Origin of the sequence: Arthrobacter glacialis, from assembly GCF_002909415.1 — a bacterium.
Taxonomy (GTDB): Bacteria; Actinomycetota; Actinomycetes; order Actinomycetales; family Micrococcaceae; genus Specibacter; species Specibacter glacialis.
In genome coordinates this window covers 1-56,944 of sequence record NZ_PPXB01000011.1, presented here as the reverse complement: position 1 = coordinate 56,944, position 56,944 = coordinate 1, and the positions used below count along the sequence as shown (strand labels likewise).

54 protein-coding genes (1 of these 54 cut by a window edge) are annotated in these 56,944 nt (G+C 62.1%); 25 read left to right on the top strand and 29 right to left on the bottom strand.

Annotation, left to right across the window (positions count from 1 at the left end; genetic code table 11):
* The 3 genes in view from CVS28_RS13685 to bioB are tightly spaced (each overlapping or abutting the next) and all read right to left on the bottom strand, a layout consistent with a single transcriptional unit that may run on beyond the window.
* A protein-coding gene (locus CVS28_RS13685; protein ID WP_243399896.1) for an aminotransferase class I/II-fold pyridoxal phosphate-dependent enzyme crosses the window boundary here: on the bottom strand, nt 1–898 show its 5' portion. Its footprint begins 248 nt before the window's first position; the window shows 898 of its 1,146 coding nt (coding positions 1–898); the start codon lies at nt 896–898; the stop codon falls past the left edge of the window.
* Entirely contained in the window at nt 898–2,268 is a 1,371-nt protein-coding gene (locus CVS28_RS13680) for an adenosylmethionine--8-amino-7-oxononanoate transaminase (protein WP_103481881.1), read from the bottom strand. Before CVS28_RS13680 ends, CVS28_RS13685 begins: the two co-directional genes overlap by 1 nt.
* On the bottom strand, nt 2,261–3,337 hold the full coding sequence (bioB, locus tag CVS28_RS13675; RefSeq protein WP_103481880.1) for a biotin synthase BioB: 1,077 nt from the start codon (nt 3,335–3,337) through the stop codon (nt 2,261–2,263). The genes CVS28_RS13680 and bioB overlap by 8 nt, the downstream gene beginning before the upstream one ends.
* A gap of 111 nt (nt 3,338–3,448) precedes the next feature.
* Between bioB and CVS28_RS13670 the strand changes: the two genes are divergently transcribed.
* Nucleotides 3,449–3,976: a TetR/AcrR family transcriptional regulator C-terminal domain-containing protein gene (locus tag CVS28_RS13670; RefSeq protein WP_103481879.1), complete on the top strand. Its 528-nt coding sequence runs from the start codon at nt 3,449–3,451 to the stop codon at nt 3,974–3,976.
* Nucleotides 3,977–4,160: 184 nt separating this feature from the next.
* Here CVS28_RS13670 and CVS28_RS13665 read toward each other — a convergent pair whose 3' ends face one another.
* From CVS28_RS13665 to CVS28_RS13635, 5 genes are all read right to left on the bottom strand, one after another.
* The gene (locus CVS28_RS13665) at nt 4,161–5,588 is read right to left on the bottom strand and encodes a TrkH family potassium uptake protein (protein WP_423716408.1); all 1,428 of its coding nucleotides are present in this window, start codon (nt 5,586–5,588) and stop codon (nt 4,161–4,163) included.
* Between the two features lie 449 nt (nt 5,589–6,037).
* Entirely contained in the window at nt 6,038–6,292 is a 255-nt protein-coding gene (locus CVS28_RS13660; protein ID WP_207797213.1) for a hypothetical protein, read from the bottom strand.
* Nucleotides 6,293–6,312: 20 nt separating this feature from the next.
* Nucleotides 6,313–7,353: an NAD(P)-dependent alcohol dehydrogenase gene (locus CVS28_RS13655; RefSeq protein WP_103481876.1), complete on the bottom strand. Its 1,041-nt coding sequence runs from the start codon at nt 7,351–7,353 to the stop codon at nt 6,313–6,315.
* 308 nt (nt 7,354–7,661) lie between these two features.
* Complete coding sequence (locus CVS28_RS13650; RefSeq protein WP_103466568.1) at nt 7,662–8,588, bottom strand: helix-turn-helix domain-containing protein; 927 nt, start codon at nt 8,586–8,588, stop codon at nt 7,662–7,664.
* Between the two features lie 672 nt (nt 8,589–9,260).
* Complete coding sequence (locus tag CVS28_RS13635; protein ID WP_103481874.1) at nt 9,261–9,800, bottom strand: flavodoxin family protein; 540 nt, start codon at nt 9,798–9,800, stop codon at nt 9,261–9,263.
* Between the two features lie 139 nt (nt 9,801–9,939).
* Here CVS28_RS13635 and CVS28_RS19770 point away from each other — a divergent pair, with 139 nt between their 5' ends.
* On the top strand, nt 9,940–10,077 hold the full coding sequence (locus tag CVS28_RS19770) for a hypothetical protein (RefSeq protein WP_165788160.1): 138 nt from the start codon (nt 9,940–9,942) through the stop codon (nt 10,075–10,077).
* A 46-nt stretch (nt 10,078–10,123) separates the two neighbouring features.
* Here the strand turns inward: CVS28_RS19770 and CVS28_RS13630 are convergent, their stop codons facing one another.
* The 3 genes from CVS28_RS13630 to CVS28_RS13615 form a co-directional block, all read right to left on the bottom strand.
* Nucleotides 10,124–10,846, bottom strand: coding sequence for a VIT1/CCC1 transporter family protein (locus tag CVS28_RS13630; protein WP_103481873.1), 723 nt, complete (start codon nt 10,844–10,846; stop codon nt 10,124–10,126).
* A gap of 31 nt (nt 10,847–10,877) precedes the next feature.
* The gene (locus CVS28_RS20340; RefSeq protein WP_243400211.1) at nt 10,878–10,952 is read right to left on the bottom strand and encodes a universal stress protein; all 75 of its coding nucleotides are present in this window, start codon (nt 10,950–10,952) and stop codon (nt 10,878–10,880) included.
* A 260-nt stretch (nt 10,953–11,212) separates the two neighbouring features.
* Nucleotides 11,213–13,660 carry a phosphoketolase family protein gene (locus tag CVS28_RS13615; protein ID WP_479768594.1) on the bottom strand — a complete coding sequence of 816 codons (2,448 nt, stop codon included), beginning with the start codon at nt 13,658–13,660 and terminating at the stop codon, nt 11,213–11,215.
* Between the two features lie 206 nt (nt 13,661–13,866).
* On the opposite strand from CVS28_RS13615, the gene CVS28_RS13610 reads away from it, so the two are divergent.
* From CVS28_RS13610 to CVS28_RS13600, 3 genes are all read left to right on the top strand, one after another.
* Entirely contained in the window at nt 13,867–14,376 is a 510-nt protein-coding gene (locus tag CVS28_RS13610) for a universal stress protein (RefSeq protein ID WP_103466553.1), read from the top strand.
* Between the two features lie 432 nt (nt 14,377–14,808).
* A complete protein-coding gene (locus tag CVS28_RS13605; protein WP_103481870.1) occupies nt 14,809–15,753 on the top strand; it encodes a universal stress protein in 945 nt (314 codons plus the stop codon).
* A 2-nt stretch (nt 15,754–15,755) separates the two neighbouring features.
* The gene (locus tag CVS28_RS13600; protein WP_103481869.1) at nt 15,756–16,676 is read left to right on the top strand and encodes an amino acid kinase family protein; all 921 of its coding nucleotides are present in this window, start codon (nt 15,756–15,758) and stop codon (nt 16,674–16,676) included.
* A gap of 60 nt (nt 16,677–16,736) precedes the next feature.
* Here the strand turns inward: CVS28_RS13600 and CVS28_RS13595 are convergent, their stop codons facing one another.
* Nucleotides 16,737–17,219 carry a pyridoxamine 5'-phosphate oxidase family protein gene (locus tag CVS28_RS13595; RefSeq protein ID WP_103466547.1) on the bottom strand — a complete coding sequence of 161 codons (483 nt, stop codon included), beginning with the start codon at nt 17,217–17,219 and terminating at the stop codon, nt 16,737–16,739.
* Nucleotides 17,220–17,405: 186 nt separating this feature from the next.
* Between CVS28_RS13595 and CVS28_RS13590 the strand changes: the two genes are divergently transcribed.
* Nucleotides 17,406–19,127, top strand: a complete 1,722-nt coding sequence (locus CVS28_RS13590) for a GAF domain-containing sensor histidine kinase (RefSeq protein WP_341476411.1) — start codon at nt 17,406–17,408, stop codon at nt 19,125–19,127.
* Here the strand turns inward: CVS28_RS13590 and CVS28_RS13585 are convergent.
* From CVS28_RS13585 to cls, 5 genes are all read right to left on the bottom strand, one after another.
* Nucleotides 19,121–19,837 carry a response regulator gene (locus tag CVS28_RS13585; RefSeq protein ID WP_103481868.1) on the bottom strand — a complete coding sequence of 239 codons (717 nt, stop codon included), beginning with the start codon at nt 19,835–19,837 and terminating at the stop codon, nt 19,121–19,123. The genes CVS28_RS13590 and CVS28_RS13585 overlap by 7 nt on opposite strands.
* An 88-nt stretch (nt 19,838–19,925) precedes the next feature.
* A complete protein-coding gene (locus tag CVS28_RS13580) occupies nt 19,926–21,818 on the bottom strand; it encodes a heavy metal translocating P-type ATPase (protein WP_103481867.1) in 1,893 nt (630 codons plus the stop codon).
* A gap of 236 nt (nt 21,819–22,054) precedes the next feature.
* Entirely contained in the window at nt 22,055–22,162 is a 108-nt protein-coding gene (locus CVS28_RS20455; RefSeq protein ID WP_423716411.1) for a hypothetical protein, read from the bottom strand.
* 51 nt (nt 22,163–22,213) lie between these two features.
* Nucleotides 22,214–22,684 (bottom strand): pyridoxamine 5'-phosphate oxidase family protein, encoded by a 471-nt coding sequence (locus tag CVS28_RS13575; RefSeq protein WP_103481866.1) that lies wholly within the window; start codon nt 22,682–22,684, stop codon nt 22,214–22,216.
* 103 nt (nt 22,685–22,787) lie between these two features.
* Nucleotides 22,788–24,260 carry a cardiolipin synthase gene (gene cls / locus CVS28_RS13570; protein ID WP_103481865.1) on the bottom strand — a complete coding sequence of 491 codons (1,473 nt, stop codon included), beginning with the start codon at nt 24,258–24,260 and terminating at the stop codon, nt 22,788–22,790.
* A 265-nt stretch (nt 24,261–24,525) separates the two neighbouring features.
* Between cls and CVS28_RS20165 the strand changes: the two genes are divergently transcribed.
* On the top strand, nt 24,526–25,014 hold the full coding sequence (locus tag CVS28_RS20165; RefSeq protein ID WP_243399895.1) for a DUF6325 family protein: 489 nt from the start codon (nt 24,526–24,528) through the stop codon (nt 25,012–25,014).
* Nucleotides 25,015–25,181: 167 nt separating this feature from the next.
* Here the strand turns inward: CVS28_RS20165 and CVS28_RS13560 are convergent, their stop codons facing one another.
* On the bottom strand, nt 25,182–25,544 hold the full coding sequence (locus CVS28_RS13560) for a DUF1622 domain-containing protein (RefSeq protein ID WP_103481864.1): 363 nt from the start codon (nt 25,542–25,544) through the stop codon (nt 25,182–25,184).
* 681 nt (nt 25,545–26,225) lie between these two features.
* On the opposite strand from CVS28_RS13560, the gene CVS28_RS13555 reads away from it, so the two are divergent.
* Nucleotides 26,226–27,275, top strand: a complete 1,050-nt coding sequence (locus CVS28_RS13555) for an ATP-binding protein (RefSeq protein ID WP_103481863.1) — start codon at nt 26,226–26,228, stop codon at nt 27,273–27,275.
* 9 nt (nt 27,276–27,284) lie between these two features.
* Here the strand turns inward: CVS28_RS13555 and CVS28_RS13550 are convergent, their stop codons facing one another.
* From CVS28_RS13550 to CVS28_RS13540, 3 genes are read right to left on the bottom strand one after another with little or no spacing between them, the layout of a single operon-like run.
* Nucleotides 27,285–28,685, bottom strand: coding sequence for a hypothetical protein (locus CVS28_RS13550; protein WP_243399894.1), 1,401 nt, complete (start codon nt 28,683–28,685; stop codon nt 27,285–27,287).
* 18 nt (nt 28,686–28,703) lie between these two features.
* Complete coding sequence (locus CVS28_RS13545; RefSeq protein ID WP_103481862.1) at nt 28,704–30,125, bottom strand: DUF2252 domain-containing protein; 1,422 nt, start codon at nt 30,123–30,125, stop codon at nt 28,704–28,706.
* A 21-nt stretch (nt 30,126–30,146) separates the two neighbouring features.
* A complete protein-coding gene (locus CVS28_RS13540; RefSeq protein ID WP_103466534.1) occupies nt 30,147–30,545 on the bottom strand; it encodes an SHOCT domain-containing protein in 399 nt (132 codons plus the stop codon).
* A 249-nt stretch (nt 30,546–30,794) separates the two neighbouring features.
* Here CVS28_RS13540 and CVS28_RS13535 point away from each other — a divergent pair, with 249 nt between their 5' ends.
* The 8 genes from CVS28_RS13535 to CVS28_RS13500 all read left to right on the top strand — a co-directional run bounded on the left by CVS28_RS13535 (nt 30,795) and on the right by CVS28_RS13500 (nt 39,899).
* On the top strand, nt 30,795–31,958 hold the full coding sequence (locus tag CVS28_RS13535) for an AI-2E family transporter (RefSeq protein WP_165788159.1): 1,164 nt from the start codon (nt 30,795–30,797) through the stop codon (nt 31,956–31,958).
* A complete protein-coding gene (locus CVS28_RS13530) occupies nt 31,955–32,638 on the top strand; it encodes an ion channel (RefSeq protein WP_103466532.1) in 684 nt (227 codons plus the stop codon). The genes CVS28_RS13535 and CVS28_RS13530 overlap by 4 nt, the downstream gene beginning before the upstream one ends.
* Nucleotides 32,639–32,805: 167 nt before the next feature.
* A complete protein-coding gene (locus CVS28_RS13525; protein WP_103466531.1) occupies nt 32,806–33,225 on the top strand; it encodes a DUF7144 family membrane protein in 420 nt (139 codons plus the stop codon).
* 66 nt (nt 33,226–33,291) lie between these two features.
* On the top strand, nt 33,292–35,700 hold the full coding sequence (locus CVS28_RS13520; protein WP_103481860.1) for a winged helix-turn-helix domain-containing protein: 2,409 nt from the start codon (nt 33,292–33,294) through the stop codon (nt 35,698–35,700).
* A 20-nt stretch (nt 35,701–35,720) separates the two neighbouring features.
* A complete protein-coding gene (locus CVS28_RS13515; RefSeq protein ID WP_103481859.1) occupies nt 35,721–37,334 on the top strand; it encodes an MFS transporter in 1,614 nt (537 codons plus the stop codon).
* Nucleotides 37,335–37,341: 7 nt separating this feature from the next.
* The gene (locus tag CVS28_RS13510) at nt 37,342–37,863 is read left to right on the top strand and encodes a hypothetical protein (protein WP_103481858.1); all 522 of its coding nucleotides are present in this window, start codon (nt 37,342–37,344) and stop codon (nt 37,861–37,863) included.
* A gap of 114 nt (nt 37,864–37,977) precedes the next feature.
* Nucleotides 37,978–39,108 (top strand): DUF998 domain-containing protein, encoded by a 1,131-nt coding sequence (locus tag CVS28_RS13505; RefSeq protein WP_133159138.1) that lies wholly within the window; start codon nt 37,978–37,980, stop codon nt 39,106–39,108.
* A gap of 125 nt (nt 39,109–39,233) precedes the next feature.
* On the top strand, nt 39,234–39,899 hold the full coding sequence (locus CVS28_RS13500) for a GAP family protein (protein ID WP_103481857.1): 666 nt from the start codon (nt 39,234–39,236) through the stop codon (nt 39,897–39,899).
* 33 nt (nt 39,900–39,932) lie between these two features.
* Here the strand turns inward: CVS28_RS13500 and mtnN are convergent, their stop codons facing one another.
* The 4 genes from mtnN to CVS28_RS13480 form a co-directional block, all read right to left on the bottom strand.
* Nucleotides 39,933–40,688, bottom strand: coding sequence for a 5'-methylthioadenosine/S-adenosylhomocysteine nucleosidase (gene mtnN, locus CVS28_RS13495; protein ID WP_103481856.1), 756 nt, complete (start codon nt 40,686–40,688; stop codon nt 39,933–39,935).
* Entirely contained in the window at nt 40,685–41,137 is a 453-nt protein-coding gene (locus tag CVS28_RS13490) for an S-ribosylhomocysteine lyase (protein WP_479768593.1), read from the bottom strand. The genes mtnN and CVS28_RS13490 overlap by 4 nt, the downstream gene beginning before the upstream one ends.
* Nucleotides 41,138–41,270: 133 nt before the next feature.
* Complete coding sequence (locus CVS28_RS13485; RefSeq protein WP_103481854.1) at nt 41,271–42,119, bottom strand: HAD-IIB family hydrolase; 849 nt, start codon at nt 42,117–42,119, stop codon at nt 41,271–41,273.
* Nucleotides 42,120–42,237: 118 nt separating this feature from the next.
* Entirely contained in the window at nt 42,238–42,471 is a 234-nt protein-coding gene (locus CVS28_RS13480; protein WP_103481853.1) for a PLDc N-terminal domain-containing protein, read from the bottom strand.
* 117 nt (nt 42,472–42,588) lie between these two features.
* On the opposite strand from CVS28_RS13480, the gene CVS28_RS13475 reads away from it, so the two are divergent.
* Nucleotides 42,589–43,977 carry an aminotransferase-like domain-containing protein gene (locus tag CVS28_RS13475; RefSeq protein WP_207797212.1) on the top strand — a complete coding sequence of 463 codons (1,389 nt, stop codon included), beginning with the start codon at nt 42,589–42,591 and terminating at the stop codon, nt 43,975–43,977.
* Nucleotides 43,978–44,079: 102 nt separating this feature from the next.
* Here the strand turns inward: CVS28_RS13475 and CVS28_RS13470 are convergent, their stop codons facing one another.
* From CVS28_RS13470 to CVS28_RS13450, 4 genes are all read right to left on the bottom strand, one after another.
* Complete coding sequence (locus CVS28_RS13470; protein WP_103481852.1) at nt 44,080–45,996, bottom strand: ABC transporter ATP-binding protein; 1,917 nt, start codon at nt 45,994–45,996, stop codon at nt 44,080–44,082.
* Entirely contained in the window at nt 45,993–47,903 is a 1,911-nt protein-coding gene (locus CVS28_RS13465; protein WP_103481851.1) for an ABC transporter ATP-binding protein, read from the bottom strand. The genes CVS28_RS13470 and CVS28_RS13465 overlap by 4 nt, the downstream gene beginning before the upstream one ends.
* An 827-nt stretch (nt 47,904–48,730) precedes the next feature.
* Complete coding sequence (locus tag CVS28_RS13455) at nt 48,731–49,363, bottom strand: dihydrofolate reductase family protein (RefSeq protein WP_103481849.1); 633 nt, start codon at nt 49,361–49,363, stop codon at nt 48,731–48,733.
* Between the two features lie 30 nt (nt 49,364–49,393).
* Nucleotides 49,394–49,765, bottom strand: a complete 372-nt coding sequence (locus CVS28_RS13450) for a VOC family protein (protein ID WP_103466514.1) — start codon at nt 49,763–49,765, stop codon at nt 49,394–49,396.
* 381 nt (nt 49,766–50,146) lie between these two features.
* Here CVS28_RS13450 and CVS28_RS13445 point away from each other — a divergent pair, with 381 nt between their 5' ends.
* Genes CVS28_RS13445 through CVS28_RS13410 form a run of 8 tightly spaced genes read left to right on the top strand, consistent with a single transcriptional unit; the run spans nt 50,147 to nt 56,362 of the window.
* The gene (locus tag CVS28_RS13445) at nt 50,147–50,449 is read left to right on the top strand and encodes an urease subunit gamma (RefSeq protein ID WP_103466512.1); all 303 of its coding nucleotides are present in this window, start codon (nt 50,147–50,149) and stop codon (nt 50,447–50,449) included.
* 31 nt (nt 50,450–50,480) lie between these two features.
* Entirely contained in the window at nt 50,481–50,834 is a 354-nt protein-coding gene (locus CVS28_RS13440; protein ID WP_103466511.1) for an urease subunit beta, read from the top strand.
* Nucleotides 50,831–52,543, top strand: coding sequence for an urease subunit alpha (ureC, locus tag CVS28_RS13435; RefSeq protein WP_103466509.1), 1,713 nt, complete (start codon nt 50,831–50,833; stop codon nt 52,541–52,543). Before CVS28_RS13440 ends, ureC begins: the two co-directional genes overlap by 4 nt.
* An 11-nt stretch (nt 52,544–52,554) precedes the next feature.
* On the top strand, nt 52,555–53,049 hold the full coding sequence (ureE, locus tag CVS28_RS13430) for an urease accessory protein UreE (RefSeq protein WP_103466508.1): 495 nt from the start codon (nt 52,555–52,557) through the stop codon (nt 53,047–53,049).
* Nucleotides 53,030–53,782, top strand: a complete 753-nt coding sequence (locus tag CVS28_RS13425) for an urease accessory protein UreF (protein ID WP_103481848.1) — start codon at nt 53,030–53,032, stop codon at nt 53,780–53,782. Before ureE ends, CVS28_RS13425 begins: the two co-directional genes overlap by 20 nt.
* Before the next feature lie 50 nt (nt 53,783–53,832).
* Nucleotides 53,833–54,450, top strand: coding sequence for an urease accessory protein UreG (gene ureG, locus CVS28_RS13420; protein WP_103466504.1), 618 nt, complete (start codon nt 53,833–53,835; stop codon nt 54,448–54,450).
* On the top strand, nt 54,447–55,310 hold the full coding sequence (locus CVS28_RS13415) for an urease accessory protein UreD (protein WP_243399893.1): 864 nt from the start codon (nt 54,447–54,449) through the stop codon (nt 55,308–55,310). The genes ureG and CVS28_RS13415 overlap by 4 nt, the downstream gene beginning before the upstream one ends.
* Nucleotides 55,310–56,362, top strand: coding sequence for a HoxN/HupN/NixA family nickel/cobalt transporter (locus CVS28_RS13410; protein ID WP_103481847.1), 1,053 nt, complete (start codon nt 55,310–55,312; stop codon nt 56,360–56,362). The genes CVS28_RS13415 and CVS28_RS13410 overlap by 1 nt, the downstream gene beginning before the upstream one ends.
* Nucleotides 56,363–56,944: the final 582 nt, after the last annotated feature.

Here is a 56,944-nt window from a genome sequence, read left to right as displayed (position 1 = left end):
CGCACCGGGCGGCCAGAACGGCCGCGTTCGCCAGCACCCGCTGCGCCAATTCTGGCTCCTGCCGGACAATGGCTGCTGCGCGCGCGGCTGCGGCAGCCGCGGCCGGTGCCAGGGCCGTGTCAAAGATGAACGTCCTGGCCGTGTTAACCAGGTGGTCCCGGAGCAGGGCCGAGCCCAATGCGGCTCCGCCCTGGGACCCCAGCGCCTTGGACAAGGTGGCTGTCACGGCAACATGCGCCGCGCCAGCCAGTCCGGCGGCATGGACGGCGCCCCGCCCCTGGCCGGCGACCCCGAGACCGTGGGCGTCGTCCACCAGCAGCAGGGCGTCAAAAGTGGCGCACAGGCCGGCGACGGCGGCCAAATCGGAGGCATCGCCGAGCACGGAGTAGATGGATTCCAGCACCACGATGGCCCGCGGCTGAGTGCGGTTGGCCAGGGCAGCGGCAATGGCGGCCACGTCGTGGTGGGCCACCTCGAGTGCGGGGGAGCGGGAGAGCCTGATGCCGTCAAGCAGGGATGCGTGCACGTGGGCGTCGTGAATGATGAGAGTTCCGGGGCCGCCCAAGGCTGTCAGTACCCCGATGTTGGCGGTGTAGCCGCTGGAGAAAGCCAGCGCCGCCTCCTGTCCGGTCAGGAGGCACAGCTGTTTTTCCAGATCCTGGTGGGCCGCCGTGGTGCCGCACACCACGCGGGAACCGCGGGCTCCGGCGCCGAATTGGTGCAGAGCCTGGGTGGCTGCGTCAATGACGCGGGGATCGGCGGCGAGACCCAAATAGTCGTTGGAGGCCAGATCCACCAGCGTGTTCTGCGGCTCGGTGCTGCGCTGAAGTCCGCGCCGTTTGCGGACATCGGCCCGCGAGCCAAGCCACGTCTGCATGGCGGTTGTTGCACCGGCCATCAGCCGTGCACCTGGGCCACGGCGGCACAGATTCCTGCGCCGATCGCGGCCACGTCGTCGGCTGAGCTGATGAACGGTGGCATGGTGTAGATGAGGTTGCGGAACGGCCGGATCCAGACACCGCACGCCAGCGCCGCCGCTGTTACGGCTGGCACATCCACGGGCGAGGACAGTTCCACCACACCCACGGCACCCAACACCCGAACTTCCTTGACCGACGCCTGCGAACGCGCCGGGGCCAGGGCAGCAGCCAGGCCGTGTTCGATACCGGCCACCTGATCCTGCCAGCCGTGGGTTGTCAGCAGATCCAGGGAGGCCGACGCTACGGCGCACGCCAGGGGGTTGGCCATGAACGTCGGACCGTGCAGCAGCGCCCGGAGCGGGGACTCGGTGACCGCCTTAGCCACACGGGCGGAGCACAGCATGGCGGCCAAGGTCAGGTAGCCGCCGGTCAGGGCCTTGCCCACACACATGATGTCCGGAACCACGTCCGCCCATTGAGAGGCAAACAGTTTCCCCGTCCGGCCAAAACCCGTGGCGATCTCATCCACAATCAACAGCACGCCGTTCTCATCGGCCACCCGCCGGGCTGCGGCCAGGCATTCGGGGGCATAAACATGCATGCCGCCAGCGCCCTGCAGTACGGGTTCCACAATGATGGCCGCCAGCTCGTCACTGTGGGCGCGAACCGTTGCCTCAAGGGCGGCAATCCATGTGGACACCTCAGCCGTGTCGGCACTCAGCACACCACCGACGAGCCGGGCGGCGGGCGGACGCGGCAGGAACAACTGCTCGGCAATGTTGGCGGGAAAAGCCGCGTGCATGCCGTCTACGGGGTCGCACACGCCCATGGCGGCAAAAGTGTCGCCATGGTAGCCGCCACGCAGGGCCAGAAAACGGCTGCGTCCAGGCCGGCGGTGCCCCAACTGGAACTGCACAGCCAGCTTCAGGGCCACTTCCACGGACACCGAGCCGGAGTCGGCAAAGAAGACATGGTCCAGTCCGGTCATGGCGGCCAATTGTTCGGCCAACCGCACGGCCGGCTCATGCGTCAGGCCGCCAAACATGACGTGGCTGAAGCGGCCGGCCTGTTCCAGCAGGGCCGCATCCAAGGCGGGGTTCCGGTAGCCGTGGATGGCTGACCACCACGAACTCATGGCATCCACCGCCTCAAAGCGGCTGCCGTCCTCCGAGGAGAGGCTCAGCCGCGTGCCGTGCGCACTGTGCACAGCATAGGGTGCGTCACCGTCCAAGGGGGCATAGGGGTGCCACAACAATCCGCGGTCGCGCTGGATGAGTGTGGCGCGGACAGGAGGAGTGTCCGCTGCGGCCGCCGTGATGGTTGGTGCCGCTCCGGTGCCATCAAGCATTGGGGGCCATCGACGTGCCCGCGCCCCGGCGGCGGATGGTGAGGGACCCTTCGGGGGAGGGCGCGCCGTCGTCCGTCTCTTGGTCCTGATTGCTGCCCAGCACCACAAAACCGTTGTCCGCAATCATGTCCAGGTCCGCCGTAGCCTCCTGGCCTTCGCTGGTGAGGTAGTCGCCCAGGAACAGGGAGTTGGCCACATGCAGGGCCAGCGGCTGGAGCGTGCGCAGGTGCATCTCGCGCCCGCCAGCCATGCGCAGCTCCGTGGCGGGGCAGGCAAAACGGACCAGGGCCAGCACGCGCAGGCAGGCGGCAGGGGTCAGCAGCCAGGTGCCCTCCAGCGGGGTCCCGTCAAAGGGCATCAGGAAGTTCACGGGGATGGAATCGCTGCCCAGTTCGCGCAGGGCAAACACGGCGTCTATGAGCTGATCGTGGCTTTCGCCCATGCCCACGATCACTCCGGAACAGGGGGAGAGGCCTGCGTCCTTGGCCTGCTCCACGGTGCGCACGCGGTCGGAAAACTCGTGTGTTGAGCAGATGTCCGCGTACATCTCCTCGCTCGTGTTCAGATTGTGGTTGTAGGCGTCAACCCCGGCGGTCTTCAATCGTCCTGCCTGCCCCTCCTTGAGGATGCCCAGGCAGGCGCACACCTCAACGTCGGGGTGCTGGTCCTTGAGCTCGCTGACCATGCCGGCCACCCGGTCCACGTCCCGGTCGCTGGGGCCCTTGCCGCTGGCCACCATGCAGACGCGCGAGGCGCCGGCGCGGATGCCGGTGGTTGCCTGCGCCACGGCATCTTCGGGCTTGAGCCAGGTGTATTTCAGGATTTGCGCAGCCGAGCCCAGCCGCTGCGAGCAGTACGTGCAGTCCTCCGGGCACAAGCCCGATTTCAGGTTGACCAGGTAGTTCACCTTGACGGTGTTGCTGAAGTGGGCGCGGCGCAGGCGCGCTGCCGCTGCCGCCACCTCCAGCAGCTGGTCGTCGGTGGATTCGAGGATGGCATGTGCCTCCTCGCGGGTCAGGGTGGCGCCGGTCAACTGCCGGCCGGCGAGGTCATCAAAGAAATTGAACACCGTTCAATTGTGCGAGGTGGGTGTGCCGCTGTCAATTGGGGCCACCTTCCATGGGGGAAGATGGAGGGGTGCCGCTGGGGCATGCCAACACAGCTGAGGGGACCGGAGCCAATGGCGTTGACACGTGAGCAGATTGTCGATGCCGCCATGGCCATCCTGCGCGACTACGGGCTGGCCGATCTTTCCATGCGCCGCCTGGCCCGGGACCTGGACGTCCAGCCCGGCGCCCTGTACTGGCACATCAAAAACAAGCAGGACCTGCTCACAGTGCTGGCCGGGATGATCCTGGAACCTGTGGGGCAGGCGGGAACTCTGCGCGGACTTGCGCTGGCCATTCGTCGGGCGCTGCTGTCCGTGCGCGACGGCGCAGAGGTGGTGGCCCTGGCCCATGCGCTGACGCCGGATGCGCCTTCGCCAATGCTGCATCTTCGCCAGCTGATGGCCGTACAGGGACTGTCAGCCCAGGAGGTGCAGTGGGCCGCCGATGCTCTCATCCACTTCATTTTGGGCGCCGCCACACAGGAACAGACCCGGGCAGGACTTGCCCGGGCGGGCCTGGTGGGGCAGCTGGACGACGGCGCCGATGCGGCCTTTGAGTTCGGCTTGGGGCTTTTTCTGGCCGGGCTGGCGCGGAGCTAGCCGAGCCGTGCAGTGGTTGGACTCAGACCCACGATTGTCTCTCCATGGCTTTCGTCGCGCCCGTTCCCGCTTTTCGCGCCCGTCCCAACGGGGGCGAAAAGCGGGGACGGGCGCGACCGCCAAAAAGCCCAGTCTGCCTTAGATGGCGGAGCCACCGCTCCACAAGCCCCATTGGTCCCCGCAACTAGCCGATGATGGGCCTTTCCTCGGGCAGCCTGTGCAGTCGTGGCCGCGAGGACAAGGCAATCGCCGAGGCAACGGTGATAGTGCCCAGACGCCCCGTGAACATCAAGGCCATCAGTACCCATTCGGCGCTGGCCGGCAAGTGGTACGTGATGCCTGTGCTCACACCCACCGTGGCAAAAGCGGAGATAGCCTCGAACAACACCTTGTCCAGGCTGTAGTCGGTGGTCATCAGCAGCAACAGGGTGCCGGTCATGACCGCGGCCACGCCGAGCAGCGCCACGGTAAGTGCCTGCCGCTGCACCGAGGGGCTGATGGAGCGGTGGGCGATGGTGACCTGTTCGCGGCCGCGGATCTCATTCCAGATGGCGAAGGCCAGTACCAGGAAGGTGGTGATCTTGATGCCGCCTGCCGTACCCGCACTGCCGCCGCCGATGAACATTAAGACGTTGGTGACCATGAGGGTGTCCTCCGAGGCAACCCCATAGTCGATGCTGTTGAAGCCTGCCGTGCGGGGAAAGACCGTTCCGCCCAGTGCGCCCAGGATTTTTCCACCCGTACTGAGAGGGCCCAAGGTTTCGACCCGGTTCCATTCAATGGCGGCGAAGAATGCGAATCCCACGGCCAGGAGCATGACTGTTCCGTAGACGGTCAGGCGGAGGTGGATGTTCCAGTCCTTGAGCTTCAACCGGCCGCCCAGCAGCTGGATGATCACGGGGAAACCCAGCCCGCCAGCCACCACGGCCACACAAATGGGGACGATGATCCAGGGATCGTCGGCAAAGCCCATCAAGTTGTCGCTGTAGAGGGCAAAGCCGGCGTTGTTGAACGCCGAGATGGCGTGGAAGAAGCCGTGCCAGAGGGCCGTGCCCGGATTGCTTTCATACACGAGCCAGAAGCGGACGCTCAGGACGGCGGCCGTGGCCAGCTCAATGGTGGCCATGATCTTGAAGACGCGGAAAAGCACTGCCTTCACGTCACCAAAGTTCAGCGTGTGGGTCTCGGACTGCGCCACCAGCTGGCCCCTCAACCCGATGCTTTTGCGCACCAGCAGTGCCAGCAGGGTGGCCAGTGCCATGATGCCGAACCCGCCAACCTGGATCAGCGCCAGGATGACAACGTGGCCAAAGGGCGTCCAGAACGTGGCAGTGTCCACGGTGATCAGGCCTGTGACGCAGACGGCCGAGACGGCTGTGAAGAGTGCTGGCATGAGGAACTCGGTGTCACCGGCCGTGCGTGAGAACGGAAGCATGAGCAGAGCCGCCCCAACGAGGATCACCGCGAGGAAGGCCAGCGGCACCGTGCGGACAGGATGTTGCAGGGCGCCGGCCAGCCGGGACCCCATTTTTGAGGCGGGTCCCTTGAAGTCCAGTGACCTGCGGGTCACCGGGGAGTCGCCGGGACGGCACTTTCGCGCAAGAATCTTCAACACGGTGTCCGTTCGGTTCCGACGGAGCGGACATAGCCTGGAAGGCAACCCTGTGGTGCTAGGAGCTTGGGTGTTTGCATCAGTAGGGCCTTTCCGTTGTCAAGAACATCTCTGCCAGCTGTCCTCCGGGCGGCGCCCCTTCGCTGCGGGCCATGCAGGTCCTGAGCTAGGCGGCACGCACCATGGAGCCTAGCACCGGTCATTCGCCAATTCGGCGGTCTTTACGAAACCTTTACGCCCGATTCTTGGCCACGAAACCGCAAACCCCTGCAGGCAGAAACCTCCGGTAGATGACCGGGGCCGAGCCTGCGCTGTGGCACTCAGGCCTCCTCGTTTAGGCTCGCTCATCTCGATTGTCCGAAAGGTTCGTGTAACCCCGGGGTGGCGGAGGGCATCCGAACAGCGCAGCAAATCAGCCCGCAGCCCGGGCGCAAGGCGTCCACGATCCTTCAGCCCGCGGCGGACGCACGAAGGCTTGAAGGCAAGTAATCCGAGGCAAGCGGCGCAGAGCCGAACGTATTTGCCCGGATCGAGGCCGACACCCCGGTGAAGCCAGCCACGCTCAAGGCGACCTGGATCAACCGTTGGGGGCGGCGCATCTTTGAGGTTTCCACCACATCCGTGGAGCTCGGCCACGAACACTGGCTGTCCTTGACGGCACGGAAAGCGGCCGTGGTGGCGATCCCGGATTGGATCACCATCACGGCCGCTGGCCCGTCATGGTTTAGATCGTGGCTGCGTCGATGACGAAGCGGTAGCGGACATCGGATGCCAAAACACGCTCGTAGGCTTCGTTGATTTTGCTGGCCGGGATGACGTCGATCTCCGCGCCGATGCCGTGTTCGGCACAGAAATCGAGCATTTCCTGGGTTTCGCGAATGCCGCCAATCGCGGACCCTGCGAAGGAACGGCGGCCCAGGATCAGCGAGAACACCTGAACCGGGAGCGGTTCGGCCGGGGCGCCGACGTTGACCAGTGCGCCGTCGAGCCGCAACAGCTGCAGGAAGGCGTTGATGTCAATGAAGGCGCTGACGGTGTTGATGATCAAATCGAAGCTGCCGGCGAGATCGGTGAACGTGTTTTCATCACTTGTGGCGTAGTAGTGGTCGGCGCCCAGACGGAGCCCGTCCTCCTGCTTCTTCAGCGACTGGGACAGGACCGTGACCTCGGCACCCATGGCGTGGGCGATCTTGACGGCCATGTGGCCGAGCCCGCCCAAGCCGACGACGGCGACCTTCTTGCCGGGACCGGCGCCCCAGTGACGCAGGGGCGAGTAGGTGGTGATGCCGGCGCAAAGAAGTGGTGCCGCCACGTCCAGGCCCAAGCCTTCGGGGATGCGGACCACGAAGTTTTCGGTGACCACCACGTGGGTTGAGTAGCCGCCCTGGGTGATGGTGCCGTCGCGGTCCACTGCCCCGTAAGTGCCGGTATTTCCGGCCAAGCAGTACTGTTCCTCACCGGCCTGGCAGTTGGCGCATTCGCCGCAGGAGTTCACCATGCAGCCCACGCCCACCCTGTCACCGATGGCATGCCTGGTGACTGCGGAACCAACTTCGGTGACGATGCCAGCGATTTCGTGTCCTGGTGCCAGCGGGTAGCTTTGCGGGCCCCAGTCGCCGCGGACTGTGTGGATGTCCGAGTGGCAGATGCCAGCGTATTTGATCTCGATCAGGACATCGTGGGGACCCACGGCCCGGCGCTCGATGGTGGTGGGGACCAGCTCGCCGGTGGCGGAGGGTGCGGCGTAAGCGTTAACGGTAAACATGATTTCTCCTGTTGTTGATGTACAGAGGTGGATGGTGGATGGCCGGCCGTTCCCTCGGTGGCGAACAGGATGAATCCTGTCAGGGCCATGACCAACAGGACCGCCCGGGGCAGCCGGTCGCCGGTGGAGAATGGGTGGGAGGTGCCTTACTCATGGTCATGGTTGCCCCGTGCTGCTTCTAGTCAACACGAGAGTTTGGGCCGTAAACAGGCCGCGGTGTTAGGGGGTACCAGCAGGGACCCCCACAAAAAGGCCGCGGGCAGCATCGAACCAGCCGTCGCGCAGATAAGAATGCCCCAGCGGATGCCCTACTGGTCCAGATCAGCGGGCATGACCCGCTGCTCGTGGGCCTTCTCTGGCCCGGCGGGCGCGGCGGCGGCATTTTCGGCTTGTCTGTTGGTTGCCGCCCACATGGCCAGCAGCCGCAAACCATCTTCCGAGGCGGATCCCGGCTCGGCACTGTAGGTAATCATGGTCAGGCCAGGTGTTGCCGGCAGTTCCAAGGCATCGAAATGCACCCTGAGCTCGCCGACCACCGGGTGGTGGAACGTTTTTGCACCCGTCCTGTGAAGACGGACATTGTGTTGGGCCCAGCGTTTGCGGAATTCGTCGCTGCGGGTTGAGAGTTCCCCGACCAAGTCAATCAGGCACTTATCCATGGGGTTGCGTCCGGCCTCGGTGTGCAGCATGGCCACGGCCATGTCCGCAGCAAGATTCCAGTCCGGGTACAGCGATTGGGACTTGTGGTTGAAAAAGGCGAACCGGGCAAAATTCACCGGCCGGGTTGGATCCTCGAAGGCCCCTGAGTACAAGGCCCGGCCCAGCTCATTGAACGCCACTATGTCCAGGCGGCCGTTCTGCACAAAGGCCGGGATGCCCACCATGCTGTCCAAGATGCGCTGCACGCTGGGATGGATTCCCTTAGCTGCTTGCCGCCGTGGGCGTGTGGCCGGCCCGGCTGCCCTGGCCAAATTGAACAAGTGTTCGTGCTCGGCCTCGTTCAGCTGAAGGGCCCGCGCAATGGACTCCAACACAGCGTCCGAAACACCGGCAAGGCCGCCGCGCTCCACGCGGGTGTAGTACTCCACGCTCACGCCCGCCAGAAGAGACACTTCCTCGCGCCGAAGCCCCGGGACACGACGAATGCCGCCGAAGGTGGGCAGCCCGGCCTGTTCGGGTGTGAGCTTTGCTCGTCGGGAAGCAAGGAATTCCCTGATTTCACTACGGTTGTTCATACATACAACGTTACTTCCCGTGGCCATCTGCGAGGGAGTCCCTGTCAGGGCCTGCCTCGCCGGACTGAGGCGAGCGTGCGGGCAATGACCCATTCTCCGTCGCTGTGCTCGAAGCTGTTTAGCAACTGCAGCCACTGGGAAGGGGGCCCTGCCAGTACCCGGATAGGCAGGCACTGACACAGTTGCGGCACTTGCTGTGCACTGGTGATTATGGAATCGACATTGACTTCTTTGGGGTTGGTTTGCCGGAAATCCAGGCCAGCATAAACCACTCGCCCACGGCCCTCGCCTGGCTGCAAAACGCTTCTACGCTTGTCTTCCGCGGGCTGCTGCTAATAGGTGCTCTTCGCCGGCACCATGATTGCCTTCTTCTTTTCGCCACGCAGTTCTTCCGGAGCGTCTATGGCTGGACGCCACTTTAAGCCGGGCTTGGCTTCCTGCCCATGACAGTGGTTCAGTTTGTTTTCTCCTTGTCCATGTCACGTTTGACGCGGAAAGTCGGCAACGCGCCCCTGTGGGTCGTCGCCCTTGCGTTGGTTTTGTGAGGCATGGTGCCGATCTCCCACACCGCTGCCGGTGCACCCTTCCAGGTCGCCGTAGTGGGGCCGATGCTGCTCAGCGGACTCGGTCAGGGGCTGGCCTTTGGCCCGCTGACCGCCGCCCAAGCCCGAGTTAGTGGTGGATAAACTGTTCCATGGCCTTGCCCACGCTAGCGCCCCAGTTCCGGGCCCGGGCCAGCTCTCCGTCGTCGAGAGTGTTGTCTTTGGACACCAGGAAGCTCTCCGGCGAAATGACCGCGCGTGAGCCTCGTTTGGTGAGAGCATGCCCAATATGCCCCGATGCCGCTCCTGTGAGAATCCGCGCCAAGTCCCTGCGGGTGTCAAAGGCCGCAGACAGGGCTGGCACCAGGTCCAGGTCCTTGGTCCATTCGCGCACCCCCATCCCCGCCGCCAGGAGTTCAAGTGACAGATTCTTCGATGCATCCTTGGCCCACGTTGTTGCTTCTTCGCGTGAAGCGGGCCTTGTCATGCCATGCGCGTGAGTGGGGCCACCGAGAACAAGCAAGTCAGCCGAACGCGCGGCCTCCAGAGCTCGCGGGTCGTTGACGTTTGCCGTGATCACGGTTCCAAAGGGTGTCAATCCTTCAGCGATGGCCAGGGCAATGGCGCGTGTGTTGCCAAACATGGACTCATAGACGACGGCGATGCTCATCGTGATGTCCTTTCTCGGGACAAAGGGGTGGCGGGGTGCTTAAACAAGCCTTGCTGGCCCTGCTCTATTCCACTAGGGCCGAACGTCCCGCCACGCCCTATTGCGCCGCCCGCAGGCTGCGCGACCCACACTTCCCTGCATGGCTGAAGAGCAGTGTGTTCTTGTGGTGGATGACGCAGCACCGGTTTCGATGCTGGCCGAGCTGCTGGGCGGCTACCACAGCCGGTGGGTTCGGCCGTTGGACCATAGATTGTCGAACGGCTGGGCAAGCTCGTGACGGACATTTTTCAACGATGTCGGGGCCCTCAACAGGTCGAGCGCAGCTAAATGACACCGCTGGCCCCGAGCGCGCTGCCGATGCCGTAGGTTGCCGCGAGGGCTAGGGCGCCGCCAATGACCAAACGGGTTGCCGAGGTTGTTTTGGAGCTGCCTCCGATGGCTGCGCTCAAGGTTCCTGTGAGGGCAAGGGCCAGCAGGACGGCCAGGAACGTGACTGGGATCCGCCACTCCGCGGGCGGCAGCAGGATGGCGAGCAGAGGCAGGAGAGCGCCGGCGGTAAACGCTGCCGCGGAAGCGTAGGCCGCTTGCCAGGGATTCGCTTCCTCATGCTGGCTAATGTTGAGTTCCGCTGACAGGTGCGCCGATAGGGCATCGTGGGCCGTCAGCTCAAGGGCCACCTGATCCGCCGTGGCCGCGCTGAGTCCTTTGGCCCTGTAGAGGCCTGTGAGTTCGGCCAACTCTCCCTCCGGGTCTTCGAGCAGTTCGAGTCGTTCCTTCTCGATGAGTGCCCGTTGGCTATCGCGCTGGCTGCTGACGGAAACGTACTCACCCAGGGCCATGGAAACGGCACCGCCAACCACCGCGGCGACTCCTGCCACAAGAATCGGTGTGGGTGAATTCGTCACACCAGCAACTCCAACTACGGTTGCGGCGACGGAGACTATGCCGTCGTTGGCGCCGAGCACGCCTGCCCGCAGCCAGTTCAGGCGCCCGGTGATGTTGGCCGTGTGCGGTTCGTTGTCATGGGACCCCATCAAGTTGCTCATGTGCCCAAATTAGCAGGGTAGGCCCAAGAACTCATGCAGGAGCTGCGTGCACAATGAGCACCGGACAATGGGCGTGCGCGGTGCAGGCGGTGCTGACGGAGCCCATCAGCAGCCCCATGAATCCGTCAAACCCACGCCAAACGCGCGCTCAATGGAATGGTCGAAGACATCTTGAGCGGCGCCCTTGAAATCTATGCTCCCCAGGGAAAAGGGGACTTGGTAAACGGTTGGGAAATTCCAACATGCCATGGCCTTCACCCGGGCCCCCAGCGCAACGGCGAGCTTCTCGCCTTGACGGGGGGGCTTCGATGGAAGACTCAGAACCATCAACACCCACGATGATGGTGGCAGGTTCTTGTTCATCTCTCATGGTGCATCTCCGATCTCGGTTGGGGGTGTCCAGACCCATTCGCGAACCTCCGGCATATCCTCCAGATGCTGGCGAATGTACGTTTCGTGATCGGCCAGCATGATCCGGCAATGATCCGCCAGCTCCCGAGCACCGTCAAAGTGCCCACTGACCCGGTGCAGGGCTTCCAAGGCAAGGTGGTAGCGGCTCATCTTGTTGAGCACCACCATGTCAAACGGAGTCGTGGTGCTTCCTTGTTCGCTATAGCCGCGAACATGAAACCTGCCTGGATTCACTCGACCATGTAAGAGCTGATGGAACGCGCGGGCGTATCCGTGCCACGCCACAATGACCTCACCATTGGTGGTGAACAGTTTTTCAAAGTCAGGCTCGGACAGGCCGTGCGGGTGGACGTCCGGCGGCGGCAGCACCAAGGCGTCCATCACATTGATCACGCGTACCCCAAGTTGGGGAACATGATGCTGGAGCAACCACGCTGCAGCCAACGTCTCCTCCGTAGGGACGTCACCGGCGCACGCAAGAACAATGTCCGGCTCAGTCTCCCGCGCGTGGCTTTCGTTCCCCGCCCAATGCCAGATGGATGCACCCGCGGCGGCGTGCCTTCGGGCGTCCTCCAGATTCAAGTACTGGGGGTGGGCCTGCTTGTCCACCACCACCAGGTTGACGTAGTCCTTGCTGAGCAGGACATGTTCTGCTACAGCCAGCAAGGTGTTGGAATCTGGCGGAAGGTAGACGCGAATGACGGAACCAGACAGCGACAGGACAGTATCGATCAGGCCCGGCCCCTGGTGGCTGAACCCATTGTGGTCGTTGCGCCAACACGTTGAGGTGAGCAGGATGTTCAGGCTTGGCACGGGTTGCCGCCATGGCAGTTCGCGGGCATGCTGGAGCCATTTTGCATGCTGGATGGTCATGGATGCGCTCACCATGGCGAAGGCCTCATAGGTGGCGAACAGACCGTACCGCCCGCTAAGAACGTATCCCTCAAGCCAGCCCTGGCACAGATGCTCCGAGAGGACCTCCATGACCCGACCATTCGGGGAAAGGCGGTCATCGCCGTCCCGCACCGGCCCCATCAGGCACCTGTCGGTGACTTCAAAGACGGCGCCCAAACGGTTGCTGTTGGTCTCGTCCGGGCTAAACAGCCTGAAACGGGGATCATGAGCCGTGTCTGTGTAAACATCCCGCAGCATCTCACCCAAGGGTTTGGTAGTTTCATGTTTCATTGACCCTGGTGTGCCAACCTCCACGGCGTAATTTTCCAAGGGACGCATCGGTAGAGGAGCCACGTCTGAGCCGCCGTTTGCCCACGGGTTGGCGCCCATGCGCAGATCCGCATCGGGGGCCAAGGCCGCCAGATCGGGCACCAGCCGGCCCTGCGGGTCAAAGAGCGTTTCGGGTTTGTAGCTGCGCAGCCACGCTTCAAGCTGGGCCAGGTGGGCCGGGTTTTCGCGAACGCCTGCCAACGGGACCTGATGGGAACGGAAAGTGCCTTCCATGGCGACGCCGTCAACAAAGTCCGGCCCCGTCCACCCTTTCGGGGTGCGCAGGATGATGGCTGGCCAGGGTGCAGGAGTGCTTGCACTGGTATGGCGTGCCTGCTCCTGAATCTGCAGAATCCGTGCGTGCGCGCTGTCCAACGCTTGGGCCAGCATGGGGTGAACCAGGGCAGGATCACTGCCGGAGACCACCACTGGGTCCCAGCCGTGTGCGCGCAGCAGCGCCATGACCTGCTCGTCGGATTGGCGTCCAAGGACTGTGGGGCCGGAGATTTTGTAGCCGTTGAGGTGAAGTATGGGCAATACGGCCCCGTCCCGGCGTGGGTTGATGAAGGCTGGAGCTTTCCACGCGCCCTCCAGCGGGCCGGTTTCTGCTTCCCCGTCGCCAATCACGCAGGCCACGATCAGTTCCGGGTTGTCCATGACTGCACCCGTGGCATGGGCCAGCGAATAGCCCAGCTCCCCGCCCTCATGAATGGAACCCGGTGTTGGGGGACCTACATGACTCGGAATGCCCCCGGGGGTGGAAAACTGCCGGATCAACCGCAGCAGCCCCTTGGGGTCCTGACTGACGCGGGGATAGATCTCGGAGTAGCTCCCCTCCAGATAAAGGTTGGCGATCACTGCCGGACCACCATGTCCGGGGCCGGCCACGAACAGGACTCTGGCCCCGGTATTGCGAATGAGCCGATTTAAATGGACGTAGATCAAGGACAGTCCTGGGCTGGTTCCCCAATGGCCCAGCAACCGTGGTTTGATGTGCTCCGCCGTCAGTGGGGACGTCAAAAGAGCATTCTCTTGAAGGTAGATCTGCGCCACCGTCAAATAGTTGGCAGCATCCCAATAGCGGTTCATGAGTGCAAACTCGTCTGCGGCTCGTCCTGGTTGTTTGGATTCCGTACCGCTTTGCTGTCCGTGGCTGCTTCGGGCGAGCTGACTGTTCAAGACTGTCTCCGTCTCCTCAGGTGGTGGCTCAGGCCCAAACGACAGGCCCACGGACACAGGAGTAGCACGTCCGCCAATTCAAGAGTGGCACTATCTGCACTCGATGGTTAGGGACTTTTGACCCTGTGCAGCAACCTTCGCCGGCGTCGATCATTGAAGCAGCAAGACTTGGGAAAAGCGAAAGCGGGAGAAGAATGGATCACGCCATGCAAGAAAAGACAATCCACGACGGCCCGCGCATCGTGGTCGGTGTGGACGGATCGCCCCAGTCAGTGCTGGCACTCCAGTGGGCACAAACGTTGGCGCAAGCATTGGATGCAACCATCACCGCCGTCACGGCTTGGCACATGGAGACGGTTTTTGGCTCGTACATAGTCCCCGACTGGGACCCTGATGAAGGTGCACGCCAGATTCTCAAGGACGCCGTGCAGGAGGCCTTTGGCGGCAACCCACCCGAAGGGTTTAGCGGGGTGTGTGTCCGCGGTACGCCCGCCAAAGTGTTGATGGAGCACAGCAAGTCCGCGCGGATGCTCATTGTGGGCTCCCGTGGACACGGTGGATTCGCGGGCATGCTGTTGGGATCCGTCAGTTCGGCCTGCGCCGAACATGCAAGCTGTCCCGTCCTGGTTGTTCACGGTGAGAGGGATGCAGTGAGGGTGCCGGTGTCGGTGGGTGCAACTCATGGGGACGGCGACGCTCCCGTCAGAGACAGCTGAGGCGGCGAAACTAACACAACGTTCCATCACCGGAACCAGCCACCTCAGCGTTGGGGACGCATAAGGCCAGCTCGTGGAGGGTGCTGAAATCTCCTGGGGGATGCCACGCATTCGGTGGTCATTGCTGTCATGTTGTTGGTGAGTGTCGAATTGGGGTTCAGCAATGAATTTCGCGCCGAACGGGCTGCCGAAGCTACTCATTCACGCGTCACGCACACGGTTGTGGCCCTTCGGGACCGAATCCCTGCCAAATCGACGTAGTGGATCTGGTGCCCGGTGACGCAGTCCGCCTGGGTCTGGGGGAGCGTCAGTAACAGCAGATGTCATCAACCTAAAGATCCACTGTCATCCAGGGCTGACTCGGGCCCGAGAGATTCGTGGGGGGATTGTCCGGAGCCACTGACCTTGCAAAACTAGAAAGGCTGACCACTCATGGTCTTAGAACCTCAGATAATGGTGGGGGTGGATGGTTCACCCGCCAGTCGTGCCGCCCTCGAATGGGCAGCGCGACGGGCCCAGCGACAAAAACTGCCGCTTCTGCTGGTCCACGCCGTGCCGGATTATTTGGTCTTGCCGGAGCGGGTTGAATACCAGAGTGTCCGGGGGTCCCTCGAGGGCATGTTGGACAGTGAAGCCAACAGTGTGCGCGGGTTGGCCCCCGCTGTGGAGGTGCGCAGCAGCCTCCTCTTTGGCGAGCCTGCCCAAGTGTTGGCAGAACTTTCTGCTCGTTCCTCCATGGTGGTAGTCGGGACGGACAGAACAGCCGATGTTTACGGTGAGGAATTCGGCACGCTCAATGTTCAACTCGCCATGATCGGGCGATGTCCCGTGGCAGTCATCCCCGAACCCGGGAGCTCCGTGCGTACCGGCGTCGTGGTTGGTATTGATGGTTCTCCTGAGTCCATGGCCGCCGCGTATTTTGCTGCCGCGGAGGCTGCACACACTCGGCAGGACCTCACAGTCATTTGTGTCTCACATTCCCCGGCAAGGTGGGTGCATCCCAGTGCCGACGGATCCTTGGAAAATCAGCAAATTGGCACGCAGGGGCGCATGATCTTGGAAACTGTTGTGGCCGCTGTGCGTGCACGGCACATACACCTCACAGTTTTCGATCGATTCGAGCAACACGATGTGCCGGCGCAGGTGCTCATCGAGGCAGGGAAAGGTGCTGCCATGCTCGTGGTGGGAAACCGCGGCAGGGGAGCCACACACCATGCGCTCGTGGGCTCGGTTACGCAGCAGCTCCTTTTGGATGTTCCGTGCCCCCTTGTCATAACGCAACAGGAATATGCAGGCACAGCCGCCCAACAGTCCAAGGACCTGGGCGCAGGCCAGCAAATGCCAGCGCCTGTGCAGATCTCCCCAAGGGGTTTCTAAGCATGCGCCTTGTAGTAGCTATTGGCGGCAACGCGCTTCTTCACCTGGGAGAGATACCGGATGCCAAGACCCAGGTCGCCCGCCTAGCTTTGGCTGCGCCAGCACTGGTGGCACTTGCCGCAGAACATGAGGTGGTCATTGTTCACGGCAATGGTCCGCAGGTTGGCTTGTTGGCGATGCAGACAGGCGATGACAGTTCACTGACTTCCCCCTACCCTCTGTGGGACTTGGTTGCTGAAAGCCAGGGACTGATTGGTTACTGGTTGCAGGAAGCCTTGGGCCACGCGGGACTGGCCAAGGATGTTGTGGTGCTCGTCTCGCGGACTCTTGTGGATCCCACAGATCCGCGCCTGTTGGTGCCGACGAAGTTCGTCGGATCACTGTATGACGAGTCCGGCGCGCACGCTCTTGCGAGGAAGCACGATTGGACTGTCGCAGCCGATGGTTCCGGTTGGCGCAGGGTGGTTCCGTCACCGCTGCCCATCCGTATTCTTGAGAGCGCACAGGCAATGTTGCTGCTCGACGCCGGTGCAACGGTGGTCCTGGCGGGCGGCGGCGGCGTCCCGGTTGTGCCCGATGGGCCCGGTTTTCGTGGGATCGAGGGGATCGTGGACAAGGACTACGTTGCCGCCAGGGTCGCGGTCGACATTGATGCGCAGATGCTGGTTATTTTGACGGATGTCCAGGGTGTCATGAGCAATTTTGGGACGCCGAGCGAAGAACTCCTCAAGACCCTAAAAATCCAGGACATTGAGGGAAACTGCTTCCCGGACGGGTCCATTGGGCCCAAGGTCAGGGCCGCAGCGGACTTCGTGACAGCCAGTGGTGGGCGCGCCCTCATCGGCTCCCTGGACAATCTTGGCGCGATCATGGACGGAAAGAGCGGGACTGAAATCCTGGGGCCCGGCACCACTTCATCTTGATAGTGGCAGGCTTGGCAGGCTTGGCTGGCATGAGTGCCAGCCAAGCGGCTCGTGCTGGCGCTACTCGAAAGACGCGCGCCGTGCATCGGACAAAGGTGTACTCCAAATATCAGGTCGGGTGACCTTGAACCTCCGGCCGCTGAGGTTCAGGGGCAGGATCCGCATCAGGTGGTTCTTGATGCCGCCCTGCCAGGGCTCCAGTGTGAGGGTTTCCGCCTCGGCAAGCCCGGAGCCGGCCCTGATCGCAAGGACTGTGCCCCGCAGAACAACGCTCCACGCCTGCTCTGTTGAGGGATCGTAGCCATCGATTTCAAAGGCAACTGGGGTGTTGCTGGTGGAGCCGGCGAGTTTGGTGCCTTCGGCGGTTCGAAACACGAGTGACTCGTTGTCCACTGCGTAGTTGATGGGAAAAATGTCGGGGTGATCCTCGGTCACAACTGCCAGGCGCCCAATGACCGCTCCGCGCAGCAATTGCCAGCATTGGTCCTGTGACAGCGAGTCAATCTCCGGTGTGGTCCCTGATGGTGGCGTCTTAATAGTCATGGGATCGACTCTAGGCCCTTTGGTCCTGTGAACGTAGAGTACAAAGTCCCCAGCCTCGGCCCCAATGGGAGGTGCCTGGCCTGCTGACCGCGGACGCCCGGCCGGCAACGGGGGTAGCCTGTGAGTAGTGGCCGGGTTCTTGAGGCTTTTGACACAACGGCCAATGGTCGATTGAAGGTGGGTCTGGTGCAGCATTCTGATGCGGACAAGTCGGTGCCACTGTTGCCGGCCGTTGCAGGCACCCGAATTGAGGACCTGTTGCGGGAGTTTGTGGACCGAGCTGGCGAACTGCTCTCCACGCAGGAAAGGATGCGCGGCCTGCTGGAAGCAGTGGTTTCCGTGGCGGAGGATCTCAGCTTGGATGCGGTACTGGAGAGGGTGGTGAAGTCTGCCTGCACACTTTTGAACGCCCGCTACGCTGCGCTGGGAGTGATTGGTGAGGACCAATCGCTGAGCCATTTCATTACCGTTGGCATAGATCAGGAACTCATAACCAAGATAGGCCCCCTACCCACAGGACACGGCGTCTTGGGCCTGTTGACAAGTGACCCGCACCCGTTGCGACTGCACGATTTACACGATCACCCCGCCTCCTACGGGTTCCCCGAACACCACCCGCCCATGGTGTCCTTTCTGGGCGTCCCCGTGCGAGTGAGGGGAAAGGTTTTTGGGAACCTGTATCTGACGGAAAAGGCAGGCGGTGAAGACTTCACGGCCGAGGATGAGGAATTGGCCGTAGCCCTGGCCGCTGCTGCTGGGGTTGCCATTGAAAATGCTCGTTTGTTTGAAGACGCGAGGCGCCGTTCACGTTGGCTGGAAGCGTGCATGGATGTCACAGGCAAGATGATGGATGATGAACGCAACATCACTGAAAGCAGTCTGGACATGATTGCGGCCACTGCTTTGGCAGAGTCTGACTCTGCCCTGACCATGATTGGGGTTTCCTCCGAGCTCGGCCCTGAGCTGTATGTGGCCGCGGCCGCGGGCGAACGGGCTCCGCTCCTGGCTGGCCGCTCCCTGGCTTTGGACTCCCCGGAGATCGCGGAGGTCCTAAGGACCGGCGTACCTACTGTCTTCGAGGACGCCACTGATCTGCTCGGCGCGCAGGACGGGGCAGCGTTTGGGCCGATCATTGTCATTGCGTTGGGCCCCCAAGGCCCCAACCAGGGCTTGTTGATCCTGGCACGCAGCCAAGGCTCTGGGAGCTACTCCAAGATTGTGGTGGAGATGAGCGCCGTGTTTGGATCCCACGTCGCCTTGGCCTTGGAACTAGCCAGAACGCACAGACTCCGTGAACAGATCATGGTTTTCACGGATCGGGACCGTATTGCAAGGGACTTGCACGACGTGGTCATTCAGCGTCTCTTCGCCGCAGGCCTCAGTATTCAGAGTTTGCAGCGGTTCATTACGGACAAGACGGCGTCCCAGAGAATTAGGGCTGTCACCACTGAACTTGATGAGACCATTCGGGACTTGCGAAATACCATTTACTCGTTGCGGGTCAGCTCTGGTGAGACGGAGCTGCTGAGCGACCTGATCCTGAGGACAGTTCGCACTGCCGCCAAAACGCTTGCCTTCGCTCCCCGGCTGAATTTGGCCGGGCCCATAGACTCTGCGATTTCCGAGGAAACAGCCAAGCACCTGCTAGCGGTGCTGTCCGAAGGGCTAAGCAACGCCGTGCGGCATTCCGACGCAGGGGCAATAGAGGTTTACGTTGAGGTGACCTCGGAGCATGTTAGCGTCAACATTGACGACGACGGCATTGGCGTGGGGAATCTGGTTCACCGAAGCGGGCTGCTGAACATGGAACAGCGGGCCGAGATTCTGCACGGAACCTTTGACCTGGAGAGCGGCGAAAATACCGGAACCCGGCTGACCTGGCGTGTACCCGCAGCCGATGCTCATTGACGATATTCAGGGGCTTGCCATCGGGTGTCTGTGATAAAAATGGCTGCCTGCGTGCGTCGCTCAAAACCCAGTTTTGCCAGTAGTGAGGACACATAGTTCTTGACAGTTTTCTCGGCCAGAAACATTTCACTGCCAATCTCACGATTGGTCAATCCGCGTCCAATGAGTTTCAGTACGCGCCCTTCCTGCGGGGTCAGTGCGGAGATCCGCGGATCCATCCGTTCAGGCTCGGCGAGGCCCTGAACTACTTTCGCCAGGACGTCGGGGTTGAAAAGGGATTCACCCTTGGCGGTGCGGCGCAGGGAGGAAAGCAGATCCGTGCCGTCAATTTCCTTCAGCACGTAACCTGAGGCGCCAGCCAGCACAGCTCCACGCAGGGCCTGCTCGTCGTCGTAGCTGGTGAGAATCAAGCATTGCAGCGTGGGATCCACCGACCGGACATCACGGCAGACCTCTATGCCGGTACCATCGGGCAGCCGGGCATCCAATACCGAAACGTCGGGATGCAGGGCCGGGATGCGCCTGGTTGCTTCCAGTGCGGAGCCGGTGGACCCAATAACTTTGAAGCCCTCACCTTCAAGCAGTTCTTTGAGCCCTCGCCTCACAAGTTCGTGATCGTCGAGAATAAAAACGGTGATCGGTGCCGGTGCCGGTGCCGTGGCCGTGGCCGTGGCGATCTTTTGCGGGTCGGAGGCAGTTAGCCCATCCATCGTCGTCGTTTCCCTCCGTAGCTGTCCTGCCAGTCTGTCTTACCTACCATTGGCCAACAAGGGCACAAAGTCCTCCGGGAAGCCCGCGTCATTTCTGAACCAGTTGGTGTGGGGGACTGTAATGCACCCGGGCGCTCGCGCGGGCGGACGAGCGCTCACCCCATTTGAGTGCTCGCAGTGCGTTGAAGATGGTGGCCAGATCCACCAGTTCCTGGCTCAGGGCGCCGGCAACGGCGGGGATCAGCCCGGCAGCGGCGAACAGCATTAAGCCAAGACTCAGCAGTATTCCGATCCAAATGCTCTGGACGGCAATCCGGACCGTATCCTTGCCAATGCGGACGGCGCTGGCCACCTTCGAGAGGTCGTCCACCATGATCACCACATGGGCGGATTCACTGGCAGCGGTGGACCCTTTGGCACCCATGGCCACACCGACGTCGGCAGCAGCCAACACGGGGGCGTCGTTGATGCCGTCGCCAACCATCATGACAGGCCGTTGGACTATACCCCGCACTATTGTGACTTTATCTGCTGGACGGCAGCCGGCACGGACCTGCGAGATTCCCGCTTGGCCGGCGATGTGCTCCGCCGTCGATAGGGCATCGCCTGTGACCATCAAAGTGTGGGCAACGCCCAAGTCGCGGAGGCCGGCAAGTGTTTCTACGGCGTTCTCCCGCAGTGGATCACTCATGATCAGCGCACCCAGGTAGCGAGAATCGGCTCCCACATAGACCGCGAGCTGGCCGCCGGTGAGTTCCGGCTCCGGGACCAAGCCGGTGTTCTGGGAGACGAAGGAACGTTTGCCCACCACAACCCAGTGGTCCCCTACAAGGGCAGAAACTCCGTCGGTTGCATGTTCAACAGCCTCCTTGGCGTGGGTGAGTGACAGTCCGCGATCTAGTGCCGCATTGACTACCGATGAGGCAAGGACATGGGAAGAGTACTGTTCGGCAGATGCGGCCAGAACAAGCAGCTCGTCGGCGTTGGGAAAACCGCGGCTATTGGCGGCGACCCTTACTTCCTCCAGGGTGGGCCGGCCCTGCGTGAGGGTTCCGGTCTTGTCGAAGACAACAGTGGCCACCTTGGCAAGCTGCTCAAGAGTGCCACCACTTTTAACAATGATTCCATTCCGCGCAGACCTGCTCATGCCACCCAAAAAGGCCACCGGGGCCGCAATGAGCAGCGGGCAAGGCGTGGCAACCACCAGCACCTCTGCGAATCGAAGCGCGTCTCCGCTGAGCAGCCAGGCAACACCTGCTATCACCAAGGACAGCAGCGTAAACGGCACGGCATACCGGTCTGCCAGGCGGACCACTGGCGCCCGGCTGCTGGCTGCACCCTGCACCAGCGCCACAATCCGGCTGTATTGAGAATCGTCAGCCGTTGCGGTGGCTTCCATCTGGACAGCCACCGGCCCGTTGAGGGAACCGCTGAGGATGCCATCGCCTTGACCCAGTTCTACCGGCAGGCTTTCGCCGGTAATGGCCGATTCATCAAAGGACGCCGCCGTTGACAACAGGCGACCATCGACGGGAACCACTTCGGCGGGCCGGATCAGCAAAATGTCCCCCACCGCCACCTCCCTGACGGCAATATCCGCCAAGACCCCGCCCCTGCCTTCGCGATGCGCCGATTGAGGGGCGCGGTTCAGCAGTGCGGTCAGTTCCGCTTGAGCTCTGCCGGACGCGTACTTCTCCAAGGCTGTTCCCCCGGAAAGCATCAGCACGACGATGAGCGACGCGATGTACTCTCCGACCACAATGGTGCTAACGATTGCAGTCACGGCCAGCAGGTCAACACCCCAACGGCCATGCACCATGTCACGGATCATGGCTGCGCCACGTGAAATCGCGGCGCAGCCTGCAAACACACTTGCCAGCAGTTGTGCAGCACCGCCTTGACCCACGCCAAGCAAAATAAGCACCAAGCACCCCACCGCAAGGGTGGCAGTGATCATGAGGTGGGTACGAATGAAGGTCATTGTCACTTTCCGGTTCACGTGTTGGGCGCTGGGTTCATGGACTGTTTAGGGGAGGAGGTTCAAGGAGGTGTCCCAGTTGAAGTTCTTGTGTGCGGGGCTGACGTGACGGGCGATTTCTTCCGCTGCAGAGCTTCCCTCAGGGGTAGTGAGGCTGTCAAAGCGGACCGCAAGAACAACGATGCCGCCTTCAATGACGGCACCTTCCCCGCCGCCTTGGGCTCCGGCTCCGAGGATCTCTACGAGCTCGCGGGTCTTTCCCCGTTACGTCCCAATATCTGTACGGAGTGCCTAGCCTCAAGCATGCGAACGGCGATGGATCGCGCCATGTTTCCGCTACCGACAATGGTGATTTGTTGCCTTTCGGAGGAGAACTGCGAGTTTGAGGTACAGAACAGTCATTCCGGGCTGGTACGGGTTGCTGTGGCTTGGGCTGTCCACCACTGCGCGGGATCGGCCACCACGAATTTTCGGCCCGTGATCGATGTTGGCTCAATGCGGACGAACGTGTCCTTGTGTCCGGATTGCCAGGGGAAGAGCATGATCGAAAAACTGGCCAGGACATCTTCCGTTGAGTCGATGCGCCTTGCACTGCCCTTGGCCACAACGCTCCAGGCGACGGCGCTGACCGGATCGACGCCGTCGGCCTCAAAGGCCACGGGTGTTTCACCGAGGGCCGCGTCGAGCTTGGTCCCAAGACCCGTGCGAAACACCAGTGAGCCGTGGTCCACCGCATAGTTTATGGGGAAGATGTCGGGATGGTCGGTGTCCCAGACCGCCAGTCTCCCCACGGAAACGCCCCGAAGAAATGCCCAGCATTCATGGGCATCTAGTTCCTCGGCGGGGGCATTGGCTGGTTTGTTCGTCATGGTCTGAGCCTAGGCTGGCGGGGGCAGCGCCAATAGAGTCCAAAGACCCGCTGCGGGGGAGTGCTCTGGCGCAACGCGCCGGAGCTGTTCCGTGACGGACCGTTCAGTTCAAGGCTGAGGTCAACCGCGCGAGACCGTCCAGGAAAGTGGCCTTGCGGGGCTCCTGCCGCCATTCCTCGAGGGTGAGTTCGCGTCCCGCCTGCCGATACTCCTGCTCCACGTCACGCATCGCCGTGACAAAGGAACGTCCCCGAACGAGGAGCGACACCTCTGCGTTGAGACTGAAGGAGCGGATGTCCATGTTGCTCGATCCGATGACCGCGATGTCGTCGTCGATCGAAAAGTGCTTGGAATGCAGGATGTATGGCTCCGGATAGAGGAAGATTCTGACCCCGGCCTCCAGCAGCACGCCGTAGTACGAACGCTGGGCGTGATAGACGAGGCCCTGGTCTCCGATTTCGGACACAAACAACTGAACCTCCAGCCCGCGCTGGCAGGCGGTGGTGATCGCATAGACCATGGCCTCGTCGGGGACGAAGTAGGGGCTCGTCAGAATAACCCGCTCAGTGGCGCCGTAGATCAGGGACAAAAACATGCGCAGATTGTTCTCCATCTCGTATCCAGGACCGCTCGGCACAACTTGGCAGACGAGTTGACCGGAGGTCACAGGCACGGCGGCAGCGGGGACGTGCTCTTCATCCACAAGATTGGTGGTCTCGATCAGCCAATCGGAGAGGAACACCGTGTTCACGGATGCCACGACTGGCCCAGACAGCCGCACCACCAGCTCTTGCCATTTCAGGCCGCGCGCAATGTTCTTTGGCGCGTTATAGGTGCGGTCGATGAGGTTTTGAGACCCCATGAAAGCCACCAGACCGTCAACGACGACGAGCTTGCGATGATTGCGAAGATCCGGGCGCTGGTATTTGCCCTTCATCGGCATGACCGGCAGCATCCAGGCCCACACGACTCCGATGCGGTCCAGTTCCGCGAACGTCGCGTTAGCGTTCGCGACGCGTTTCGAGGCGACGTGGTCAGCGAGCAGCCGCACGACGACGCCTCGCTTCACAGCACGTTCCATCGCAGCAAAGAACGGGGCCGTTGTGGCATCCAAGGAAACAATATAGAACTCGACATGGACGAATCGTGTCGCGCTCTCGATCGCGGATGCCATCTCTGCTATCGAGGCGTCGTAGTCGGCAATCAGCCGGGCATCGTTTCCGGTGACTGCGGGCAGGGCGGTGAGCGCAGTATTTTGCGTCACCACCCGCCGGAACCAGCGCGGCCAGTCGGCGGCATCCGCCCCCGTATCGATACCGGCATCCGCGACGCGCGCTGCGATCAGATCATCGATGCGGGCTTGTTCGTCCCTCCGCGCCCGTGGCAGCCGGAAGCTTCCGAGCAAGAGAAAAAACAGTATCCCCACGAAGGGAATCAGGAAGATCGCCAACAGCCAAGCCATCGCTGCAGTTGGTTTTCGCCGCCGCGGAATTGCGATCAGGGCGACCACCTTGATCGCCAGGTCGGCAAGGAAGGCTGCAGCCCAAATCAGATTTGCCGTGAGCGTGGAATCCATCACCTAAAACTACCGAGGTGGTTCTTCCTGGTCGTCATCCGGTGCGGATGAGAACCGTAAGGTGAGGTGCCTGCTCAGCAGTCCTTCGAATTCCCTCAAACGCGGGCGTGCGTCGAACTGAGGGCAGCTCTCGGTCCCCTTCTCCCCATAGCGGTGGACGTGGCGCCCAGTGCCGTGCCCAAAGGGATCCTCCTCAGCTCTGCCGCCGGTCTGTCGTTACGGGGGAGCGGACTCGCTTGGTTTCACACGCTGGGAGGAAGAACAAATGAACGATGCGGATGGCGCTGGAGGCACGTCTGCAACGGGTGATGCCAACTTCAAATATGGCTCGGTCGAGGTCTGCCTCATCGGCTTCGCTGGTGAACGCCCCGGCACCGAGGTTGTCGACGCGATTCTGGATCTCGTCCAGGCCGGCAGCGTGCGGCTGCTTGACCTGCTGTTCGTGTCGCGCTCCCGGGACGGTGACCTACGGGTTCTGGAACGCGAGGAAATTGCCGACGCATACGGTCTGGCGGGACTTGAGGTGGTCGAGCTCGGTCGACGCATCGGTTGCGGAGGGCTCCTTCGCGCGGCCGCAACCACGGCTGCCATTTTCCGGAACCGCTACCGCGGTCTCCTGAAGAATCCAGTCCCGCCAAGCGGCAAAAGCGCAACAAGCCGCCGAAGCGCAGGCCTGCGAACAACAGCAGTTGCCAATGGATGCTGCCGCTCAACTCGCGGCCATGCACCAGCAGGGAATTCCCTCAGCCGATGAATTCACCGCAGCCAAAGCGACGTTGCTCGGATAGTTGCCGACCCCGGTGCTGGCGACTGTCAGCACCGGGTTGCGCGTGCGCTGAGGTTGAGACCCCGCCAGTCCATACCCATGGTTTGGACGGGGGTGTTGATGCATGACTGTTCATGCTGCTGACCGTTGTCCTCTCATTGACTTGCCGCCACGGGGGCCTCGGCGGGCTTTTGCCAGGGCCACCTGCCGGACATTTCCAGTTCGAGGGTCCAACTGAGGAAGGTCCGGATAAGTACTATGACACCAAGCACCGTGACAGACTCGAGCGTCGGCGTCACCGCGACAGTTTTGATGATGTCTGCCGCGACCAGTAGTTCCAGGCCCAGCAAGATTGCCCGCCCCAGTACACGCCGAAATCTGGAGTAGATCGGGTGCTGCTTGCGCATGCCTCGGATTCCCGCGTCCACGATGGCGTACGCCACTCCAACGATGATCGCGAGCACTCCGAGTGCATCCACAACCTCACCGACGGTCTCGATCACCCCACCGATTTCCATTACGCTGCCGCCTCCCGGGATCGCACCTTGACCGGGAAAACCCCGGTCACGACGTCATCAACGGTATGCCCGCCCTCAGGAGTGCCGCCTCATCCGCGGCGGGTGAAGCTGCGGCATCACAAATGGGCCCGGTTCTCGCTTAGAGGCATCGGGAAGGCGTTCGCCGTCGTCGACAGTGAAGGGCAAACAGCAGCGGAACCACACACCCATCGAAGTGCTTGCAACGCAGAAGGACGCCTAGTCAAGACGGACTTGTACGGCTATTCTGACGTTCAGGACGCAGACACCGGATGGATACAAGGATGGAAGACCAAACCATGGCCGTTGGAGACTCACCGACACTTGACCGCTCCAAAGCAGTTTCGCTTGACGGGCGGCGTTTTCAATTTACCGCCCCGATCGAATCAGCAGTGGAACCCGGCACCTTCGTCACCTTGGGTAGCGATTCGGAGAGGATCCAGCTCGGCCAGGTCGAAAATGTTGAATTTTCAATCGGGGGCACACTCAGTGGAGGGGGGAGAATTCTCGGCGCCATCTCAGAAAGCGGGACGCTGGAGGCTCGCAAGACCATGCCCTTTGCCCTGGCTGAGATGGGGAATGCTGAGGCGAACATGATCGAGCTCCTCTACGGCAACACGGCGGCCCCGTTAGTCATAGGCTCATACGTCAGCGGGGGGGGACATCCCGGCCAGACTGCTCCCGAACCGCTTCAACCGGCACACTTTTTGGTGTGGGCAGAGCGGGTCGGGAAAAACCTATGCCCTCGGTGTTGTGCTGGAGCAGATTCTGATCCATTCCGCCCTGCCCATGGTGATTCTCGATCCGAATGCCGACTTCGTGAGACTCAGCGAGCCGAACTCCCACGGCGGGCAGGCTGGCGCAGCCAGCGTCATTGCTGACCGTGACATTCAGATCCTGCGGCCAGGGCCAACTGGCCCGGATTCGCTGCGCGTTCGCTTCAGGGATATGTCGCTGCAGTCCAAAGCCGCAGTCTTGCGGCTGCATCCACTCACGGATCACGCTGAATACAACGAGCTCATTCACCTGGAACAAACAGTGGGAATTGTCTCTCCAGAGCTGATAGTGCCAACACTGCGCGCGCGGGAAAGCAAGGCGGCGCAGACGTTGGCGGCCCGCATTGAAAACCTTCGGGTGACGGAGTGGCAGGTTTGGGCGGCCGGGGCAAAAGCCGTGACGGATGTTCTTGAGGAGCGCCCCGACGCCACGGTTCTTGATCTTGGCGGCTTCGCCTACCCCGACGAATCCCTCGTCGTGGCGCTGGCCGTGCTGGATGACCTCTGGGAAAAGCGGGAGCAGCGCAGGCCCATCCTCATTGTGATTGACGAGGCCCACAACCTCTGCTCGGCGGAACAGAACAGCCCGTTGAATGTTGCCGTGAGGGAGCGGATCATCCAGATAGCCGCTGAGGGGCGCAAGTTCGGATTGTGGCTGCTACTTTCAACCCAGCGCCCGTCCCGCGTCCACCCCAGCATCATTTCGCAGTGCGACAATCTGGCACTCATGAAGATGTCCTCCCCGCACGATCTCGAGGAGCTGGCCACGATCTTCGGGTTCGTGCCAGCTGCGATGTTCGCCAGGTCGCCAGGATTCCGGCAGGGCGAAGCACTATTCGCCGGTGGCTTCGTGCCGGCCCCGACAATCGTGACCATGGGGGCCCGACTCACCCACGAAGGCGGTGCCGATGTGGGCGTCCCCATGCGGCAGCCGTAAACCTGTGAGCTAATCCACCGCCGGGACAGCCCGCGCATGACCATCGACGTCCTGGCCAGTCCAAGGAACCAGTGCCACAGGGCGCTGGACAAGTTCAACGATAGCCAAGACCACTACGGAGATCACCAACGTCCAAACGATAAGACCGGTGGTGAGGGGCCGCACGAACAGAACCACTGCCGCCGCAATGACTGCGATGGCGGCGCGGATCAACGTCCGTTGGGCATAGAACCAATGGCCTGTCCGCCCGGTGGTAATGCCGTGTTGTTCGGCCGTTTGGCGAAGACGAGTTGTCCCGGCCTGGAAAAAGCTTCGTAGCCTGCTGGCAACAGGGAACGGACCAGCGGCCCAAGCCGTGATGGCCACGACGATCGCCAGCAACAGCACTGCCAGACCGGTGGAGCTCATCGCTGTGGTGACGGCGTCGAAGATCGTCCGTGCCATGCCGGAAGGGATCAGCGACGGCGAGACCGAACCAATAAAGACGATTCGCCCAATGGCGATGCCAGCAACGACGACGACCATACCCAAACCGAGTGCAACAGCCGCCCAGACCAGCGCGAGAGACTTGCGACGCGCAACGGCAACACCCGCGCCTAGGAACAGCAGGGCAATCCATGGCAGCCACGCGCCGGCCGCCAAGGCGAGGCCGTAGAAGAGCTGAAGAGTGGGCAGGGAGGAATTCTGTGAGACCGTGATGGTGCGGTCAATCGCCGGGATCTGGGCCGCGAATGTCAGCCCCCGTTCCAGAAGCACCACCTTGACCCGCTCAATGATGGGGCCAAGCTGGATGCCCACGGACCCATCCGAGCCAACAGCCATTGCCGCTTGGGGATCATTTTGCAAGGTGGCAATCAGTTGGGAGTGGCTCAGCCGAAGCGCCTCCCGCCATACCTGGGCAAAGGCATCGGACTCCACGAACGTGCCGACGGTGGAGCGCACCAGGGAAACAATGCCCTGGGCCGCCGGCGCCTTAAGTGCCTCCAGTGCCCGGGTTGCGGCCGGTCCGGTTCCCAATGCTGTGATGCCGTCAAAGACGTCGGAGGTCAGTGCGGGAATATCCACATTCTGCTGGATGACGTTGACGGCCTGGTCTGCCACATAGGCCTGGACGCTGGGGTCGTTGGCCAGGGGGGCATAGGTGGCAACGAAGGATTCCGTATTGGTGAGCTGCACCTTGGCCCAGGAGGCGACTGTGGCAACCGGGGCCAGGAGGGCACCTATGACAATGAGCGCGGTGGCCAGCAGCGTCCAGCCCCAGCTGCGCTGGTGGGGATGCGCCACGCCTTTTCCCCTGGCAGGCAGCATCGAGGGACCCACCTTGGTGCCCAGGGCTAGCCGGAGCGCCTCATTCTCGCCGGTCAGACGGGCTATGGTGTCCAATAGATCCGGATTGTTCTCTCGTGTCATGACAACACTGCTCCTCGCCTAGGGCGTTGCAGGTTTCTCAAGCCGGCCATCGGCGATGGCGCGGCAAAACTCCGCATAGTCGATTTCATTTTGGTCCGCGTAGATGGTTGCGAACCGGGCAATGGCGCGATCGAAACGGTCGCTTGTCCCCAGATAGGCAGCAATTGCCACCCTGTCACCCGTTCGAGCATGGGCCCTGGCCAAGGTTTCCCCGCAGAGCTGGGCATACAAGAGTGCCCCTGATGCGGGCATTGACTCAATGTCTGCCGAGCCTTTCCAATCATGCAACTGGCGTATGTAAAAGTCGCGCAACTGCCCATCGAAAGACTCCGCTTGCTGCCAGCCGAGGAAGATGTCGCTGGCAGACTGCATAAGTCGCTGTCCCCTCACAACGCGTTCTCCGTGGCTTTCATATTTGCTGGCGGGAAGGAAGCGTTCGAGCACGGAAGCCTGGGCCTCCTTAGCTTGCAGTAGCAGTGGATCATCGTTGCCCCGGCCGCAGAGAAGCAGAATCCAGGCCCTGGTGCCAACGCTTCCGACGCCAACCACCTTTCGGGCCATGTCGACGAAGTGAAATTCCTTGATTGGATGATTTTGATGTACCAGAGTGGTTTGGTACGACCGTAGGAGCTCTGCCATGGCCGTAGTATTTTGTTCCCTTTCGCGGCCAGGTGGTGTGAGATCGGCCAGTGGCGTGACCAGGGGAGGATCAGCCTTGATGCGCAGATCACCATTGGAAACCTCAACCAGCTTGGCGAACGCGCGCAGGCTGTCCCGGGTGCGCGCCTTGGCGATTAAGTTCTCGGTGCGTTTGAGCACCTTCTTGTTCGCACGCTCTTCCTTGTCCTGCAGGCGCAGCCAAGCACCCACCTGCCCAGCGTCCACCCGGTCATACCACGCCGTCAAAACAGGGGCCGTCGCTGCGGCGTGCATCCGGTCCCGGTAGCCACGCACCACGGCACATACGATCGCGTTTCGCTTGGCGTTGGAGAATCCGCGGTGCCGTCCCGCAACTTCGAAACTCGCTGCCAGCCGTTTGACATCCCATTCCCAGGGCCCAGGCAGTGTCTCGTCAAAGTCATTGATATCGAAGATCAACGCCCGCTCCGGGCTGGCGAACAACCCAAAGTTCGACAGATGGGCATCGCCGCACAGTTGAACGGTAATACCTGAATCCGGAGTCCCCGCAAGATCCATGGCCATCAGTGCCGCGGCGCCGCGAAAGAAGGTAAAAGGGGAGGCCATCATCCGTGCATGTCGAATGGGAATGAGTTCGGGCACTCGGGAGGCTCCCTGTTCCCTAAACACGGCGATGGGATCTTGCCGCTGGGGCCCGGCGTTCCACGCCGAGTGAGCGGATCGAGGAGCGCTCTGACGCGCCTGGCGACCGGCAACAGCTCGGGCGTGGAAGGCGCCGAACGTGGGTGATGGGGTGTCCATGGGGTCCTCGGTGAATGGCAGCTAGACAGCTGTGTGATGTTGCGTGCCGGACAGTGTACGTGCCTTGAGTGCTTCAAACTCATCCTGGCTGATGGCTCCAGAGTCCAGCAGCGACTTGGCCTTGGAGATTTCATCGGCCGGCGAACTCGAAGCGACGGATCGAATGTAAGACTCCGTCTCAGACATGGAGCGCTGCACCTGTGCCGTCTGGCGTTGGCTCATCCCTTGACCGCGAGCGATCAAATAGATCAGAGCTGTGATGAAGGGGAAGGCAATGAGGCACAGTATCCAGACGGCCTTCAACCACCCGTTCAAGGTGTTGTCGCGGAAGATGTCCCCAAGGATCCAAAACAAGAACATCAGGTAGGAGATGAAGATGTAGCTCCAGAAGAGAAAGCCGAGAAAGTCCCAGAAATTCATGACAGTAACCCTTTCGCTCATTTGTGCTTAGCGGATCGCCCGGCGGTCCGTGCGAATGGCTTGAACTTAGCGTTGCTGTTGGCCCGGGGGCATCACCCACCAAGGGTGAGCGTCAGCGGCTGATTGCGGGCATCACCCATCTGGTATGACGCAATGTGGGGTTGAGCTCCATACGATGCCAGTAGTCGAGAGCACCGCTGTGCGTCAAAACTTTCGTGCATGGGTGCAGTGGAGATCGGGGCGAATCACATGCCACACACGTCTGGAGCGCTTCCCCGGGGAGTTGTCGTACTACTTGGGCTCGCCTCGGCGACCATCGTAGCCATCGGTATTAGCGGCCTGCGCGGAATTCTGGCACCGGTGCTACTCACGCTCATCCTGACCATCTGCGCTCATCCGGCGAGGGCCTACGTCCAGAAGCGGGGGGTGCCGCAGGGTTTGGCCACGGGAGCGGTCATCGCGGTGATGTTCGCGTTCCTGGCCGGGTTCGTTGTGACGGTCTTCATCGCCGTTGGACAGTTCGTGGAGATGCTGCCCCGGTACGCCAGCCAGTTCGAGGAGATGGGCCAGAACATCGGTGTGCGGTTGGGTTCCCTTGGAATCAGCCAGGACCAGGTGTCCGCACTGGTGAGCAGCATCGACCCGAGGAACGTCATGGCGCTTGTCACGGACGCCGTGGGCGGCGTGTTCAGCATTTCGGGGGCCTTGGTCATAGTGCTGACCATGATGATCCTCATGTCCGCCGACGCCGTGTACGTTCCGACGATTCTTCATCAGCTGGGCGCAAAGGCGCCTGATCTGGTGACTGCCCTCACAGACTATGCGTCCAATGTGCGCCGCTACATGGTGGTGACAACAGGACTTGGCATTGTCCAGGGAGTCCTTAACGCACTGGCGCTTTGGATAATGCACGTCCCTGCGGCGTTATTGTGGGGTCTTCTGGCCTTTCTGTGCAGCTTCATCCCCAATGTGGGCTATTTCTTTGCGCTCGTCCCACCGATGGTCTTCGGCTTCCTTGTTGGAGGTTGGCCGACTCTGATCGCCGTCGTTGTCATTTATGCCGTGATCAATGCCGTGGTTCAGTCGATCATCCAGCCACGGGTTGTGGGCCAGGCGGTGTCGCTCAGCCAGTCCGTCACATTCTTTTCAGTATTGTTCTGGGCTGTCGTCATGGGTCCTGTTGGGGCGATTCTGGCAATTCCCTTCACACTGTTCGGAAAAGCGTTGCTGATTGACTCGGATCCTAGTGCCCGTTTCTGGCGTCCGGCACTAGGACCGACGGGGGAGACCAGAAGCATCAAGAAACAGGAGGACGTGGAAAGCAAGCACACCCGGCAGCTCGCGCACAGCGCGGCCCGGGCTCGGGCTCGGGCTGGTAAGCGGGGATCTGCTCCAGACAAGCCACTGCGGTGACCGCGACGAGTTCGCTGCCGGGCTCGGCAGGTGGGCGCACGCCCGTCTTCCGCTTTGGCTACTGGTTGGTGCTGCCCTCGATAGTTGTGTCCTACGCTGTGTGCGCGGCGCAGGGAACGGCGAACCCCAGCGCCGTCGCGTTGCTTGTCCAGCTAGCCACAGTTGCCTTGATACTTTGGGTGGCGGAGGCGAAGCCGGGCATTCGCAGGGCCGGCATGATCACGTTGTCGACGGCAGCTGTGGCAGTGACCATCGTTTGGCTCATCGGGGCACAGGGGCACCTGCTGGATATTGTACTTTCTGGTGCGTCGATGCTGGCCTACCTCGCTGCCCCGGTAGTGATTATTGCCCACCAGGTGAGGAAGAAGCATGTGGATGGTCAGTCCCTGCTGGCAGCAATCGCCGCCTACATTCTGGTTGGCATGTTCTTCACCTTCGTCTATAACTTCATTGCCCTGACATCAGCCTCCCCGATCTTCGGAGACGGGCAGGTTGAGTCGCTGACGAGCCAGATGTTCTTTTCTTTCACCACACTCACCACAACGGGGTATGGCGACAAGGTCCCCAGCGGGGCGGGTGTTCAGAGCGTTGCCATTGCCGAGGCCATCGCGGGGCAGCTTTTTCTGGTGATAGCAGTCGCCCGCGTGGTGTCGGGGTGGAAGCCACCCACCGAGCGCTGACCGGGGCTGGGGTGGGTGCGCAAAGCATCATCCGATGTGGGTGAGGGAAAGATGGCAGCTAGGGAGGAATATGGGCAGCAGTGGTGCTGGCCAGCCGGCACCACTGGTGCACCGTCGACTTGACGGGACGCAGCGAACACGATCAAACAATTGAAAGAGGTCGGCACATGAGTACCATCAGGTCAACGAGCAACGTCACCTCAACGCACCCGACTGCCTGGATCCCCTTCGCCGGTGTAATCCTTCTCGTCAGCGGCATCTTCAGCGCCATTCAGGGCCTCGTTGCCCTTATCGGCCCGAGCACGTACTACACGGTTGTGGACGGCGACTTGTTCCTCTTCGACGCCACCGGTTGGGGCTGGTGGAACCTCTTGATTGGAGTGCTGCTGATCCTCACATCGATTTCCCTCTTTGTGGGCGCCACGTGGGCGCGCGTCGTCGCCATTGTGCTGGTGATCCTCAGCACAATTGTCCAAATGCTTCTGGTGCCGGTCCAGCCCTGGTGGTCGTTTATAGTCATCGCCATTGATGTACTGGTTCTCTATGCACTTCTGGCCCATTGGGACGAGCGTCACGCCGAACAGTAGCCAAACAATCAAACTCTTGCCCTCCAACAACTGCGGTGACACACTAAGCGTGGATGGGGAGAAAAGATGATGACTTCTTCGGAACACATGGGGCCGGCCCACCTTATTGACCGGCCCCGATTATGTGCCGAACTGGACAAAGCGCTGCAATGCCGCCTGACTTTGATCATCGCGCAGGCCGGTGCTGGGAAGTCGACGCTGCTGCGGCAATGGGCCGCACAGCAGACGGGGCGCGCCATCGCCATGTTCCGCATCGAGGCCGCCGATGACGACCCGGCACGCTTTGTCCACCGACTGGTGGAGGCACTGGCAGCGGTGGATCCGGCCATTGCCAAGGTGTCGGCGCTGTCCACCTTCTCTGAGGGTGGACTTGGAGAGCCCGTCATTTCAGTCCTGGTGGCAGCCCTGGGACGCATGCCGGAGGTCGTCATTGTCGTGGACGATGCGCAACGACTGTCCAACGTTGACCTTATTGACGACCTTGGCGAGTTGCTGTTGCAAGCCCCCGGGAACATCCACGTAGTCCTGGCTTCGCGCGCCGATCCGCCGATCGCACTGAGTCAATACCGCTTGAGCGACGAACTTTTGGAACTCAGGAACGTCGAGCTCGCTTTTACCGCCGAAGAGGCGGCCCAGTTGCTGGAGCGGACCACCGGGCATCGGCTCAGCACGCCCTCCGTCCGGGCATTGCATGCGCGGACGGAGGGCTGGGCAGCCGGATTACAGCTGGCGGGATTGAACCTACGGCAGGTTCCTGACCCGGATGCATTTGTTGCGGCGTTCGGTGGCAGTGACCGGCTGGTGGCCGACTACCTTGCTGAGGAAGTGTTGGAAGCCCTGCCCTTTGACCAACGCGAAATTCTCCTGCGGATGTCGGTGTTGGAGGACATGTGCGCCGGACTCGTCCATGCGGTGACAGGCCGTGACGACGCGCAGTCGATTCTTGAACAATTGCACGGGGACTCCATTTTCCTGATGGAACTGGACTCGCGCCGCGAGTGGTACAGGTTTCACCACCTCTTTCGTGATTTGTTGCGCTCACAACTACGCGCCGGGGGCAGCACGGACGAACGCAGCATTCTCAGTGTGGCTGCCGACTGGCAGTTGGCCAAGGGCCGCGCCAAGGAAGCCATCGAATACCTGCTGCGGGGACGATTCTGGGAGCGGGCATTGGAGGCTATGCTCTCGAATGCCTTCGAAGTCCTGGTGAATGGCGACATGCCAACTGTTGTTGGGTGGTTGCTGCGGGTCCCGGAGTCCACCCGCTCCAATTACATTGATGCTGATCTATTGCTGGGGACACTGGCGCTGGAGGACGGTGGAGGCTTGGGCATGTTTTTGGACCAGGACGGCCCCGCTGGTGATCAGCTAGGGGCACGCAATAGGAGGTCCTCGGATGCAGGATTCCTGGCGGCCCAGATATTGCTGGCTACAAGACCGGAGTTGACCGCAGCTGCCGCGTGCAGGCAAATTCGCGAATTCCCGTCCGCCGACAAGCCCTGCATCGCGGCCACAGGTGACGAATTGGGCGCCCCCCAGAATTCCGCTGGTCGGCTGGATGTGCTTGTTGCTGGGGGCCGGGCCTTCCTACTGGCGGGCCAGATTGATCAGGCACGGGAACTGCTGGTCCAGGGCCTAGGGGAGGCTGCAGCCGGCTCGCACGAAAGAGTCGGTGCGCTCAGCACGTTGTCCTTGCTGGAAGCCTGGTGCGGCAAGGTCAAGCGTGCCGAGTCACTGATCTGCGAGGCACTACTGAGTGCCCGTGAAGCCGGCATGCTCGCCGATCGTTCAGTCACCGACGCCTACTTGGCAGCGGTGATGACGTCTTTGCGCCGAGGCGACGACGACTTGCCGGCCGAGGCGGAACCTCTGCGCATGCCTGCTACCAGTTTCCCGCAGGATCAGGAAGAACCAGAATCGTTGTCGACAATGCTTTTTGAACGAGCGGTTTCCTCGTTAACCTTGGGTGATCCTGAGAGGGCTCGCGGCATCGTGGGTTCATGGCCGGAACTCGTCCTGGATCCTGATCCTCTCGCCGTCGTGCAATGCCACATTCTCCTTTCCTGGGTCGCGACCTGTGACAACGAACCGTTTGAGGCCAGGCGCCATCTGGGAGACGCCGTCAAGATGGCCGAGATGCACGGACTTGTGGGTGTTTTTGTGCGGGCTGGCCCGGTCATTCTGAGGCGGCTGCGGGACATCTCAGGCCCACAGGCAGCGTTCCGAGACATCATTTTGGCGCATGCGCAACAGTCCGTTGATCCCCGGCAGCAGGCACTGCCCGACCCGCTCACCGATCGCGAATTGGAGATCTTGTCCTACCTGCCAACCCGCTTCACCAACGTGGAACTTGCTGATCGTTGCTTCGTGTCGGTCAACACCATCAAGACCCATATGGTTCACATTTACCGCAAGCTCGATGCCACCAACCGCGATGCGGCAATAGGGAGAGCAAGAGTTCTCGGATTGCTCTAGTCGAAACGAGGGAACCTTCGATGAAAAAATGGACTGTCGTCATCATTCTCGGCTGTGCACAATTTGTGATGGTGCTGGACGGCACGGTGATGAATGTGTCGATCTCAACGGTAGTTGATGACCTGGACACCACTGTGGCGGCAATGCAGGCGGCCATTACGTTTTACACGCTCACCATGGCAGCTGTGATGCTGCTTGGTGCCAAACTCGGCGATGTCTGGGGGCGTCGCAGGGCCTTCGTGATCGGCTCCTGCATTTACGCGTTAGGGTCCCTCACCACAGCCCTCAGCCCCAACGTGGCAGTGCTCTTCCTCGGCTGGTCGATCATTGAAGGGCTGGGCGCTGTGCTGGTAATACCTGCCATCGCTGCCCTGGTTGCGGACAACTATCAAGGCAAGGAACGCATCACCGCCTACGCAGTCATCGGAGCCGTCTCCGGTGCCGCGGTGGCTGCCGGGCCGCTTATTGGCGGCTTCGTGACCACGTACTTTAGCTGGCGGTACGTCTTTGTCGCGGAAGTTGTCATCATGGCGGGCGTGGTGCTGGGGGCCCGGCTGATCACGGACAACACAGCACGCCAATCCGTGCGCATCGACGTGCTCAGCGTGTTTCTGTCCGCCCTCGGATTGGTGTTTGTGGTGTTTGGGATGCTGCAGAGTAAAACGTGGGGGTGGATCGCCCCGTTGCAGTCTCCGGAAATTGGCGGCGTGGCCATCGAACCGCTGGGCATCTCCATGACTGCTTGGCTGATGCTCGCTGGAGGGGCACTGGTCTATGCGTTCGTACGACGACAGCTGCAACTTGTTGGCCGAGGCGATGCTCCGTTGGTTCATGTGGAGATGTTCTCCATCAGCCAGCTGCGCAGCGGGCTTTCGGTGCTCGGCGCCCAGTACGCAGTGACTGCCGGATTGTTCTTCATGGTGCCCGTCTATTTGCAGATGACACTGGGACTGGATCCCTTGCAGACTGGACTGAAGATTTTCCCGCTTTCTATCTCCCTGATCCTGTTTTCCATTGTCGGGACCGGGTTATCGCGGATTTGGGCGCCGCGGCGCATTGTGCGGACCGGCCAGATCATTCTTGTCTTCAGCGCAGCCATTCTGCTCGGCTCCGCCACGGCTGAGCTGAGAAGCGGTCTCTTCGCCGCAGGAATGTTCCTGGCCGGTACGGCACTCGGGCTTCTCGCCTCACAGCTCGGCAACGTCAACATGTCCAGCGTCACCGAAAAGGAGACCAGCGAGGTGGGCGGGCTCCAGGGAGTGTTCCAGAACCTTGGCTCCTCCCTTGGAACTGCCCTGATCGGGTCCATCCTGATTGGAGCTTTGTCCACATCCTTCGCCTCCGGCGTGGCCAGCAGTGAGCTGCCACCGGACACCAAGGCGACAATCAGCCAACAAACTCAGGGCGGCGTTTCCATCGTGCCGGCAGCGGCAGTCGCCGACATTGCCCTGGAGGCAGGGCTGGACACCGCCGAGGCCGCCACCCTGACCACCATCTACCGTGATTCCCAACTTTCTTCCCTGCGCATTTCGTTCTTTGGGCTGATAGTGATTTCCCTGCTGTCGCTGTTCTTCTCGCGCGGCATCCCCACGGAAGTGGCGGGGCGGCAACGAACAAAGGCCGCACAGGGATGAGGCAGTCATGAGCGTCCCCTTAGGCCCCGTCAAGCGGACACTGTCGCGCGACCCTCGAACCAGTTTCGTCACCGAAGAATCGGTCTACGGAACCCTGCTGGTCAGCGGCATGATTGTGGCTTCGGGAAGCCATGGGGCAACGTCCTGGGAAACATTTCTGAGCGTTTTGGGCACGGTGATCGTGTTTTGGGTGGCTCATGTGTATGCGGGCACCGTCGCGACCCACGGCGTGGTTCCGGGCAACGAAGCAAGTCTCAGTGCGGCATTCCGAAAGTCTGTTCGGCGATCCCTAGGGTTTCTGACCTCGGCCCTTCTGCCTTCGGTGGTGCTTTTGATCGGGGCTTTGCGCATCATTCCCGACGGCGTGGCGATCTGGTCGGCTCTCTGGCTGGGTGTGGTGATTCTGGGTGCGCTGGGGTACAGCGCGTTCACCTTGCGTGGCAGCAGCTGGACCATGCGCATTGTGGGTTGCCTGGCCACTGCGGCTCTCGGAGTGGCCATGATCCTGTTGAAGGCCCTGATTCACTAGCGGCCGCCAACATCACCCACCGGGAATGATTTGCCCCGACGGGCCGGCAGTTAGTTTTGGCTTAGATTTGGCACCCATTTCGGGTGCCAGGAATTCGTCAGGGGAGGGATTCACATGAACCAGTCCACACCCATCCGCCGGCTCCTGCGGCATCCGGTGGCCAGCTCGGAGTCGCTTGAATCATCCGCTCTGCTGGCCGCAGCAGCAGCGTTCGCAGCGGGGATCCTCTTGGCATTGATCTGGTTTTGGGACCGGGAACTCTCCATTTCCGGTCCCGGCTCGGTGGGCCAGTTCGTTGCCCTCGGTTCAGCCATAGCGGCCATGGTCACGTTTGTTGGAGCGCAAATTCTGCTCAATGCCGAGGGAACAGTCGCTGGGAAGGGACGCGAGGGACAGCCCGCCGCACAGGTGCGGCTTCGTTGGTACGACATTGCCGCCCTGGGGCTGGCGCACGCCTTTATTGCCCTGTTGGGGTGGCTGGGGATTGCAGATCTAATGGGGAAATCCTTCGCAGGAGCTGTGGTCTTCACCTTACCCGCCGCGGTTCTGGCGGCAGTGGCTATCGCCGTGACTGCCTATGCTGCCTTCCTCAGCGCAGTCCACCTCACTCCCATGAGCGTTTCAACCATCCTGATTGTTTTTCTTGTGGTGGGGTCCTTCGCCAGCATGCTCAGTGCCACGGACCCTCTGTGGTGGCAGAAAAACCTCAGCTCCCTGGGCATTACCGATGACATCTCGGCCCTCGCGTTCAACCTGACGCTCATCATTGCCGGGGTGATCGTGACGACTGTGGCCCACTATGCCACGGCGACCATTCCGGTGGTGTCGGAGAAGGAATTGAAGGGACGAAACCTTGTCCGTGGGGCGCTGGCATTGATTGGTGTGTTGCTGGCCTGTGTCGGCATTTTTCCGGTTGATGAATTTCTTACGGCACACAACGTCGCGGCCACTGGAATGGCTGCCATATTCGTTGCCATGGTGATTGGGCTGCCCAGACTGATTCCAGCCACACCGCGGGTATTTGTTTTGCTTGGTTATTGCTTCGTCGGGATCATTGTTGTCTTGGCCATATTTTTTGTGACCGGCTACTACAATCTGACGGCTGTGGAATTGGTGGCCTTCCTCCTGATCTTCAGTTGGCTGGTGGTGTTCCTTCGCCATACAACAGCCATGGGCGGCCCAGCCCGTAAAGGCCGTGGGGATGCCCGACCCGACACTGCGGGCATCCAGACGGTCGGCTTATGACACCGCACCCGTTCGCCCTGGCCCCCGTGCCCGTAACGTGGAGGAACCACGCGGAGCCTATGGACACGCGCCCAGCCGGCTCAAGTAGCCGGTCGCTCCGGCGCCCACTGGGCTAGGCCGGCGACATGTGGCAGGCACTCGGTCACCTTCTGCCCATCTCCGTCGCGTCAGCATTGAGTTCGGTGCCGATTATGGCAACCATCCTCATCCTGTTGTCCAAGCACAACCGAAGCTCCGCGGTGCCGTACTTAATCGGTTGGGTTTTGGGTATTGCAAGCATTGTGACCAGCTTTGTGCTCCTGGCATCCTTCCTCCCGGAACCGACGCTCGGTGGAAAGCAGACGTTCAACGCGCTCGCCCAGATCGTCATCGGGCTGGCGCTGGTGGCGTTGGCAATAGTCGTTTGGCGTCGCAGCCGGGGCAAGCCTGTGGGCGCTGAACCCAAGTGGCTGGCAAGCGTGGGATTGCTGGGGCCATGGTCGTCGTTCGGCTTTGGGGTTGTTCTAAACCTGCGGCCAAAGTCGATCCTGCTCAGTGCCGCCGCGGCCCTGTCCGTGGCCGGGGGCGGGCTCACCGTGGGTGAAGCTGGCGTGGTCATTGCCATTTACACGGTGTTGTCCGCGAGCACAGTGGCCATTCCCGTCATCGGAGCAATAGTGTCGCCGGTGAAGGTTGAAGCGTGGCTGCATGGGGCGCGGGCCTGGTTCGGGCGGAACAATCGAACCGTCACCATTTTGATCCTGCTGATGATAGGTGTGGTCATCGTGGGGAACGGGTTGACAAGGCTTTAGTCCCTGAGCGGCCACGATGCCCTGACGCCTTCGCTAGATCCCGGTCTGCGGAGCCCCTGAAGCAAACCAAGACTCGACGACGGCGGTGGTGATTTCGGCCGAACGTTCGGCAGCGTCGTCAACATGGGTCAGGAAATCGGCGTCGGATGCCGGACCGCAAAGATCGGAGATTCCTCGAATGGCCAGGAACGGGGCGCCATGGACGCGGCAGGTCTGGGCGATGGCAGAGGATTCCATGTCCGTGGAGAGTACCTGCTCAAACGCGGCTTTGATGACAGCGGAACGCTCGTGGCCAACAAAGGAGTAGCTGGAAACCATGAGTCCCTGATGCACCGTATCCACCAGGCCATCCTTAACCGTTTCGACGGCGCTGACGTCCAGCAGGAACTGCGGCACAGGGTAGGACGCCGGCATGCCCGGGACCTGTCCCAACTCGTAGCCAAAGGCGCGCGCATCGGCGTCGGCGTTAATGAGATTGTTGCCAATCACAACATCGCCGACCCGCACCGCATCGCCCAGCCCGCCAGCACTGCCGGCGCTGATGACCAACGGTTGTCCGGCGTCCGGCTCATCCCTGTTGGCCAGCAACAGTGCGGAGGTGGCAGCCCCGGCGGCGTTGACCAGGCCTATGCCGCTCTGGACCAGGAGTGCCACGTGACCGTTGATGACCGCTGTGCGATGGATTGCATTGCCCACCCGCACCGGCTCAGCAACGGATGTGGCGCGCTGCAGAAAGGGGGAAATTTCTTCCTCCATTGCGACAATGATGATGACTTCGACGGCGCTCAAGCAGAGACCTGCTCCCAGACGGCACGCTGCGCCAGGAATGCCCGGGCGGCATCCTGGGCGGCATCCAGGGAGTGGTTTTCTCCCCAGCCGCACTGCACCTCATTGGCTGCCGGGACCTCCGTGGCCTTCAAAACGTCCGTCAGAGTGGCTTCGATGAGGTCCACCACGCCGGCAATGTCCGGTTCGCCCGCAAGGATCAAGTAGTAGCCGGTTTGGCAGCCCATGGGGGAGAAATCGATGACGGCTTGCGAATGGTTCCGTGAGCTTTCGGCAAAGAGATGCTCCAGGGAATGGATGGCTTTCATGCCCAGGTGGGCCACGTTGGGCTGGGTGAAGCGGACGTCATATTTGGTAATGACGTCGCCAAGCGGGAGCACCTTACGGTCGGCAACCCGCACATAGGGAGCAGCGACCGTGCGGTGGTCAAGGTTGAAAGACTCTACGTTCATGCGTGCAGGATTCATGGTTTGGCTTTCATGCGTCGGTGTCGAAGCGTGGGTTTGCTCGCGGCGGGTACAGCGCCACTTTTATCCTAGCTCGCGGAGCTTTGGATGGCCCAGTGCGCTCAGGGGCGGCACCCGCTCAGAGCAGCCCAAGGTCAGCGAATGCTGTAGCGATGCCCTCGCGGCTGGGCGGCGGGGCCGTGCGGTCCGCCAAGGCCAGCAGTTCCGGGCTGGACCCGTCGATGGCGACGCCGAGGCCGGCGTACGCGATCATCTCCACATCGTTTTGGCCGTCACCGAAGGCGATGGTGTCTGCACGGGCAATGCCCAGGCGCTCAATGGCGACGGCCACGCCGTCGGCCTTGCTGATGCCACGCTGGTACAGCTCACCGGCATGCGAGCCCTCGTTGGCAATGGAGTTGGCCACGACGGCGATCTCCGCACCAATTTCCGCGGCAATCAGGCCCATCTCCATGGGGGCCTCAAAGACTGAGACCTTGGCGAAGGCCGGGCTGTTGGCGGACCAAGGACGCAGCGAGCCCAGAATGGCCGAGGAACCTTGTGCGTGGCCATCGGGGGAGCGTTGGAAATGCCCCTCGATGATGGCGCGCAGCCGTTGCTCCGCGGCCGCGGCAACGTGCAGGGACTCCTGCGCTTCCAAGACGTAAACAGCGTTGTGTGCGTCGAGGACAGCCACGGTTCTAGCTGCAAGATCGTCCGGGAACCTCCTGTCCAGGAGAACCTCCCCGGCGACTTCCACGTAGGCCCCGGCGCTGGCAACCAGCCCGTCAAAGCCGGCCCCGAGGATGCTCTCCGGCAACATCGACACCGGGCGCCCGGTGCACAACAGGACCTTATGACCGGCTTTCCGTGCCGCGCGGACGGCCCGAACGTGGGCAGCGGGGACAACCCCGAAGTCTGCGTACGTGCCGTCAACATCGAGGAAGATTGCGTGCATGGTTTTGATGGCGTGTGGCATGGCGGTCATGGTCAGGCAGTCTACCCCGGACGCCTGATGCCGGCCGTGACCGGCCGGCTCAGGCTATTAGTCAAGAGTGCCCGCTTGTTGCGTTCCATGGTTCTGTCCCAGTCATAAGATGTGCATGCTATTTGGCGGTTTGTTTTCTGGAGCTTTGCACGAAGGTGAATCCGAGCCATGCGGCAGACCCCACAAACGGAACAATGACAATCAGCGCCAGCCAAGAAATGCGTGCCCCCACTGTGAGGGAGTTGGCCTTAGCCAGTGTGACCAGCGCCCAGACCACAATGGCAAGGTACATGGCGGCAACGGCCCATTGAAGCAGCACGAATTCGACGGGCAATATGGGGTTGACATCCATGGACTGTCCTTTCCGGCTGAGAACTCTGAAGTATCGTCAGGCTGCCACAGTTGACATGGACTGGCAACCGGGAGTAACAATATTGACGGAAATGCAGTAACGCTATCTAATATCTGTGTGTCAAGTGATAACAGAGCCTCCGAGATTGCCACGCTTCTGCAGCTGCAAGCCAGCGCCATGGCTGTGGGGGAGAAGCTCCCCTCCGTTCGGGTGCTGTCAAAGAACTACGGTGCGAGTCCGGTGACCATCACCGCGGCGATCACCACCCTCACTGCGCTGGGAATCGTGCGGGCTGAACCCGGGCGTGGCACCTTTGTTGCAGGCCGCGACTCACCCGGCACTGCCCTGCAGGAGCCGGACTATGCGTGGCAGTCCTCCGCGTTGGGGCGTTCCAGGGTGGACCCGAACCGCACAGGCCGCACTGGCGGCTATGCAACGGCCGACGACGTCCAGCTCTCCTGGGGCTATCTCTCACCCGAGCTGCAGCCGTTCGATGAACTGCGCACCATTGGTTCCCGCTGCGCGAAGAGCCACCGCGCCTGGACCATGGCGCCGCCGATGGGCCTGCCGGAACTGCGGAGCGTCTTCGCCGCGGAACTCAATGCAGACCCCGGCGAGGTGCTCATCATGCCTGGGGGCCAGCAATCGCTGGTGTTCGCCATGCGCACCCTTGCCGATCCCGGATCCACGGTTATCACCGAAAGCCCCAGCTACCCGGGCGCCATCATTGCCGCCCAGGCAGCCGGGCTGGGCATTGCTGCAGTGACGGCCGACGCCGACGGCATCCGACCGGACAAACTCGCTGATGCGCTGGAACGCACCCGCGCAAAGCTCATTTACCTGCAGCCGTGCTACGCCAACCCGACGGGGGCAATCCTGAGCCCGGAACGTCGCGTTGAGGTACTGGCCCTGGCCAAAAAGTATGGTGCCTTTATCATCGAGGATGACTGGGCCAGGCACCTTACGTTGGAGGGCTCGGCCCCTCCACCGCTGTTCACCCAGGACCCGGACGGTCACGTTGTCACCATCGCCACACTGAGCAAACCCGCCGCCCCTGGGCTGCGCGTTGGCGCCCTGGCCGCCAGGGGTCCCGCCGGAGAACGCCTGCGCACGGCTCGCATTGCCGATGACATGTGCGTTCCGGCGCTGGCCCAGGAGATCTCTTTGGGTCTCTTGACCTCCTCGGCATGGCCGCGACACATCAAGCGTTTGCGCACGGGCCTGCGCGAGCGCCGCGACGCGATGGTCAACGAAGTTCACGCCTCGCTGCCCGGAGCGCGGGTGGTGGAGGTGCCTTCCGGCGGCATCCACCTGTGGGTCAAACTGCCCGATGGAACCAACACCAGCGCCTTGACGGCGGCCGCCCAGGGCGTGGGCGTGTTTATTGGCGACGGAAAGCACTACTACGTTGACGAGCCACCAGCTCCGCACATGCGCCTGTCCTACAGCGCTGCCACCATCGCCCAGATCCAAGAGGGTGTCCGCCGCATCGGGACGGTACTCTAAGCCCTCTTCTGCCTCGTGAACGGGCAGTAGTTGTTGATGTTTTCGCGGAACATCAACAACTACTGCCCGTTCACGAGGCAGGTTAGCGTGGCGGGGCGGGGCTCAGATGAGGGAGTCCTGCCAGGCGCCATGCAGCTCGGCAAAGCGCCCGCCACGGGCCAACAGCTCTGCCGGGGAGCCGTCTTCCACAATTCGCCCCTCGTGCACCACCAGGACCCTGTCCGCACTGGCCACGGTGGACAAGCGGTGCGCAATGACCAGGGCTGTCCGTCCTACAGTCGGGCCACCGGACCGGACCGAAACGTTGGAGCTGAGCAGACGGTGCAGGCCCTCCTGAACCAGGCGTTCGGACGGGATGTCCAGGGAGGAGGTTGCCTCGTCGAGGATCAGCACTGCCGGATTGGCCAGAAAGGCCCGGGCAAAGGAGATCAGCTGCCGCTGGCCGGCCGACACCCGGCCGCCGCGCTTGTTCACATCGGTGTCGTAGCCGTCCGGCAGGGCCCGGATGAATGCGTCCGCCCCCACGTTGCAGGCGGCAGCCTCAACTTCCGCACGGGTGGCAGACGGCCGCCCCAGGGCGATGTTCTCGGCGACGGTGCCGCTGAACAAAAACGCCTCCTGCGTGACCATGACCACGGCGCGGCGCAGATCGGTGCTGGAAAGCTCGCGCAAGTCCACGCCGTCGAGCGTCAACGAACCAGCAGTGACGTCGTAGAAACGGGCCATTAGCTTGGCCAGGGTCGACTTGCCGGCCCCGGTTGCCCCGACCACGGCCACAGTCTGACCCGCGGGGATGTGCAGATCAAGGCTCGGCACCACCACCGGGCCGTCACCGTAGCGGAACTCCGCAGCGGTGAAGCGGATGTCTCCACGTGCTGCCGGCAGGGGAACGGGGTTGCGCGGTGGCCGGACGGTGGGGACTTCCTCGAGCAATCCGGATACTTTCTCCAAGGCGGCCTGAGCCGACTGGAACGAGTTGTAGAACATGGCCATCTGGCCGAGAGGCTGGAAGAAGCGCTTGGTGGCCAGCAGCAGGGCCAACAGTGCGCCCACCTCCAACGCACCGCCCAGCACGCGGAAGCCGCCCACCAGCAGCACCGCGGCCACGGTCACGTTGCCGATCAAGACAAGGCCCGGCTGGAACACGCCGTTGAGGTTGATGGAGCGGACCGTAACGCGCCGGTAGTCCTCCGCCAGCTCCTCGTAGCGGGCTGCGTTGTCCTCCTCGCGGCGGAAGGCCTTCACCGCGCGGATGCCCGTCATGGTCTCGATGAAGTGCACAATGAGCCGCGCCGAAACCACCCGGGACGAGCGGTAGGCTGCCTGCGAACGCTTCTGGTACCAACGCGACAGCAGGAACATCGGCACAGCCGAGCCCAGCACCAGCAGCCCCGTGACCCAGTCCAGAGTGAAGATGGAAACTGCCGTCAGCACCATGAAAACGAGCCCCGACGCCAAGGAGGAAATGCCGGAATCGAGCAGTTCCCGCAACGCCTCCAAGTCCGAGGTCTGCCGGGAAATGATGCGCCCGGAGGTGTAGTTTTCGTGGAATTCCATGCTGAGCCGCTGCGTGTGCCGGAACACCTGAATGCGCAGGTCCAGCAGCATGGCCTGGCTCAGCCGCGCCGTGGCAGTCAGGTAGGCCGCCGTCAGCCAGGATGCCGCCAGGGCCGCCAGAACGTAGCCGCCGCCCGTGACGGCCAGCGGCAGCCAGTCGCCGCCGTCAGCGGTCAAGGCGGGCAGCGCGGAGTCGATCCCATACGCAATGAGCAGCGGGCCGGCCACCTTGGCCGTCTGCGACAGCACCACCAGCGCCACCGTGATGGCAAAACGGACGCGGACCGGGCGCAGCAGCGTGCGCAGCAGCCGCACCGAGCGCTGCCGCACGGCGCGGCCCTCCGCCTTGCTGAGATTCACCCGGTCCTCGCCGGCCGTGCCCTGGGCGGTGGCTGCGGTTTTGCTGTCCCGTTCGTGGGCGTTCGACGCCGGAGCGCCCGTTTCCTTTTTGGCCGGCCTCATTCTGCGGTTCCCCTTGAGCTGTTTGTGGAGCTGTGGTGTTCGCTCGGCTGGTCCCCGGTCCCTGCCGCGACAGGCAGGGGGCCAGTGCCGAGGTCGTCGGGAAGTTCGTCATCCAGGCCGGTGTCCAGATCCCGGGGATCGGAATCAAGACTGGCGAGCACGTGCCTGTAGTGGTCATTGCCTGCCAGCAGTTCGGCGTGGGTGCCAACAGCCGTGATGCGCCCAGCCTGCAGCAGCGCCACACGGTCGGCCATGGCGACAGTTGAGGGACGGTGGGCCACGATCAATGTGGTGGTCGCCTCGAGCACCTGGCGCAGCCGCTGGGATACTCGTTCCTCGGTATTCACATCCAGCGCGGATAGCGGGTCATCCAGAATTAGCACGGCGGGCTTGGCAGCGATGGCTCGGGCCAGGGCAATGCGCTGGCGCTGGCCGCCGGAGAGACTGAGGCCTTCCTCGCCAATCAGCGTGTCCACACCGTGGGGGAGTGTGTAGGCGAAGCCGGCCTGGGCCACCTCCAAGGCTCGTTCAAGGATTTGGTCAGGGGACAGTCCAGGATGGTCCGCAGCACCCAAAAGCACATTCTCGCGCACCGAGTTGGAGAACAAGGTGGTGTCCTCAAAGGCCACGGAAACGTGGGTGCGCAGTTCCGCCAGCCGCAGCTGGCGGATGTCGGTGCCATCGAGCAGCACGGCGCCGGCAGAGACATCGAACAGCCGCGGCACCAGGTTCAGCAGGGTGCTCTTGCCGCTTCCGGTGACGCCCACTAGTGCCATGGTCTCCCCGGCCCGCAGCTCCAGATTCACGCCGTTGAGCAGCGCCGGGGCGCCAACGGGGGTGTCGGGGAAGCGGAAGTGGACGTCGCGGAACTCGAGCGCACCGTGTACCTGCTCCAAGCTGACAGGATTGGCTGGGTCGGTGATGGTGTTTTCGGCGTCCATGACCTCAAAATGCCTGTCCAGCGCCGTCTTGGCGGCAAGAGTCATCGACAGCAAGGGGCCCACGGATTCCACGGGCCCGGCCACGACGGCAGCCGTGGCAAAGAACGCAACGAGCGTGCCGACGTCGAGCTTTCCGCCATGCACCAGAAGGATGCCGACCACCAAGCCGGCGGCCAGCGCCAGTTCGGGCAAGAGAGTGACCACTAGGGAGAACTGGGCCAGGGACTTGGCCTTGTGGACCTCGGTGGCCTGAAGTTCCTGCGCCTGGCCGGCGAAGGAATCGAGCGCCTCGCGGCCGCGGCCAAACGCCTTCAGCACCCGGATGCCGCGGACGGATTCCTCCACGACGGTGGCGAGGTCGCCGGCCTGGTCCTGGCTCCTGCGGCTGGCTCGGCCGTAGGAGCGCCGGAAGGTGAAGCCGAAAATGGTGATCGGGACTGCGGCGGCCAGGAAGATCAGGCCCAGTTCCCAGCTCATGGAGAACATGAGCGCCACCCCAATGACCACCGTCAGAGCCGTCACCACCAGCATGATGGCGCCGAAGGCCATCCAGCGGCGCATAAAGTTCAAGTCGCTCATGGCGCGGCTGAGCAGCTGGCCGGAGCCCCAGCGGTCGTGGAATTCCACGGCGAGCTGCTGCAAGTGGCGGTAAAAGCCGGTGCGCATGCGCGTTTCAACGGTGGTGGCCGGGACGATCACGAACTGGCGGCGCAGCACCATGAACCAGGCCTCGAGGATGCCCAGGACAAGCACGACGCCGGTCCCTACCCAGAGCGCGCCGGTGCCCTTCCCGGGTTCCAGGGCCGTGTTGACCAGCACGCGGTAGACCTGCGGGATGGCAAGGGCCACGAGGCTGGCGGCGAGGGCTGTCAGGAGCCCCGCGAGCAGGCGCCGGGCAATGGTTTTTAGGTGCGGTACCAGGCGCCCGAGTGAGGATAAAAGTGTGGTTTCGTCTTTATTCGCCATGCGTATTAGTGATTGTCCAGTGCCTAGAAGGTGCTTGCTGCTTCAACCCTATGCCTCAGGGCACCTCTGGTCGAGCCCGTCCCACGCCGTGTCACTATCGGCCACGTTCCCGGCAACAACTTCACAGGAGTGGCCGGATTCTTCACGACGTGATCGCAGCAAAGTTCACGTTTTCCGTGTCCATATCGCACTCAAAGTACACCGGCGGGCAGGTCTGTCATTGCGAGCCGACCACCACTTTTATGGTGTGCCCAGAACGGCCGGGCCGAACCGAGGTCCAGTCCACTGCCGGTCTCAGCCAGCTTGGCGGTCATTTCCTCTAGGCCCAAGCCCTTGGGCGACAAATTCCGGATTGTTTGCGCTCTCGAGCGTAACTGAGCACCACGTCGGGAAGCCGCCTGGTTTGGGCGGTTCAGTGAATTTCCCGGCAAACCGGGATGGTTCATGCACCACAGCATCTGTGGCTGAACTGTTAGATGCTCTCGTTCTTCCTTCGATTGTTCCCCGGGCACTGACTTGGCCGATTTGCCGCTACCGGGGACCCGACCTTGAGTCGGCTGGACGGGGTGCGGGCCCTGATCGATGACTGCGCCGGGGCACTGGCCGCCCTCTCCGCTCTCCTGATCGAGCGGATGCAAGCCACTGCCGAAGCCGAAGCCACTGTCCTGTCCCTGGACCGATGGCAGCAGGAACCGTTGACAGGGACATTCCGGCAAACCAGTCGCTGTTCTTCGCTCCAGTCATTGACCCGACGCTGTCCATGGGTGTCCGTGCGCATGTGGCTGCCAAGCTGGCGTGCGCGCGGAGGCGGCAGGCACCGTCGTGCTTCAGTGGGAGGGGATGTCCCGGACGCCCGTGTACGTGGCGTGGCCGGGGCTGCCGGTGACCTGATAGGTGTGCAGGGCCAGGCCGCCGGGCGTGGTGGTGCTGCTGATCAGGCGAAGTCCGGCCGGGGTGCCACTGTCGGGGAAGAGCCGTCGGCCGCTGCCCACCACCACGGGGGCAATGACCAGGCGCAGTTCGTCGATCAGTCCTGCGGCAAAGAGTGATTGGGCAAGGGTGGTGCTGCCGTGGATCTGAATTTCACGGCCCTGGCGGGACTTGAGTTCCCGGAGCTGCGCGCCGATGTCCCCGGACAGGATGGTGGTGGGGTTCCACGACCCTTCCGAAAGGGTATTGGAGGCGACGTACTTGGGCAGGCCGTTCATGAGGGCTGTGAAGGGGTCCTCAGGGTCGGTGATCTGCGGCCAATCGCGGGCAAAGGCGTCGTAGGTGCGCCGGCCCAGCAGGAGGGCGTCGGCTTGGCGGAGCCACAGCGCGGCATGGTCGATGAAGTCCTGGTCCATGTGCGGGACAAACCAGCCGCCGGCTGTGAATCCGCCACTGGTGTCCTCATCGGGGGAGCCGGGGCCCTGCGAGACGCCGTCCAGGCTGACAAACTCGGTCAAGGTCAATTTCATGACGGTCTTCCTTGCTAGGTCCGGTCCTGACTAGATGTGTTGGTCCACGATGATCGGGTTGCCGTCCGGGTCGATCAACATGATGCTCGCCGGTCCCGTGGTTTCCGTGTCAGCTTCCGCCAGAAGTTCCACGCCGCCGTCCTTGAGCTGGGCCTGAATATCCCGCACATCGGTAAACGGTGCGATGGCCTGCGCGTCTTGGTTCCACCCTGGATTGAACGTGAGTGAGTTCTTCTCAAACATGCCCTGGAACAGGCCAATGACGGCGTCCCCATTTTTCATGACAAGCCAGTTCTGTTCCACATCCCCCACATGGTGGGTGAATCCGAGCTTTTCGTAGAACGCCACGGAGGCCTTGATGTCCTTGACCGCGAGACTGACTGAAAACGCGCCGAGCTGCATGGGGTGCTCCATTCGTGGAAGGGATTTCTTTGATACTAGCCCCGGCGTAAGCGTGGCGGCCAGTGCTGCCGCCACGTGGCCTGCGTCTGGGCCACAGCTCCTTTCTGAGTTCCGCGGGAGGGGCGCTGGCGTGCCGCCAACAGGTCCGCATCGGGAATTGGTGGAATCTGCCGCCCCGGCCGGGATGGCGGGTGGATTGCGAGAAATGAGGCCGAGAATTTCCCGGCAAACAGCCCAAACCTCCCGAGATTCCGCCATATTATCTACCCTGAAAACTCTCTGATACTCTTGCCTTATTCCACGGACCTCCTGGCATAGTCTCTTGCCGGTTGTAGATAACGGGTGGACACTTATATCCGTTAGTTCCCTGAGGAGGAATATATGCATTTGACGCCCCGTGAGCAGGAAAAACTCATGATCGTCGTCGCCGCAGATTTGGCCAGGCGCAGGCAGTCCAGACATCTGAAACTCAACCACCCCGAAGCCGTTGCCATTTTGAGCTACGAACTCATCGAAGGTGCGCGTGACGGCCGCACGGTGGCGGACCTCATGAGCTGGGGCAGCACCATCCTCACCCGTGACGAGGTCATGGAAGGGGTCGCCGACATGATCAAGGACGTTCAAATCGAGGCAACATTCCCCGATGGCACCAAGCTTGTCACTGTGCACAACCCCATCCGCTAGAGCGGTCCTACACGCCAAAGGAGCACCTCCCATGATCCCTGGGGAATATGTTTTGCGGTCAGAAGCAGTGACATGCAATGCGGGCATGCAAGCTCTCTCAATCAAGGTCATCAACCGTGGCGACCGGCCCATCCAGGTCGGCTCCCACTATCACTTCGCCGAAGTTAACGACGCCTTGGAGTTTGACCGCCAGAGCGCCTACGGGCGCCGCCTGGACATCCCGGCTGGAACCGCCGTCCGCTTTGAACCGGGCGACGCCAAGACGGTAAACCTGATCGACCTCTCCGGAACCCGGGAGGTCCACGGTTTCCGAGACCGCGTCAACGGCCCCCTGGGCGTCCCGAACAACACGCCCCAAGAAGCAGAAACGGATGCCGCCCAATGAGCTTTGAACTGAGCCGCAAGCAGTACTCCGATCTGTACGGTCCCACCACAGGCGACGCAATAAGACTTGCCGACACCGAATTGTTCGCAGAGATTGAGCACGACCACACCAAGTACGGCGAGGAAGTGGTCTACGGCGGCGGCAAGGTCATTCGCGACGGCATGGGCCAAAACGGCCAGCGCACCCGCGATGAGGACATCCCTGACACCGTCATCACCAATGTGATCGTCTTGGATTACACCGGCATCTACAAGGCTGACGTGGCACTAAGAGATGGCCACATCTTCAAGATCGGCAAGGCCGGCAACCCGCAAATGTCCGACGGCGTCAACATCACCATCGGCGTCGCCACCGACATCATCGCCGGCGAAGGCAAGATCCTCACCGCCGGCGGCATCGACACGCACGTGCATTTCGTCAGCCCCGACCAGATCCCCGTCGCACTGGCCAGCGGCATCACCACACTGATCGGCGGCGGCACCGGCCCGTCGGAGGCCAGCAAGGCCACCACAGTCACTCCCGGAGCCTGGCACATCTCCAAGATGCTGCAGGCCGTGGACAACCTGCCCATCAACATCGGCTTGTTGGGCAAGGGCCACGCCAGCGCGAGCGAGCCGCTGGCCGAGCAGGTTCGTGCCGGCGTCATCGGCCTGAAGGTCCACGAGGACTGGGGTGCCACCTACTCCTCCATTGACATGTCGCTGAAGATCGCCGACGAATTCGACATTCAGGTGGCCATCCACTCCGACACCCTCAACGAGTTCGGTTTCGTGGAAGACACCATCAAGGCCATCGACGGCCGCGTCATCCACACCTTCCACACTGAGGGAGCCGGCGGTGGCCACGCTCCGGACATCATCAAGGTGGCCGGCCTGCCCAACGTGCTGCCTGCGTCGACCAACCCCACGCTGCCCTACACGGTCAACACGATCGACGAGCACCTGGACATGCTGATGGTCTGCCACCACCTGAGCCCGGACATCCCCGAGGATGTGGCCTTCGCCGACTCCCGCATTCGCAAGGAAACCATCGCCGCCGAGGACGTGCTCCATGACATGGGCATCTTCTCCATCACCTCATCTGACTCCCAGGCCATGGGCCGTGTTGGTGAGGTGGTACTACGCACCTGGCAGGTGGCCGACGCCATGAAGCGCCAACGTGGGAAGTACAGCAACGATCCCGAGATTGGTGACAACGCCCGCCTCAAGCGCTTCGTTGCGAAATACACGATCAACCCGGCCATTGCGCACGGTATCTCCGACTATGTTGGCAGCGTCGAAGAAGGCAAATTTGCCGACCTGGTGATCTGGGAACCGGCGTTCTTTGGTGTGAAGCCGGAGATGGTGATCAAGGGCGGGCAGATGGTCATGAGCATCATGGGCGACCCCAACGGCTCCATCCCGACTCCCCAACCTCGCACTTTCAGGCACAATTTCGCCTCGCTGGGCCGTGCCGTGCATTCCTCCTCCATCACTTTCATGTCCCAGGCTGCCGTGGATGCAGGCGTTCCTGCGCAGTTGGGTCTGCAGCATGAAGTGCGTGCCTGCCACGGCATCCGCAACCTGACCAAGGCGGACATGAAGCACAACGGAGAAACTCCCGACATTCAGGTGGATCCGGAAACGTACCAGGTCCGTGTAGACGGCGAAGTGGTCACGGCCGAACCATCCAGCGTGCTCCCCATGGCCCAACGCTACTTCCTCTTTTAAAAGGAGAACCCTTGATTATCGAAGCCATTCTTGGCAACAAGTTTGACCCTGCCACAGCAACGTTTGACCCCGCAACACTTGAAAATTTGCACGAAGAACGAGTGGTGCTGCCCTCGGCACTGCTGGTCAAGCGCATCCAGCGCGTCACCACCGATCACGGCAGGGAGCTGGGCATCCGTCTGGCCGGTGACACCGTGGCTGATCTGCGCGACGGCGACGTCCTGCACCTCGACGAAAAGGACGCCATCGTCATCTCCGTCGAGCACACTGATGTTCTGGTGATCGCCCCCACAACCATCCAGGAGATGGGTGTGGTGGCACACAACCTGGGCAACCGGCACATGCAGGCTCAGTTCTTTGGCGAGGACAGCGAGTACGGCGCGCAGGTGATGGTGTTGGCCTATGACCACACCGTGGAGGATTACCTCAAGCACGTGGCGGTGCCCTACTCGCGGCAGGAACGCGTCATGCCGGTGCCGTTCCGCCATGCCGAACACAGCCACTAAGCGGATTGCCGTGACTTTCGACGCCGGGGCCAGCGTTGCGCTGGCAACCCCAGTGCCGCCGGGGTACCTGCTGCCGCTGCTCCAACTGAGCGATTCGGCGCTGCCTACCGGCGCGTTCAGCCATTCCCTGGGCCTGGAGAGTTTCCTGCACCGCGGGCTGGTTCACGACGAGGCCACGTTCTCCGACTGGCTCACCCAGTTCATCCGCATTCAACTGGTCCATAGTGACGGGCTCGCCATCCGCTTTGTTTTTGAGGCGGAGACGGAGGCGGAAATCCATCGGGTGGACAGGGAGTTGCATGCCTCGGCCCTGCCGCGTGAAATTCGGGCGGCCGGGGTAAAAGTGGGCGCCCGCATGCTGGATATTGCCGGCTCTGTTTTTCCCTGCCAGGAGCTGGAAAACTACGCGGCGGCTGTGGCCCGCGGGGACTGCGCCGGGCACCCGGCCATGGCCTTCGCCATCGCAGGAAAGTCCCTGGGCGTGCCGCTGGCGGAACTGTTGGGGACGTATATGTTCTCGGCCGTGACGTCGTTGACCCAAAACGCCATCCGCGGCATCCCTCTTGGCCAAAGTGCTGGCCAGCGCGTGCTGCGCGCCGCGCACCAAGAGGTGAGTGACGGCGTCGTTCTGGCACAAACGCTCGGGCGTGAGGACTTTGGTGTAACGGCCCCGGGGCTGGAAATTGCGCAGATGCAGCACGAACGCCAGCGGGCCCGGATGTTCATGTCCTGAATCGCCGCTGAGCGGGACCCAACAGCTTACAGATTTTAGAAGGAGCAACAATGAAACCCATCAAGATTGGCATCGGCGGACCGGTTGGCGCCGGCAAGACCCAGCTCGTGGAGCGCCTCACGCGTGCCCTGGACGGCGAGGTGTCCAGCGCCGCCATTACGAATGACATCTACACCATCGAGGATGCCAAGATCCTGGCCGCCAACGGTGTGCTGCCGCTGAACCGGATCATCGGGATTGAAACCGGCGGCTGCCCCCACACGGCCATCCGCGAGGATACGTCCATGAACTCAGCTGCCGTGGCTGAATTAGAGGCGCTGCACCCGGACCTGCAGGTCATCTACATTGAATCCGGGGGAGACAACCTCTCCGCCACGTTCAGCCCGGAACTGGTGGATTTCTCCATCTACATCATTGATGTGGCGCAGGGTGAGAAGATCCCGCGCAAAGCTGGCCAGGGCATGATCAAGGCCGACCTCTTCATTATCAACAAGACCGATCTGGCCCCGTACGTTGGCGCCGACCTGTCCGTCATGGAGGCCGACACCCTCGAATTCCGCGGCCACAAGCCGTACTGCTTCACCAATCTGAAGACCGACGACGGCCTGGACTACGTCATCAACTGGCTCAAGCGCGACGTGCTCATGCTTGACCTGGAATCCCGGTGACCCAAACCGCCACCATCGGCCGCCTCGGCACACACAGTGAGTGGGCCGGGACGCTCTCCCTGACCATTGACCGCCGGGGGGATCGGTGCATCGCCGTCAAACAATTTCACGACGGCGCGCTGCGCATCCTGCGTCCGCACTATCTGGATGAATCCGGGCAGGTTTGCTACGTGATCATCAATCCCGGCGGCGCATATTTAGGTGGCGACAGCTACCTGATCGAGGTGGACGTTGCCCAGGGTGCTGATCTGCTGCTGACCACGCAATCGGCCACCAAGATCTACCGCACCCCGAATGACCGGGCCGAACAGCACATGCACGTGCGTCTGGCGGCCAACGCCCGGCTGGAACTGCTGTCTGATCCGCTGATCGCCTACCGGGAAGCCAGTTATGGGCAGGTGACAACCGTGGACATGGACCCCGCGGCGTCGCTGGTCATGGCCGAGGTGGTGACGCCCGGATGGTCCCCGGACGGGAGGCTGTTCCGCTACGACGAGGTGCGCATGCGCAATGAAATCTCCATAGGCGGGCGGTTGGTGGTGCTGGACAACCTGCTGATCCGGCCAGGCGTTGGGTCTCCTGTGGACAGCATGTGCTTCATGGGGGAGCACACGCATTTGGGTTCCCTGCTGGTGGTGGACGCCCGGGTTGACGCAGCGCTGGTCGAGGAACTGCAGGCATTGTTGGCCCCTCTCGACCCGGAGGGGCAGTTGGGCATCACTTTGTTGGAAGGGCCCGGCTTTGCCCTTCGCGCGCTGTCTCATTCAACAGAACCACTCAACAAAATTCTGGCTGCAGCCGTGGACTTACTGCGCGAACGGTGGACCGGCCAGAAACCACTGAACTTAAGGAAATACTGATGACCGTCACAGCCCGCCTGGGATATCTGGAACGCGAAAAGTTGCCGGTTGCCCGTCGCATCGGCGTGACTTTCGGGGCCGTGGTGCTCCTTCACCTGGTGGTGGCCGCGTTGTTGCTCCATTCGCTCTCCGTAGACACCAATCCGCTGGTGCTCGGTCTCATCGTGACGGCCTATCTGGCGGGCGTCAAACACAGCTACGACTGGGATCACATCGCGGCGATCGACAACTCGAGCCGCAAGTTCGCCGCCCAGGGCAGGGCCCCGGTCAGCGTCGGCTTTGCGTTCAGCATGGGGCACAGCTCGGTGGTCATGCTGGCGGGAATTCTTGTGGTGAGCGGCGCCGGCCTCATGGGTGCCCTGCTCGACGACGGATCGGCAGCAAACATGGCCCTGGCCGTGTTTGGCGCCGGGGTTTCGGCCCTGTTCCTGCTGACCATAGGCCTGTTCAACGGGGCTGCATTCCTGAAGGCAAGCGTGCTGTTCCGCCGGGTGCGCAACGGCGGCACGGTGGACGACGGCGAACTGGTTCCCACAGGAGTGGTGGCTCGTCTGCTGGACAAGCCGTTGTCCAGGGTGAAACGTCCGCGCGACATCTACGTGTTGGGTTTCTTGTTTGGTTTGGGCTTTGACACGGCCTCCACCATTGCTTTCCTGCTGCTAACGGCATCGGCCGCGATGGCGGGCGTTTCACCGGCTGCACTGTTGGCACTTCCGCTGGCATTCACCGCAGCCATGACGCTGTGCGATACGGCCAACGGCATGGCCATGATGAAAATGTACCGTTCCGCCGTGATGAACCCGGCGCGGCGCATCGGTTTCAACATGGTGGTGACGGGCCTTTCCGCAACCTCGGCACTGTTCATCTCAGCCCTGACAATCGTGACCATCTTGCACGATTCCCTGGGCTTGCGGGATCCGTTCACCACGTGGCTGGCTGAGCTGGACTTGGGCCACGCGGGGCTCTTGTTGGTGGGGCTATTTCTGTTGGTGTGGGGGAGTGCAGCCCTGGGCTGGCGCCGGAGCCGTACTGTGGGTGCCCAGGGAGGCTGATTCCAATTCCCGAATCTAGGCACTAGTAGTTAAGTGCATGATGGCTGCGGCGGCTCACCTGGGGTGGGTCGCCGGCGTGCGTTGCATGGGGTGCTAGAAGGGTGCCGGTTGGTTTTCTTCGTTTTGGNAAGGGTGCCGGTTGGTTTTCTTCGTTTTGGGTGTGGAGGTATATGCGGCCGGTGGGGGTGGTGGTTTTGGTGATGCCTAGACCATCAGGCTCTACGGTCCATCCGGTGGTGGGGTCGTCCTTGAGGCGGTGGCAGTACTTTGATCGGGGGCGCAGGTTCTCGATGCTGGTTTCGCCTTGGGGCAGAAGGGTGCCGTCGGGGCCGTAGCGGTTTTGGTGGAAGGGGATGGTGTGGTCGATCTCGCAGGATCGTGCGGGCGTGTCGCAGCCTATCCCGGTGCATACCGGGTCCTTGAGTCTGACGAGCCGGACCATGTCGGCCGGGGGCTTGTATGATTGGCGGCCGATGCTCAGTAGGGTGCCTTTCTCGGGGTCGGTGAGTATCCGCTGCCACGAGGTTGCCCCGGCTGCCAGTTCCCGGGCTTGTTCGGGCGGGATGGGTCCGTAGCCCTCGA

Bases quoted from the DNA above. Each gene is read 5' to 3' on its own strand.
- CVS28_RS13470 (WP_103481852.1), bottom strand. From the start codon at position 45,996: ATGAGGCCGGCCAAAAAGGAAACGGGCGCTCCGGCGTCGAACGCCCAC.
- CVS28_RS13445 (WP_103466512.1), top strand. From the start codon at position 50,147: ATGCATTTGACGCCCCGTGAGCAGGAAAAACTCATGATCGTCGTCGCC.
- CVS28_RS13455 (WP_103481849.1), bottom strand. From the start codon at position 49,363: ATGAAATTGACCTTGACCGAGTTTGTCAGCCTGGACGGCGTCTCGCAG.
- CVS28_RS13630 (WP_103481873.1), bottom strand. From the start codon at position 10,846: ATGAGCAACTTGATGGGGTCCCATGACAACGAACCGCACACGGCCAAC.
- CVS28_RS13560 (WP_103481864.1), bottom strand. From the start codon at position 25,544: ATGGAAATCGGTGGGGTGATCGAGACCGTCGGTGAGGTTGTGGATGCA.
- ureC (WP_103466509.1), top strand. From the start codon at position 50,831: ATGAGCTTTGAACTGAGCCGCAAGCAGTACTCCGATCTGTACGGTCCC.
- CVS28_RS13425 (WP_103481848.1), top strand. From the start codon at position 53,030: ATGCCGAACACAGCCACTAAGCGGATTGCCGTGACTTTCGACGCCGGG.
- CVS28_RS13410 (WP_103481847.1), top strand. From the start codon at position 55,310: ATGACCGTCACAGCCCGCCTGGGATATCTGGAACGCGAAAAGTTGCCG.
- CVS28_RS13550 (WP_243399894.1), bottom strand. From the start codon at position 28,685: ATGACACGAGAGAACAATCCGGATCTATTGGACACCATAGCCCGTCTG.
- cls (WP_103481865.1), bottom strand. From the start codon at position 24,260: ATGGATTCCACGCTCACGGCAAATCTGATTTGGGCTGCAGCCTTCCTT.
- CVS28_RS13500 (WP_103481857.1), top strand. From the start codon at position 39,234: ATGTGGCAGGCACTCGGTCACCTTCTGCCCATCTCCGTCGCGTCAGCA.
- CVS28_RS13505 (WP_133159138.1), top strand. From the start codon at position 37,978: ATGAACCAGTCCACACCCATCCGCCGGCTCCTGCGGCATCCGGTGGCC.
- CVS28_RS13610 (WP_103466553.1), top strand. From the start codon at position 13,867: ATGCAAGAAAAGACAATCCACGACGGCCCGCGCATCGTGGTCGGTGTG.
- CVS28_RS13490 (WP_479768593.1), bottom strand. From the start codon at position 41,137: ATGAACGTAGAGTCTTTCAACCTTGACCACCGCACGGTCGCTGCTCCC.
- CVS28_RS13635 (WP_103481874.1), bottom strand. From the start codon at position 9,800: ATGAGCATCGCCGTCGTCTATGAGTCCATGTTTGGCAACACACGCGCC.
- CVS28_RS13540 (WP_103466534.1), bottom strand. From the start codon at position 30,545: ATGAATTTCTGGGACTTTCTCGGCTTTCTCTTCTGGAGCTACATCTTC.
- CVS28_RS13655 (WP_103481876.1), bottom strand. From the start codon at position 7,353: ATGTTTACCGTTAACGCTTACGCCGCACCCTCCGCCACCGGCGAGCTG.
- CVS28_RS13525 (WP_103466531.1), top strand. From the start codon at position 32,806: ATGAGTACCATCAGGTCAACGAGCAACGTCACCTCAACGCACCCGACT.
- CVS28_RS13580 (WP_103481867.1), bottom strand. From the start codon at position 21,818: ATGACCTTCATTCGTACCCACCTCATGATCACTGCCACCCTTGCGGTG.
- ureG (WP_103466504.1), top strand. From the start codon at position 53,833: ATGAAACCCATCAAGATTGGCATCGGCGGACCGGTTGGCGCCGGCAAG.
- CVS28_RS13545 (WP_103481862.1), bottom strand. From the start codon at position 30,125: ATGGACACCCCATCACCCACGTTCGGCGCCTTCCACGCCCGAGCTGTT.
- CVS28_RS19770 (WP_165788160.1), top strand. From the start codon at position 9,940: ATGGCTGAAGAGCAGTGTGTTCTTGTGGTGGATGACGCAGCACCGGTT.
- CVS28_RS13510 (WP_103481858.1), top strand. From the start codon at position 37,342: ATGAGCGTCCCCTTAGGCCCCGTCAAGCGGACACTGTCGCGCGACCCT.
- CVS28_RS13680 (WP_103481881.1), bottom strand. From the start codon at position 2,268: ATGCTTGATGGCACCGGAGCGGCACCAACCATCACGGCGGCCGCAGCG.
- CVS28_RS20165 (WP_243399895.1), top strand. From the start codon at position 24,526: ATGAACGATGCGGATGGCGCTGGAGGCACGTCTGCAACGGGTGATGCC.
- CVS28_RS13535 (WP_165788159.1), top strand. From the start codon at position 30,795: ATGCCACACACGTCTGGAGCGCTTCCCCGGGGAGTTGTCGTACTACTT.
- CVS28_RS13440 (WP_103466511.1), top strand. From the start codon at position 50,481: ATGATCCCTGGGGAATATGTTTTGCGGTCAGAAGCAGTGACATGCAAT.
- CVS28_RS13465 (WP_103481851.1), bottom strand. From the start codon at position 47,903: ATGGCGAATAAAGACGAAACCACACTTTTATCCTCACTCGGGCGCCTG.
- CVS28_RS13585 (WP_103481868.1), bottom strand. From the start codon at position 19,837: ATGGATGGGCTAACTGCCTCCGACCCGCAAAAGATCGCCACGGCCACG.
- CVS28_RS13520 (WP_103481860.1), top strand. From the start codon at position 33,292: ATGATGACTTCTTCGGAACACATGGGGCCGGCCCACCTTATTGACCGG.
- CVS28_RS13670 (WP_103481879.1), top strand. From the start codon at position 3,449: ATGGCGTTGACACGTGAGCAGATTGTCGATGCCGCCATGGCCATCCTG.
- CVS28_RS13450 (WP_103466514.1), bottom strand. From the start codon at position 49,765: ATGCAGCTCGGCGCGTTTTCAGTCAGTCTCGCGGTCAAGGACATCAAG.
- CVS28_RS13515 (WP_103481859.1), top strand. From the start codon at position 35,721: ATGAAAAAATGGACTGTCGTCATCATTCTCGGCTGTGCACAATTTGTG.
- CVS28_RS13595 (WP_103466547.1), bottom strand. From the start codon at position 17,219: ATGACTATTAAGACGCCACCATCAGGGACCACACCGGAGATTGACTCG.
- CVS28_RS13605 (WP_103481870.1), top strand. From the start codon at position 14,809: ATGGTCTTAGAACCTCAGATAATGGTGGGGGTGGATGGTTCACCCGCC.
- CVS28_RS13485 (WP_103481854.1), bottom strand. From the start codon at position 42,119: ATGACCGCCATGCCACACGCCATCAAAACCATGCACGCAATCTTCCTC.
- CVS28_RS13575 (WP_103481866.1), bottom strand. From the start codon at position 22,684: ATGACGAACAAACCAGCCAATGCCCCCGCCGAGGAACTAGATGCCCAT.
- CVS28_RS13480 (WP_103481853.1), bottom strand. From the start codon at position 42,471: ATGGATGTCAACCCCATATTGCCCGTCGAATTCGTGCTGCTTCAATGG.
- CVS28_RS13650 (WP_103466568.1), bottom strand. From the start codon at position 8,588: ATGAACAACCGTAGTGAAATCAGGGAATTCCTTGCTTCCCGACGAGCA.
- CVS28_RS13600 (WP_103481869.1), top strand. From the start codon at position 15,756: ATGCGCCTTGTAGTAGCTATTGGCGGCAACGCGCTTCTTCACCTGGGA.